We start from the raw sequence: 55,528 nt of genomic DNA on the forward strand, positions 1-55,528 counted from the left end.
TGTTGCCTCGAATCTTGATTACCAATGAGATTGGCAATCTACACGACTACCATCGACCTCGTGCCGCACGACGAACCGACAGCGCCCACCGACGGACGACGAGACCGCGACGCCCGGAGCGACCGCGAAGATCGACGCGACCGCGAGGACCGACGCGACCGCGAAGCCGCCCGTCGCGACGGGCGACCGCTGCCCGACGACGACATCCGCGCACGGGTGCAGCAGGTCGGGGTGCGGCAGCAGCGCTTCGAGCGACACCTCGCCCGGACACTCGACGTCGACGCGGCCGGGCTCGAGGCGATGGACCACCTCATCACCCACGGACGGTCCACCCCGACCGAGCTCGCGCGGCGACTGGAGATCTCCACCGCCGCCATGACCCTCGTGCTCAACCGACTCGAGTCCGCCGGCCACGTCACGCGCGAGCGGCACCCCAGCGACGGCCGGAAGATCGTGGTCACCGCAGCCGAGCGGTCGTCCGATCGTGCGTACGACCTGGTGCTGCCGCTGATCGAGGGGATCGAGGACGTCGTCGCCGACATGGACGACAGCGAGCGCGCCACGGTGCAGGCGTTCCTCGACCGCCTGATCGGGATCTACGACGACGCGATGGACTGATCAGTCGACTCCGTCGGGTGACCACGGTCGCTCACCGAGGCTCCACCGCGCCATCGCCTCGACCTGTGCCTTCGCGCTCTCCAGGCTCGTGTGGTCGCCGAAGACCTCGCCCGACCACCCACGGACTTCGTACCGGTTCGTGAAGACGACTGTTCCGATGTGGGACCGGCCGGAGCGGGCTTCCCACCGGCCGACCTCGAGCGCGGTCCAGCTCGTCGGGTCGTGCTGGTGTGGGAGATCGGTCTGCGAGGAGGACATGGCGTTTCCGGTCGGCATCGGACGAGGAGATCGTGCCGGCAGCCGGGGGCCTGGGTCACCTGCGGTCGACGGTAGTCCCTCCTCGTGCGGGTGGCCCAACGTCGACCGATTGACATCGGTTACTGAGTGCACTCAGAATTGAGTCTTCTCATCGACCCTCAGGAGCACCACCATGCGCGCCTTCGCGTTCGACCAGTACAAGCAGCCCCTCCGCGAGACTGACGTCCCCGAACCGGTCGTCGGCGACCACGACGTCCTCGTGGCCGTCGCCGCCGCCGGCCTGAACCAGCTCGACGAGAAGATCCGCCAGGGCGAGTTCAAGCTGATCCTGCCGTACAAGACCCCGCTCGTCCTCGGCCACGACGTCGCCGGCACCGTGATCGCGGTCGGCGCAGGCGTCCGACGGATCAAGCCCGGCGACGAGGTCTTCGCCCGCCCCCGTGACCACCGCATCGGCACGTTCGCCGAGCGCATCGCCATCGACGAAGCCGACGTCGCCCGCGCGCCGTCGAACGTGAGCGCAGCCGAGGCTGCCTCGATGCCGCTCGTCGCCCTGACCGCGTGGCAGGCGCTCGTCGAGAAGGGCAGGGTCGGACCGGGCACGAAGGTGCTCGTCCACGCGGGCTCCGGTGGCGTGGGGACGATCGCGATCCAGCTCGCCAAGCACCTCGGTGCCCACGTCGCCACCACGGTGTCGGCCGCCAACGCCGACTTCGTCCGCGAGCTCGGTGCCGACGTGGTGATCGACTACCGCACCCAGGACTTCGAGCAGGAACTGTCCGACTACGACTTCGTCCTCGACAGTCTGGGCGGCGAGAACCTCGAGAAGTCCCTGCGCGTGCTGCGCCCCGGCGGCAAGGTCGTGAGCATCAACGGCACCCCTGACCCCGCCTTCGCGAAGGAGGCCGGGCTGGGCCCGGTGATCCGACTGGTCATCGCCGGCATCAGCCGCGGGGTCCGCGCGCAGGCGAAGCGACTCGGGGTCACGTACGAGTTCCTGTTCATGCGAGCGGACGGCGCGCAGCTCCAGCAGATCGCCGACCTCGTGCAGGCCGGCGCGATCCGCCCGGTGGTCGGCGCCACGTTCGCCTTCGACCAGACCCCCGAAGCGCTCGCGTCGATCGGGACGAGCCGCGTGCGCGGCAAGACCGTCGTCACCGTCGCCTGACGGGAGTCCGGCTCAGCGCGGCAGGACCGCCCCGAGCTGCGCCCGGATCGACTCGACGACGCTCGCCACGCTGGTCTCGGGGTCGACGTGCGACACCATGGTGACGAACACCACCGCCGAGACCACGTGCGCGAGCATCGCGGCCCGTGCGTCGTCGAGACCACAGCGGTCGATCAGGATCGCCGCGATCGCCTGCTCGGTCATCCCCGAGATCGCGAGCGCTCGCGCATGATGCGGCTCGCCAGGGTCCCCGAAGGCCATCTCCCGCAGGTAGGTCCGCCCGTTGGACACCTGCACCCGGTTGCAGGCGACGATCGGCGTCACGAGCGCGAGCACCGCATCGAGCACGTCGTCGGTCGCCTCAGCAGCTCGACGGCCCTGCGCGAGGGCCTCGTCGTACTTCGCGTTCTGCACCAGCAGCAGCAACTCGCCCTTGGTCTTCGCGTACAGGAAGAGCGTGCCGGCTCCGATGTCCGCGCGCTCCGCGATCTGCTGGGTTGTCACTTCGTCGACGCCGTGCTCGGCGAACAGTTCGCCGGCAGCAGCCGTGATCCGGTCGAGCTTGTCCTGCCGGTTCCGCTCACGCCGACCTGGGACCTGTGTCACGTGCACACTCCGGATCTGGTCGGCGATGGGGTCGACCCATCCTGCCATCCGCAGGAGAACCCCGGGACCCGGCCGGCGGCCGTCGACGTGGCGCGCAGTGCTGACGGGAGGCCCGTGGCGGGCCCGCACCGTTCCTCCCGTCCGCCGCCCCCTGCGTTCAGTGCCCGCCCTGCGGTCAGCGCGCCACGCGCGTGAACGTGCGGTGCACGACCCCCGACGGCGACGCGACCGTCTCGACGGCGAAGCGCTCCTCGATCCCCTCGAGTCCGTCCCAGAGCCGCTCGCCGCGGCCGAGCACGATCGGCACCTCGACCAGGTGCAGGTGGTCGACCAGGTCGGCCTGCAGGAACTCGCGGACTGTCTCGACCCCGCCGCCGATCCGTACGTCGCGGCCCGGTGCGGCCTGGCGGGCGAGCTCGAGCGCTTCCGCCGGGGTGGCGTCGACGAAGTGGAAGGTCGTCCCGCCCGCCATCTCGAGGGGCTCGCGCGGGTGGTGGGTGAGCACGAACACGGGCGTGTGGAACGGTGGTTCGTCGCCCCACCACCCGGTCCAGCCGTCGTCGGGCCACGGTCCGCGCTGGGGTCCGAACTTGTTCCGCCCCATGATCTCGACACCGATCTCCGGTCCCCAGGCGCGAGCGAACTCGTCGTCGACATCGGTGGTCCCGCCGGACGCTCCTTGCATCGCGCGGAAGGTGGCCGTGGCGGCGAACCACCCCATGAGTCGGCCGTCGGCGTGCCCGAACGGCCGGTCGATCGACTGGTCGGCTCCGGCGCCGTACCCGTCGAGCGAGATCGCGAAGTTGTGGACCCTGACCGTCGACATGGTGCTCCTGTCCTGCTTCAGAGGGTGATGCCCGTCGCCGTCGCCAGGGCGTCGACGAGTTGGCGGCGGAACTGCGGGTCAGCAACCGCCTGGTGCGGCTCCTGCCGCTTTCCGTGGAACCAGTAACCACCGCTGAGGGTTGCGTCGGGGTCGGTCACGAGGGCTTCCTGGGTACGGTGCCCGAGCTCGAGGTCGTCCGACGCCCCCGCGCCGCCCATCTTGGTCGGGACCCAACCCGGGTCGACGGCGTTGCTCAGGACCCCGGGCCGGCGCGCCGCGACCTCGGCGGCGAGCGCGGTCACGAAGAGCTTGGTGTCCGAGTAGGTGTTCGTCTCCGCGGTGCCGTCCCAGTCGACGCCGTCCAGTCGGGGCCGGCCGCCGCGGTGCATCCCGCTGCTCAGGTACACGTGCCGGGTCGGCGCGTGGAGCAGCGCGGTGAACAGGTACGGCGCGACGACGTTGACCGGGATCAGCGCACGGCCGGAGATCACGCCGGCGTTGTGCACGACCGCGTCGATCGGGTCGCCGGCGTCGAGGTCGCGCGCAGCGGCGATCACGGCGTCGCGGTCGGACAGGTCGGCGACGACGAGCGTGGCACCACGGTCGAGCAGGTCGGCGACTGCCTCCGCCCGTGCCGTGCTCCGGGCGTGCACGACGACGTCGTGCCCGTCGCGGAGCAGGGTGTCGGCGGTCGCCCGCCCGAGGCCGTCTGTCGAGCCGGTGACGAGGATGCGGGACATGCGTTCATCATGCGCCGGGTGGCGCGGGCGCGTGCGGCGCGACACCGCGGCCTCAGCCGATGATGCCCGTGTGCTCGAGCACGATGTTCACGCCGATCAGGATGAGCACGACACCGCCGGCGATCTCGGCCGGCTTGCCGAACCGGGCTCCGACGCGGCGCCCGACGACCACGCCGGCGAAGGACAGCACTGCCGTCGTCACACCGATGAGCAGCACCGCGCCGCCGATCGACACCGGCAGGAACGCCAACGTGACACCGACGGCCAGGGCGTCGATGCTCGTCGCGATCGCCAGGACCAGGAGTTCGCGGATCGGCAGACGGTCGGTGTCCTGCTCGGTGTCCTCGTGCTTCGAGAACGCCTCCCACAGCATCTTGCCGCCGATCAGCGCGAGCAGCCCGAACGCGATCCAGTGGTCGAAGGCGGCGATGTACTGCGCGAACGCCGAACCGAGCAGCCATCCGAGCAGGGGCATGAGCGCCTGGAACGCACCGAACGTCAGCGCGATGACGAGCGCGTGCCGCACGTCGAAGCGCTTCATGTGCAGGCCCTTGCCGAGGGCGACGGCGAAGGCGTCTGCGGAGACGCCGAGCGCGATGAGGAAGAGGGCCCAGAACGACATGGGGGCGGCGCCTTTCGAGACGGTCGGACGGAGACGCCGACGTCTCAGGACCTGACGATCCTGGCATGGTTCCGAGGACGAAAAGGCCTGATCAGCGGTATTCGTCGTGCCGAATCCGGGGGTTGGTGCGCCCGCCCCGGACCCCCGTGGTCGCCGCCGGTCGCGCCTCCGGTCCTCAGCGCGCGACGGACAGGGCGAAGGGCGCGAAACCGATTGCGCCGAGCAGGCTCGGCACCATCAGCGCCATCGACTCCGGGCCGGACGCGGTGGCGATCGGGCCGAGGTCCACGACCCACCCGTCCTGCCAACCCAGGCTGCGAAGCAGGTCGCCCACCGTGGCCTTCGCCGCGGCGTCGTCCCCGGAAACGAAGGCGGTCGGCGGGGTGGCGAGTGCCGCCGGCGCGGTCATGACCGAGAACAGCATCGTGTTGAGGCTCTTCACCACCCGGGTCTCCGGCAGGGCGGCCTGCAGCCGCTCGCCGAGGCTGCCGTCGAGGTAGGCGAGTCCACCCGGCAACCCGTCGGCGGTCCGCGTGGTCGCGTTCGAGACATCGAGCAGGATCCGTCCGGCGAATCCGGCCCGCAGTGCGGTCATCCGCTCCAGGGTTGTGTCGCCCGGTGTGGCGTTGACCACGACCGCGGCGGTCCGGATGGCGGTCGCGACGTCGGCGACCTCGACCCCGGTGTCGGCCCAGTGCGGCCGGACGGACTCGGGGTCGCGGACGCCGATGGTGACGGGGTGGCCGGCGGCGACGAGGCCGCGCGCGAGCGTGCTCCCGACACGTCCGGATCCGAGGACGGAGATGGTCGTGGTCGTGGTCATGGGGGTGTCCTTCGTGGTCAGGTGCGACGGGTGGGTCAAGGGGTTGGGGTCAGCGGCTCAGCGGCTCAACGGGTGAGCACTGCTGCGATCGGGCGGGCGAGGTCCGGCGCCGCGGCGATGCAGTCCTCGCTCGCCAGCGTCCAGGGGGCACCGGTCGTGTCGGTGACGGCACCGCCCGCCTCGTGCACCAGGAGCGCTCCTGCAGCCAGGCCGGACCGCACCTGCCCGAACTGCCAGAAGCCGTCGACGTGCCCGGTGGCGACCTGGACGAGCTGCACCGTCGCAGGGACCGAGGCCGACACGAGAAGTGCTGCTTCGAGCATCCGGTCGATCGAGTCGCTCATCCGGCGGCGAACCGCCGGCGCCTCGCCCGGCTTCGCTTGACCGGTACCGACCAGGGCGGCTCCGAGCTCGGTCTTCCGCGAGGAACTGATCGGGGTCCCGTTCAACCGCGCACCGGCACCGCGGACGGCCGTGAACACCTGGTCGAGTGCGGGCAGGACCACGGCGGTCAGGACGGGGACGTCGTCGCGCACGAGCGTCGCGGTCACGCCCCAGTTCGCGGATCCGTGGACCAGGTTGACGTTGCCCTCGGCGGCGTCGGTCACCCACCATTCGCCCGGGCCGAGCGTGCCGGCGCCCTCTTCGTCGTCGTCCCACTGCGCATCGGGCCGGAGGCGCTCGAGCGCCGGTCGGAGCACCGCCGTCGAGGCCGCGTCGTTCGCGTCGATCGCGGCGAGCAGCGACCGCCCGTCGTCGACCCGGTTCGCGGTCGAGAAGCGCTCGAGGAGCACCTGCGCGGCCGCGGTCACCGCCTCCGTCGCGCTGGCGAGCAGCTGGTGGTCGTCCATGGTCGTCTCCTGTCCCGGCCGACGCGGTCCGTCGATCCGGGGGCAACGCTATAAACGTCGGTCATTGCGCGCCAGTACATTCCGCGCACCGGTAGATTGCGTCTTGTGCAACTGGATTTGAACCTGCTCACCGCGCTCGACGCCCTGCTCGAAGAGGAGAGTGTGACGGGCGCCGCCGACCGACTGCACCTGTCGGCACCGGCCATGAGCCGCGCGCTCGGCCGCATCCGGATCGCCGTCGGAGACGAGGTCCTGGTGCGCAGCGGCCGGGTCATGCGGCCCACGCCACGCGCCCTCGCGATGCGCGAGGAGGTCCGGTCGCTCGTGCTGCGCAGCCGGCAGGTCCTGACACCCGAGACGACCTTCGACGCCGGCGCCCTGCACCGGACCTTCACGATCCGTGCGCACGACGCCCTGGTCTCCGTGCTCGCCCCGTGGCTCGTCGAGCACACGCACCGGGCCGCCCCTGGCGTCGGCCTGCGGTTCCTCGGCGAACCGGACGACGACACCACGGACCTGCGGCGGGGCGTCGTGGACCTGGAGATCGGTTCCGCCGAGCCCGCGACCGCCGAGATCGACCACCGGCACATCGCGACCGACCCCCTGGTCGGGCTGGCACGCCGCGGGCACCCGCTCCTGGCCTCGGGCACCGCCGACGTCGACCTGGCTGCGTGGGCAGGTGTGCCGCACGTCGTCGTCTCCCGCCGCGGCCGGTTCGGCGACCGGATCGACGAGCTGCTCGCCGCGACCGGGCGGTCACGGTCGGTGGTCGCGTCGGTCGCGTCCACGAGCGCCGCCGTCGAGATCGTGCGCGAGACGGACGCGGTCGTCGTCATCCCGGCGTCGGTGGCGTCACGTGCCGTCCGCGCGGACGACACCGTGGTCTTCACGCCGCCCGTCGAGCTGCCGGCGGTTTCGGTCGTCCTGACCTGGCACCAGCGCTCCACGTCCGACCAGGGGCACCGGTGGCTGCGCAGCCTCGTCGAGCAGGCGCTCGTCGGCACGCTGGAACCCTGACCGGCTTCGGCGACCCGGCTCACGTCTTCGACGTCAGCCGGATCGGACGGGAGGCCCGTGGCGGGCCCGCCACGGGCCTCCCGTCCGGTCTGCGGCGCGTCAGCGACCGGCTGCTGCGTGGGCGGCGACCTGGGCGGCGGACAGTTCCGTCCCGTAGACGGCCGCGTACCGCATGGACCCGGTGAAGTAGGCGTTGGCGGGCGAACCCGGCCATCCGCCGATGGTGTCGTAGCCGATCCGGAACCAGCCGGTGTAGTTCTCCGGCGTCTTGTACGCCGCGTTCGACGCGACCAGCGTGCCGTCGACGTACAGGCGCATGCCGTTGGCCGGTGACATCGTCGTCACGGCGTGGTGCCATGCGCCGTCGGTGTAGGCCTTCGGCGACGAGACGACCTGGGTCGTGCCGCTGTAGGCGCCGAACACGAGCTGTCCGCTCGTGTTCAGGTAGAGCTTCCGGTCGTGCTGCCCGGACCCGCCGGTCTGGCTGCTGCCGAAGCCGATGAGCTGTCCACCGGCGACCGTCGTCTTGAACCAGACCTCCTCGCTGAAGGTGGTCGGGTTGGCGTACGAGCGCGAGGTGGAGACGTAGCTCGTGGAGCCGTTCAGCACGTAGGCACTGCCGGTGTCGCGCGGGCAGGCGTTCGGGTCGGGCGTGACCGCCGTCATCGCGCCCTGGTAGGTGCCGTTCACGCCGCGGCCCGACCAGTCCGTGGCGGTCTTCGCGTTCGTCGACTCGGTGAGCCGGTACGCGAACAGGGCGTTCGCGGTGTCGGCTCCGACGGCGCCCGTGCAGGTGAAGTACGGGGCGGTCGCGGCGGTGTTCGTGTCGTTCCGGACGGTGGCGCTGTAGGCGGAGCGCGTCGGCGCGAACTGGTTCAGCAGGACGACGACAGCCAGGGCGACCACGAGCAGGAGGGCGACGACGCGGCCGTCACGCAGGCGACGGAGGATCACGAGGGACGCACCGCCTCGACGCGGCCGACGGCCAGGCAGGCCACGAGCGGCACCAGGCACATGGCGATCAGCGCCACCCACCCGAGCGGGTCGAGGTCGATGTTCGAGGTCAGCTGGTAGTGCCCGTTCTTCGTGAGTTCGTGGATGACCACGCGGCCGACCTCACCGTCGACCAGGTGCACGGTGTTGCCGCCGTGGGCGTCGACGCGCACCGGGAAGATGCCGGACGAGATGACGGTGGCCTCGACGCCCGTCGGGCTCGAGGTGTTCGTGATGGTCGTCACGTTGACGAACGGCTTGAGCACGAACGCGGCGTACGAGACCGTCAGGGCGGAGCCGGCGATCCGCAGGCACGTGCGGGTGACCCGGTCGGTGAAGGCACTGGTCAGGGTCAGGATCAGCAACGTGCCGATGAGCAGGATCGGGGCGGCGCGGAACAGCCAGCCGAGGTGCGGGACCAGGAGCGCCGGGGTGCCGATCACGTCGGCCTGCGACAGCGTCCACGGGTCGACCGCGCCGTTCACGTCGCCGCGGGTGTGCAGGCCGCCGTCGGCGTCGATCGCGATGATGCGGTGCGTGTAGACGACGTCGGGGTTGGCGGAGGTCTCGAACGAGACGACGTCGCCGACGCGCAGGGTCGTGACGTCGACCGGCAGGTCGAGCACGAGGGTCCCCACCGGGGCTGCTTCACCCATCGAGGGCGTCTCGACGACGAACCAGCGGCCACCGGCGGACAGGAACAGCACCGCGGCGGTGAGCAGCAGGGCGGCGACCAGGGCGAGCAACCAGGCGAGGACGGTCTCGGAGCGGGTGACCGCGCGACCGCGGAGGACCGGACGGTCGAGCGTGCCGCTGAGCGGGATCGCTGCGGTCTGGCTCATGTCGTGCTCCTGCGGCTCGGTGGGGTTCGGCTACTGCGCGTGGTGGAACGGGGGTGGCGACGCTCGGCCGGAGGGGGTCGGTCGAGCGTCGCCGGTCTGGGGTCACGGGACGTCCCGGGACGGCTGGGGGAGCCGGCCCGGAGCGGGATCAGGCCGTGAACGTCCAGGTCATGGGGACCGAGGCTGCGAGGCCCTGGTACGTGTTGCCCGCCGAGGAGTCGAGGGTCACCGCGAAGTTGAACGGCGTCGACGCACCGGCGGCCGGAGCTGCGGGCATCGTGAAGGCCGACGCTGCGGCGCCCTTGAAGCTGGCGAGCGTGCCACTGAAGACCGTGGTCGAGCCCGAGGTGATGACGAGGTTCATCTTGGCGCAGAGGTCGGTCGCGGTTCCGTTCGAGGAGCCGTTGTTCGACTGGGTGCACGTGCTGCCCGGCGTCAGGGTGAAGGTGCTCGCGGCAGCGGTGCCGGTGTTCTTGATCGAGATCGCCGTGTTGACCGTGTTGCCCGGCGTCATCGTCGTGCTGCCGCCGAACTTGTTGATCGTCGAGCAGGTCGCGGAGTTCGTCGAGACCGAGCCGCCGTCGGTGCTGAGGCAGGTGACGGTCGCGCCGGCGTTCTGCTCCTGCATGATCAGCGTGCCGCTGGCGGCGGTGTTGCTGCTGTTCGTGATGCTCGCCGCGAACCCGGACAGGGTGCCGGTGAGCGAGAGGGAGAGGAGCACGGCGGCGAAGATGCCGGCGAGGAGCGCCACGGGGGCGAAACGGATCCGCTTCAGCGCGGAGGTGCGGAGCTTGGTGGACACGGTGTACCTCATCGGTTCGGTGGTTCGCAGTGGTTGGGGGAAGCAAGTCACTCGGGCGGATTTGCTTCAATCATTAAGATAGTCATCGCTTGACCAAGTTAGCCACTCGCACACCTACCCCAGTGCGGGGGACGCTCCTGTCCCCCGGGTTCCCGACATGGAAGGATTCCCCCCGTGACCCCCGCCGCACCCGATGACGACGCCGCCGACCTGATGGCCGCGTTCACCGCTGTCGTGCGCGCGAACGCGAGCCTGGTGAACCAGCTCAGTGCCCGAGCCGGGGTGCACGAGAACGCCCTGCGAGCACTCGTGCTCATCAGCGACACCGGGTACTCCACGCCGACGGAGGTCGCCGGCTACCTCGGCCTGACCTCGGGCGCGGTGACGAACATGATCGACCGGATGAGCACCGCCGGACTCCTCGAGCGCGCGCCGAACCCGAACGACCGTCGTGGGTCGTTGCTGCGGCTGCTGCCGAGTGGCGACGACGTCGTCGCGGACTACCGGCAGCGCTACGCCGCCATGCTCCGGGCGGTCGACGGCGCGCACGGCGGCGAGCTGCACGAGGTGCTCAACGACCTGGCGACGAGTCTGTACCAGCAGGCCGCGGCGGCGGGGGAGTAGGCGCTCGTCAGACCGGCTGGAGCGCCTGCTGCTCGCCGGCGGGGAGCTCGACCCGGATGCGGTCACCCGTCCGGACGACACCGCCGGTCACGACGACGCTCATCACGCCGCCCTTCCGCACCACCGCACCGTCCTCGTCCCGCCCGAGCACCTCACGCAACAGACCCGGTTCGAACCCGTTGATCTGCTGGCACGGGTTCCGCAGGCCCGTCACCCGGACGCACGCCTCGTCGCCGAGGTGCAGCACCGTGCCGGTGGGCAGGCTGAGCAGGTCGACACCGCGGGTCGTGACGTTCTCGCCCATCTGGCCCGGCTCGAGGTGGTACCCGGCGTCGGCGACCTCGTCGAACACCTCGGCGTGGAGCAGGTGCACCTGCCGCAGGTTCGGCTGGGACGGGTCACGCGCGACTCGAGACCGGTGCTGGACGGTCGTCCCGGCGTGGGCGTCGCCCTCGATGCCCCAGCCCTCGACCAAGGTGACCTCGTCGACCACGGGCTTGCTGAACCGATGGACGTCGTCCCGGCTCACGGCGATCACACGCGGCTGGTCGTCACGGTTGTCGGTCATGGTGCGATTCTGGCGCAGGTTCGGTTTCGACGCAGCCCCCGGTCAGTGTCCGAGCTCGACCAGGAACACCCCGGCGATGATCAGCGCGATGCCGCCCAGCATGAGCAACGTCAACGGTTCGCGGAACAGCACCCGCCCCAGGATCGCCGTCAGTGCAACACCGGTCGCGGCCCAGATCCCGTAGGCGACACCGATCGGCAGGCCGAGCGTCAGGGCCATGGCGAGCAGGCTGAAGGCGACGAGGTACCCCAGGACGACCGGCACGAAGAACAGCTTCTTGCCGTCGGTGGCGAGCTTGAGGCTGATCGTGGCACCGACCTCGGAGACGATCGCGACGGCGAGCAGAACCCACGCCATCAGAACGCCTCGCGCTCTGGCGTCTGGCGCTTCCGTGCGGCGAGCGCTCGCTGCGAACCGATCTCGACCAGCAGCACCCCGGCAGCGATGAGCGCGATGCCGACGACCATGGTGAGCGTGAGTGCCTGCCCGAACAGCACGGCCGCGAGCACGGCGGTCAGGGCGACGCCGGAGGCTCCCCAGATGCCGTAGGCGACCCCGACCGCCATCCCCGCGCGGAGCACCAGGATCAGCATCGCGAACGCGGCGACGTAGCCCACGGCGACGAGCGCGTACCACCCGGGCTGGTCGACGGCAGCCTGCATCGAGAGCGCTCCAGTGACCTCGGCGACGATCGCAGTCCCGAGGAACAGCCACCTCATGCGCCGGTCCCGTCCGCCAGGGCCGCGATCGCCCGTGCCGCGACCCGGACGGTGGCCTGTGCGGCTCTGTCGTCCCGGTCGGCGAGCCACGTCGAGCTGATGCCGTCGGCCGTCGCGATGAGCAGCCGGACGACGTGCTCGACCGGCACTGCCCAGCGGATGCCGTCCTCCGCGGTCCACTCGTCGACCTGCTCGCGGACCGCATCGAGGTACGCGTGCTGCTCCCAGGCGGCGAGGTCCTGCAGGTCGGGGTCGCGTCGCGAGTAGGTGACCAGCTCGACGACGGCGAGTGCGGTCGCTGGGTCGTCGCGCGTCTGCGCGAGGTGGGCCGACAGGCCGGAGGCGATCCGGGCCTCCAGGTCGAGCCGCGTGACCGGCGGTGCGAACGCGACCGCCATGGCCGTGCGGAGCTGGCGTTCGAGCACGGCACGGAAGAGCGGCGCCTTCGATGCGAAGCAGTAGTGGAAGGCGCCGTGCGGCAGACCGGCGCGGGCGGTGACCGCGCGGGTGGTCACGGCGCTGATGCCGCCGTCGCGCAGGACGGCGATCGCGGCGTCGACGAGCTGCTCGCGCCGTTCCTCGACGCTGCGGTGCTCTTGCTGGAGGGTCATGGTCCGACCGTAACGCCGTACTTGGCCATGTGGCCAAGTCGGCGGTGAACTCTCAGCGTGGGATGGGTTCGCCCCAGCACCCCGGTCCACAGCAGAACGACCCTCGGCCAACCGGCTGAGGGTCGTTCTGTGGTGCGACGCGCCTACTTGTGGCTGGAGCGCTGCGTGAACTTGGAGTTCACGACGCCGTAGAGCACCCAGACGACGACCGCGACGAGGGCAACCGTGCCGACGGTTGCCGGCAGCATCCCTTGCGCGAGGAACGGGACGAGCAAGAGGCTGGCCACGCCGAGGACGGCGAGGGTGATGTTGTAGCTGCGAGGAGACATCAGACCGTCCTTACTTGCACTGGCTGGCACTCTTGTCAGCTGGCGGGCGGCACCCGCCTTACTGCGGCATGTCCACGAACCGCGAGAACATCCCGTGGAATGCCACGGTGATGGTGTCCGTCGGCCCGTTACGGTGCTTCGCCACGATCAGGTCAGCCTCTCCCTGCCGCGGGTTGTCCTTCTCGTACGCCGACTCGCGGTGCAGCAGGATGACCATGTCGGCGTCCTGCTCGATCGAGCCGGACTCACGCAGGTCGGAGATCGCCGGCTTCTTGTCGGCACGCTGCTCGGGGCCACGGTTCAGCTGGGACAGCGCGATGACGGGGACCTGGAGCTCCTTCGCCATCAGCTTCAGCGCACGCGAGAACTCGGAGACCTCTTGCTGGCGGCTCTCGACCTTCTTGCCCGAGGTCATCAGCTGCAGGTAGTCGATGACGACGAGCTTGAGGTTGTGCTGCTGCTTGAGTCGACGGCACTTGGCGCGGATCTCGACCAGCGTCATGTTGGGGGAGTCGTCGATGAAGAACGGGGCGTCGTTGATGCGCCCGCGGGTCTGCGCGATGGTGGTCCAGTCGCGGGAGTCGACGGTGCCCTTGCGCATGTTCTGCAGCGGCACGCTGGTCTCGGCGGACAGCAGACGCATGGCAATCTCGGCGCGACCCATCTCGAGCGAGAAGAACGCGGCGGTCTGGTCGTGCTTGATCGCGGCGGCGCGGCACAGGTCGAGCGCGAGCGTCGACTTACCGAGGGCGGGTCGAGCGGCGACGATGATCAGCTGTCCGGGGTGGAAGCCGTTCGTCAGGCCGTCGAGCTGCGCGAACCCGGTCGGCACGCCGGTCATCTGGCCGTCACGGCCCTTGGCGGCCTCGATCTCGTCGAGGGCGGCGGAGATGGCGTCGGTCAGGGGGACGTAGTCCTCGGTCTGCACGCCACCAGCGACGTTGTAGACCTCGGCCTGCGCGCTGTTGACGAGGTCGGTGACCTCGCCTTCGGAGGCGTAGCCCATCTGCACGATGCGGGTACCGGCGTCGACGAGGCGACGGAGCACGGCCTTCTCGGCGACGATCCCGGCGTAGTACCCCGCGTTGGCCGCGGTCGGCACCATGCTCGTCACGCTGTGCAGGTACTCGGCGCCGCCACCGCGGGAGAGCAGACCGGTCTTGGTCAGCTCGTCGGTGACCGCGATGACGTCGGTGGGCTCGCCGTGCGAGTAGAGCGACAGGATCGCGTCGAAGATGACCTCGTGCTTGGGGACGTAGAAGTCCACGCCACGAGCGGTCTCGATGACGTCGGCGACGGCGTCCTTCGACAGGAGCATGCCGCCGATGGTCGACTGTTCGGCCAACAGGTCGTGCGGCGGGGTGCGTTCCATGCCGCGCTCCGCGTACTCCTGCGGTGCGGGCTCAAGATGCGCGATCGACACACTCTCTCCTCTGTTGAACGACGCAGGGCTGGACACGGTGGTCCGACACCTGCAACGACTTTCTACCCCCAGCGACCGACATCCCCGAGTCGCTCGGCCAAGCTACGGCCGCAGAGTTATCCCCAACAAACGTCCCTGTGGATAACTCTGTGGAGGGATTGCGGAACACGCCGGAATGCTGTGTGGAGAACTGTGGACGAGCCTGTGGAAACAGAGCCATGGGAACACACTTTCGACCACTTGACCTGGGGTTTTCCGGTTCACACCATGTGTGGAAAAGTGGGGTTCAAGTACGCCTTGAAGGTTCCGATTTGACACGTTTCTGCTGTGTAAAACGACTTGACAAGCACCCCTCCTGTGGGAAGTGTTCTCGGGCCGTTCCCAGCAAGCCGGGCCGGGCCTGAGAGGTAACCAGCCAGCCAAGCCGAACCCGCCCGTGCAAGCCGAGCCGGGCCTCCCGGCCGTTCTGGACGACCGTGCGTTGATGGTGAGCAGAAGATGTCGAGTGGGGGATCGGGACCCGACCTTTTCTGCTCACCAAGTGAAAGCACGCACGCCCCGCGCCCCGCGCCCCGCGCCACGCACCACGCGGAGCACTCGCCAACGCAACGACGGGCGGGCCTCCCGAAGGAGACCCGCCCGTCGTGGAGCGGAACGTCAGTGCTACTTGGCAGCGACGACCTTGAGCGAGATCACGGCAGTGATGTCCTCGCGCAGACGCACGGTGGCCTCGTGGTCACCGACGGTCTTGATGGTCGCCGGGACCTCGACCTTGCGCTTGTCGAGCGAGCCGACGCCCTGCGCCTGGACGGCGTCAGCGACGTCGCCCGGACGGACGGAGCCGAACAGACGACCGTCCTTGCCGGCCTTGACCGCCAGGGAGATGGTCGCGTTCTCGAGCTTCATCTTGAGGTCCTGTGCCTCTTCGATGGTGGCGAGCTCACGCGCGGTGCGCGCGGCACGGATCGACTCGACCTGCTTCTCGCCGCCCTTGGACCACGCGACAGCGAAGCCCTGGGGGATGAGGTAGTTGCGGGCGTAGCCGTTCTTGACGTCGACGACGTCACCAGCGGAACCGAGGCCGGAGACCTCGTGGGTGAGGATGAGCTTCGACATGTGTCGACCTCCGATCAGCGGCCGGAGCCGGCGTAGGGGAGAAGCGCCATCTCACGGGCGTTCTTCACGGCACGGGCGATGAGGCGCTGCTCCTGGACGGAGACGCCGGTGATGCGACGGGCGCGGATCTTCCCACGCTCCGAGATGAACTTGCGAAGGGTCGCAACGTCCTTGTAGTCGATGACGCCGACCTTGATCGACTTCGCGGGAGCGGCGTTCTTGCCGCCCTTGCCGCGAGGCTTCCGGCGGTCGCCGGTGCTCTTTCCAGCCATAGTGATTTGTCCTTAGAAGAAAAGTTGTGTGTCCGTCGGAACCAGGAGGATCAGAACGGGGTCTCGTCGTCGAAGTTGCCGCCGGGGGTGCTCCACACGTCGTTCGACTGTGCGTTGCCGCCGCCCTGCTGGCCACCCTGCGGGGACCACGGCTCGTCCGACTGGCCACCAGCGGGGGCGTTGCCGCCACCGTTGTTGTTCCAGCCGCCGTTGCCGCCGCCCTGCTGACCGCCGCCGCCGTTGCCGCCGCCGACCTGGCCACGACCGCCGCCGCCACCCGCTGCGCGGGTGATCTGTGCGGTCGCGTACCGGAGCGACGGGCCGATCTCGTCGACCTCGAGCTCGATGCTCGTGCGCTGCTGACCCTCACGGTCCTGGTAGGAACGCTGACGCAGACGACCCTGCGCGATGACGCGCGAGCCCTTCGTCAACGACCCCGCCACGTGCTCGGCGAACTCCCGCCACACACTCGCGCGGAGGAACAGCGCGTCGCCGTCCTTCCACTCGTTCGCCTGACGGTCGAACGTGCGAGGCGTGGAGGCGATGGTGAAGTTCGCCACTGCGAGCCCGTTCTGCGTGTACCGCAGCTCGGGGTCCGCGGTGAGGTTGCCCACCACCGTGATGACGGTTTCGCCGGCCACGGGTTACTCGGCGCTCGCGGTCGCGGTTGCGGAGGCGTTGGCAGCCTTGCGGGCTGCGCGTGCCTCGTCGCGCTGCTTCTGGGCGGCGACCTGCGCGATGCCCTCTTCGGCGCGGAGGACCTTCGTGCGGAGCACGGCCTCGGAGAGACCGAGCTGACGGTCGAGCTCCTTGGCGGCCTCGGGCGAGGACGTGAAGTCGACGACGGCGTAGATGCCCTCGGACTTCTTGGCGATCTCGTAAGCGAGCCGGCGACGGCCCCAGACGTCCACGTTGTCGACGGTGCCACCGTCGTTGCGGATGACAGCGAGGAACTTGTCCAGGCTGGGAGCGACGGTGCGCTCATCGATCTCGGGGTCGAGGATCGCCATCAGTTCGTACTGGTGCATGCGGAACCCACCTCCTCTGGTCTCAGCGGCCCCGGGCAGTTCCCGGGGCAGGAGGGTTGATGCATGTGCCACGGCACGCAGACACGCGCCGGGCAACCTGCACAGACTACCCGACGGCCTGGAGGCGCGCCACCGGTCTGTGGAGAACCGTCGCGTCCGTCAGGCGGTCGCGTCCCGGGCGGCCCACCAGTCGCGCAGGCGCGCCTCGGCAGCGTCGGCGCCGAGCGGCCCGTCGTCCATCCGCGCCTCGAGCAGGAAGCGGTAGGCCTCGCCCACGGCACGCCCCGGCGGGATGTCGAGGATCCGCATGATGTCGTCGCCGGTCAGGTCGGGCCGGATCGAGTCCAGTTCCTCTTGGTCGGCCAGGACGCGGATCCGCTCCTCGAGGTCGTCGTACGCGAACGCCAGGCGATCGGCCTTGCGACGGTTCCGCGTGGTGACGTCCGAGCGGGTGAGCTCGTGCAGCCGTTCGAGCTGCGGGCCGGCGTCGCGGACGTAGCGCCGGACGGCCGAGTCGGTCCAGGCACCGTCGGTGTACCCGAAGAACCGCAGGTGCAGCTCGATCAGGCGGGACACCGCGGCGATGGTGTCGTTGTCGAAGCGCAGGGCCCGGAGCCGCTTCTTCGCGAGCTTCGAGCCGACCAGGTCGTGGTGGTGGAAGCTGACGGCGCCGCCCGGCTCGAGCTTGCGGGTGGCGGGCTTGCCGATGTCGTGCAGCAGCGCCGCGAGCCGCAGCACGGTGTCCGGGGGGTCGCCCGCGTGCCGCTCGGCCTCGTAGCCGATCGCCTGTTCGAGCACGGTCAGGGAGTGCTCGTAGACGTCCTTGTGGTGGTGGTGCTCGTCGATCTCGAGCTGCATCTCGGGCAGCTCGGGCAGGAACCGCTGCGCCAGCCCGGTGTCCACGAGCAGGCGGATGCCCGGCACGGGGTCGCCCGTGCCGAGCAGCTTGACGAGTTCGTCGCGCACCCGCTCGGCGGACACGATGTCGATGGAGTCGACGAGGTCCTGCATGGCGGCACGGACGTCGTCGTCGACGGTGAACCCGAGCTGCGACGTGAACCGCGCAGCCCGCATCATCCGGAGCGGGTCGTCGCGGAACGACACCACGGCGGCCTGCGGGGTGCGGAGGCGGGCGGCCAGCAGGTCCTCGACACCGCCGTGCACGTCGACGAGCTCCCGAGCGGGCAGCCGGAGCGCCATCGCGTTGACGGTGAAGTCGCGGCGGAGCAGGTCGTCCTCGATGGTGTCACCGAACGCCACCTCGGGCTTGCGGGTCTCGCCGTCGTACACGTCGCTGCGGTAGGTGGTGATCTCGACCTGCTCGCCGCGGACCAGAGCGGCGATGGTGCCGAACTGGCGGCCGACGTCCCACGTGGTGCTCGCGATCGGCTCCACGATCGCCAGGATCTCGTCCGGACGCGCACTCGTCGTGAAGTCGAGGTCGGTGACGGGACGACCGAGGAAAGCGTCCCGCACGGGTCCACCGACCAGGGCCAGCTCGTGTCCGGCGTCGGCGAAGGCCCGAGCGAGGAGGTCGACGGGCTCGGTGGTGGCGAGTGCGTCGAGTCGTTCGACGGCCTGGGCAACGGACTGCATGACGGTGCTCATCCTCCCAGATCGAGGCCCCGAGTTCTCCACAACCCCGCGCGCACGGGACCTGTTCATGGTCACGCCTCATACACTCGTGCTCGGCCCGAACCGACCCCGTGGCCCGCTTCCGTATGCACATCCTCCGCACCACGCTCGCCGCAGCCGCGTCGACCCTCGTCGCGCTCGGCCTGGTCGTCGCGCCCGTCAGCGCCCCGCACGCCGATGCTGCGACGGTGTCGTCGGCCAAGACCCACCTCGCCGATCCGGCTGCTGCCGATGCGGGCAAGGCCACGATCTCGGTCGCCCCCGCGCACCGTGGGATCGTCCAGCGCGACCAGGACCTCACCCTCTCGGTGACCGTCACGAACGACACCGACGCCGCGCTGCCCGCCGGCACCGCGGAGTTCGACATCTTCCGCTCCGTGAGCACGCGGGACGTCCTCGCCGACTGGCTCGCCGACACCACCACGACTGGTTACCTCGGCGCCCCGATGGACTCCGTGGACATCCCGGAGGTCCCGGCGCACCGATCGGTCACCATCGACTCGGTCGAGATCGTCTCGGGCAACGTGGCACTCGGCGGGTACTCCTCGTTCGGTGCGCGGCGCATCGCGGCGGAGTACACGGCCGGGGAGACCTTCGCCGTCGCCCGCTCCGCGATCACCTGGTACCCGGACTTCGAGCAGGTGCCGGTCAGCGTCTCCGTCGCGATGCCGGTGACGGTCCCGAAGTCCACGGACGGCATCCTCAGCGCGGCCGTCCTGGCCGCCGCGACCTCGGTGGACGGCACCCTCACCCAGCAGCTCGACGCCGCCGAGGACCACAACGTCGCCGTCGCGGTCGACCCCCGCATCATCGCCTCGATCCGGATCCTCGGCGAGAACGCGCCGTCCGCGGCGACCGCGTGGCTCCAGCGCCTCGAGTCCCTGCGCAACGAGACCTTCGCGTTGTCCTACGCCGACGCCGACGTCACCGGGCTGCGCCAGGCCGGGTCGGACGGCATCCTCGCTCCGATCTCGCTCGACCAGTCCGTGAAGACCGAGAACTTCCCCGGCGCCGAGACCCCCGCACCGACCCCGACCGCGACGCCCGGGCAGACGACGACCCCGAGCAGCTCCGCGTCCCCGAGCGACGACGCCACCACCGGCGCCGGCTCGGGCGAGACCACGGAGACGCTGCCCACGACCGAGCAGCTGCTGGACTTCCCGTACTCGATGGACTCCATCGCGTGGCCGGCGGACGGCACCGTGACCGCGGCCGACCTCACGGCACTGCAGCGGGCCGACAAGGACACCACCATCGTGTCGAGTGGGAACACCTCCGCCGGCGCGAACGCCACGGTCTCGGCGTCGGAGAAGATCGGCGACGACCACGTCCTCGTGTCGGACCAGTCGATGTCGTCCCTGCTGCGCGACGCCGCGACCGCACCGGACCGCCAGAGCTGGTCCTCGGCGATGTCCGAGCTCACGGCGACGCTCGCCACCTCGGCGCGCGACGGCACCGCCACGGGGCCGATCCTGCTCACCCTCGGTCGCGACTGGCCCTCGGACTCCACACGCCTCAGCCAGACCCTCGACGCCCTCGAGAGCACCGCCTGGGTGGCACCGGCGGACCTCTCCACCGCGTCGGACGCCACGGCGGGTTCGCTCACGCTCAATAGTGCGTCCACCGGGGCCGACCGCATCGCACAGCTCAAGCGCCTCGTGCAGGGCGAACAGGGGCTCTCCGCGTTCGCCACCATCCTCGACACCCCCGCTGAACTGACGGCTCCCGCACGACTCCGGCTGCTCGCCATCGCGTCGAACGCGTGGCGCGGGGACGACGACGGGCTCCAGGCCGCGGTCGACGTCCGCACCGCGGCCTGGGCGAAGCAGACCACCGAGGTCGGGATCGTCGACTCGAGCAGCCTGACCCTGCTCGGCGACCGGTCCTCGCTCCCGGTGTCCATCCGCAACAGCTCGGACTACCCGGTGACGGTGCACCTGGCCGTCCAGCCGTCGAACTCCGCCCTCCGGATCGTCCGCAACGACATCGTCGTCGAGATCCAACCGGACTCCTCGACCCGAGCGACCGTCCCCGTGCAGTCCGTCGCGAACGGCAAGGTCGAACTGACCATGTCCCTGTCGAGCCCGACCGGTGTCGCCATCGCGCAGCCCGCCACCGTCGAACTCAACGTCCAGGCGCAGTGGGAGACGGTCATCACCGCCGCCGCAGCGGTCGCCCTGATCGCGATCTTCGGCTTCGGGATCTTCCGCAGCATCCGGAAGCGCATCCGTCGTCGCAACGGCGAACTCGACGACGAGGACGACGACGACCCCAACCGCCCGCTCGCCGTGCAGCCGGGTGCGCCCGGCGCGGCTGCTCCGTCCGCGGGATCGGTCGCCGGACCGGGAGGCCCGGATCACCGCGCCGAGGCACCCACCGCGTTCGCCGTGGCCGGCTCCGGCACGGCCGCTGTCGCGGCTCCTGGTGGCGACCGCCTGCAGGACGCGATCGCCCGTGCCGGGGCCGAGCCGGGCCTCCCGTCCGACGCCCGTACCAGCCACGTCGCGGACGCCCGCGAGCCCGAGGAGCCGACCATCAGCGCGACCCAGCCCCAGCCCGACGTCGACGCGGAACCGGTCGCGGAGCGCAGCCTGGGGCGGGCGAGTGCGATGCTCGCAGCGGGGACGATGGTGAGCCGCATCCTCGGCTTCGCGAAGACCTTCGTGCTCGCGTACGCGATCGGTCAGAACGCGAGCCCCTCGGCGAACGCGTTCGCCGTCGCGAACCAGCTGCCGAACAACATCTACGCGCTCATCGCGGGTGGCCTGCTGTCGGCCGTGCTCATCCCGCAGATCGTCCGCGCCATGAAGAACGGCACGGACGGCGGACAGGCGTACGTCAACAAGATCGTGACGCTCGGCGGGTCGGTCTTCATCGTCATCACGATCGTCGCGACGGCACTGGCACCGCTCCTGGTCCGCCTGTACACGACGTCCTCGGACACCCGGAGTCCCGCTGCGACCGACCTCGCCATCGCCTTCGCGTTCTGGTGCCTGCCGCAGATCCTGTTCTACGCGATGTACTCGCTGCTCGGTGAGGTCCTCAACGCCAAGCAGGTGTTCGGTCCGTTCACGTGGGCACCGCTCCTCAACAACGTCATCGCGATCGCCGGGCTCGTGGTGTTCATCGCCCTGTACGGCACGAGCGGCAGCGCCCTCGACGATTGGACGCCGGCGAAGATCGCGCTCCTCGCCGGCAGCGCCTCGTTCGGTGTGTTCGCCCAGGCGGCGTTCCTCCCGTTGTTCTGGCGGCGAGCAGGGCTGTCCTTCCGGCCGGACTTCCGGTGGCGCGGCGTCGGCCTGAAGTCGACGGGAACCGCTGCCGGCTGGCTCTTCGCGATGATCCTGGTGACCCAGGTCGCCGGCATCGTGCAGTCCGCGGTCGCGTGGAAGGGTCAGGGCGACGGACCCGGCAACGCGGTACTCGGCAACGCGTGGCTCATCTTCATGCTGCCGCACTCGATCATCACGGTCTCCATCGCGACGGCGTACTTCACCCGGATGAGCCACGATGCTGCACGCGGCGACCTGGCATCAGTCCGACGGAACCTGTCGCTGTCCCTGCGCATCGTCGGACTCTTCACGGTCTTCGCGTCCGTGGCGCTGGTCGTCGTCGCGGTGCCGTTCGGCCGGCTCTACGAGGGCACGTTCGAGAGCGCCCTGCAGGTCGGTGCCGTCCTGGTCGCCTACATGCCGGGCCTGGTGCTGTTCAGCATGTTGTTCATCATCCAGCGCGTGTTCTGGGCCATGCACGACCACCGGACCCCGTTCCTGATGCAGTGCATCCAGTCCGTCCTGTTCGTCATCGGTGCCCTCGCGGTGTCGACGTTCCCGACCTCCGTGATCGGCATCGGTGTGGCCGCGTGCACGACGCTCGCCGGCACCGCGCAGACGATCGTCGCGCTCGTCCTGGTGCGTCGCAAGCTCGGCAGCATCGAAGGACCGGTCGTGACCCGCTCGCACGTGCAGTTCATCATCGCCGCGCTGATCGCCGGGGTGGTCGGCCTGCTGGTCGTGAACTTCTTCGGGGCGTTCTCCGCGGCCGGGTTCGCGATGTCGGACCGCACCGGGGCACTCATCACCATCGTCCTGACCGGCGCCGTCATGGTCCTCGTGTACTTCGGGGCGCTCGTCGTCGCCAAGAACGGCGAGATCAAGAACGCCGTCGGCATGGTGAAGAGCAAGCTCGGTCGCTGACCGCACGCTTCCCGGACGTCGCGGAATGCCGCGCCGGTACCATGTGTTGACCCGGTCAGCACGCAACGGAAGGGCAGTCAGGCATGCGCCAGCTCATCATCATCGGTTCCGGTCCGGCCGGGTTCACCGCCGGCATCTACGCCGCGCGCGCAGAGCTCAAGCCGCTCATCGTCGCGTCCAGCGTCGAGACGGGCGGGGAACTCACCAAGACGACCGAGGTCGAGAACTTCCCGGGCTTCCCCGAGGGGATCCAGGGCCCCGACCTCATGATCAAGATGCAGGAACAGGCCGAGAAGTTCGGCGCTGAGGTCCTGTACGACGACGCCGTCTCCGTCGACCTCACCGGCGACGTGAAGAAGGTCACCGTCGGCTCCGGCGAGACCTACGAAGCCCTCGCGGTCATCTACGCGACCGGTTCGGCGTACCGCCACCTCGGGATCGCCGACGAAGAGCGCCTCTCGGGCCACGGTGTCTCGTGGTGCGCGACCTGCGACGGCTTCTTCTTCCGGCAGAAGAACATCGCCGTGGTCGGCGGTGGCGACTCCGCGATGGAAGAAGCGACGTTCCTCACCCGTTTTGCCGACAAGGTGACCGTGATCCACCGCAAGGACACCCTCCGCGCGTCGAAGATCATGCAGGACCGTGCTCACAACGACCCGAAGATCGAGTTCGCGTGGAACAAGGAGGTCATCGGCATCCAGGGTGACTCCGCAGTGACCGGCGTGACCCTCAAGGACACCGTGGACGGCACCGAGAGCGAACTCGCCCTCGACGGCCTGTTCATCGCGATCGGCAACGACCCACGCGTGCACCTCGTGCACGGTCAGCTCGAGCTCGCTCCCGAGGGCACCATCGCCGTCGAGGGCCGCACGTCCAAGGCCGTCGGCGTCCCCGGGGTCTTCGTCGCAGGCGACGTGCTCGACCACACCTACCGCCAGGCCATCACGGCCGCCGGTTCCGGTGCCGTCGCCGCGCTCGACGCCGAGAAGTACCTCGCCGACCTCGAGGACACGCTGACCGACGCTGCTGCGGGCGAGACCCCGGTCGAGCCGGTCACCATCTCCGCCTGACCCGTACGGCCCCCGGAATGCCGGGGGCCCGTCCGCGGTTCCACACCCAGTACCGACTTCTCACGAAAGGACACCCATGTCCAACGCAAAGGCTGTCACCGACGCCACCTTCTCGGACGAGGTCCTCAAGTCCGACAAGACGATCCTCGTCGACTTCTGGGCCGAATGGTGCGGCCCGTGTCGCGCTGTCTCGCCGATCCTCGACCAGATCGCCGAAGAGCACGCCGGCAAGATCGAGATCGTGAAGCTCAACGTGGACGACAACCCCCAGTCGGCCATGAACTACCAGATCACCTCGATCCCGGCGATGAAGGTCTTCAAGGGCGGCGAGGTCGTCAAGACCGTCATCGGCGCCAAGCCGAAGCCCGCGCTCGAGGCCGACCTCGCCGAGTTCCTCGCGTAGGTCGCACCAGCACCACCGAACGCCCCGTCCTCGTCCTGCTCAGCAGGCGCCGGCGGGGCGTTCGCATGCCACCCGTTGCGGATCGGCCCCCGCCGCGGAGCCCGGGTTTCCGGGGTCGATGTCGTAGTGTGGCGGGAATGTCTCACTGATCGGAGCACGGTATGACGAACGGCAACAGCCTCGACCCCTGGTACGACTCCTACGCCCAGCGCACCGCCGGGCTGAGCGCCTCCGAGGTCCGAGCCCTGTTCGCCGTCGCCTCGCGCCCCGAGGTGGTCTCGCTGGCTGGCGGCATGCCGTTCGTCTCCGCGCTGCCGAGGGAGCTCGTCACGGGCTCCCTGGACCGCGTGATGAACGAGCACGCGGCCATGGCACTGCAGTACGGCGGCGGACAGGGTCTGCGGTCCCTCCGCGAGCACATCGTGGACGTCATGAGCCTCGAGGGCATCCGTGCCAGTGCCGAGGACGTCGTCGTGACGACGGGTTCGCAGCACGCGCTCGACCTCGTCACGCGGCTCTTCATCGATCCGGGCGACGTCGTCCTCGCCGAGTCCCCGTCCTACGTCGGCGCGATCGGTGTGTTCCGGTCGTACCAGGCCGAGACCGTCCACGTGACGACCGACGAGCTCGGGCTGGTGCCCGAGGCACTACGTGAGGCGATCGCGAACCTCCGCACGCAGGGCAAGCGGATCAAGTTCCTCTACACGATCCCCAACTTCCACAACCCGGCCGGCGTCACCATGAGCCGGGAGCGCCGCATCGAGGTGCTCGACATCTGCCGGTCGAACAACATCCTGGTGCTCGAGGACAACCCCTACGGACTCCTCTGGTTCGACGAGCCGGCACCGCAGGCGATCCGTTCCATCGACGAAGAGGGCGTCGTGTACCTGGGGTCCTTCTCGAAGACCCTCGCACCCGGTTTCCGCGTCGGCTGGGCGCTCGCACCGCACGCCATCCGCGAGAAGCTCGTGCTCGCCAACGAGTCCGCCGTCCTCGCCCCGAACTCCTTCGGGCAGTACGTCGTGAACGCCTACCTGGACGCCGCGGACTGGAAGGGTCAGGTTGACACCTTCCGGGGCATCTACGCAGAGCGCCGTGATGCCATGCTGTCCGCTCTGGGGGAGTTCCTGCCGGACCTGTCCTGGACGAAGCCGAACGGTGGCTTCTTCGTCTGGCTGACGCTCCCCGAGTCCCTCGATTCGAAGGGCATGCTGCCGCGCGCCGTGAAGGAACTCGTCGCCTACACGCCGGGGACGGCCTTCTACGCCGACGGTCGTGGCGGCGGGCACATCCGCCTGTCGTTCTGCTACCCGACCCCCGAGCAGATCCGCGTCGGCGTGAAGCGACTCGCCAACGTCGTCAACGACGAACTCGAGCTGATCGAGACGTTCGGTCCGACGACTCGACCGAACAGCGTCGTCCGCGAGACGTCCTCGGTGAGCGCTCCGCCGCCGAACATCTCCTGATCAGCGCTTTTCCGCGGTGCGTGGCCCATCAGCACCGTCGTTCCACACCGGAGGATCCCCATGGCTGAGCTCACTCGTCGTCACGTCGTCGTCGTCGCCGGAGGGATCTCGCACGAACGTGACGTCTCCCTGCGCTCCGGTCGGCGGGTCGCCGACTCGCTGACCGGGTACGGCTGGCAGGTCGATCTCCGCGACGCCGACGCGCTGCTGCTGCCGGCTCTCGCCGAGTCCCGCCCGGACGTCGTGTGGCCGGCTCTGCACGGCGCCTCCGGTGAAGACGGGGCCCTGCGGGGCATCCTGGAGGCGGTGGACATCCCGTTCGTCGGCTCACGTTCCACGTCGGCCCGGTTGGCATGGGACAAGCCGACGGCGTCAGCGCTGGTCGCGCGGGCAGGCGTCCGCACCCCACGATCCGTCACGCTGTCCCACGACGTGTTCCGCGAGCTCGGCGCCGTCGGGGTGCTCAAGGCCATCGCGGGGGAGCACCCGGTCCCGCTCGCCGTGAAGCCGGCACGTGGCGGCAGCGCGCAGGGAGTGACCCTCGTCGACGACGTGAACGACCTGCCGCGGGCGATGGTGACGGCGTACACGTACTGCGACGACGTCGTGGTCGAGCAGCTCATCCGCGGCACCGAGGTCGCAGTCGGCATCATCGACACGGGCGACGGGCCGGTGGCGCTCTCCGCGGTGGAGATCGTCCCGCGGAACGGCATCTACGGCTTCGAGGCGCGGTACAACGCGGGGGAGACGACGTTCTACACCCCCGCCCGACTGTCTGACGAGTTCGCGACCGCTGCAGCCGATGCCGGCGTCGCGGCGCACACAGCCCTCGGCCTCCGCCACCTGTCCCGTGTGGACCTCATCATCGACGGCGCCGGAACGCCGTGGTTCCTCGAAGCCAACGTACTCCCGGGTCTGACCGAGACATCCCTGCTGCCGCAGGCACTCTCCGCATCGGGATTCGATCTCGGGTGGACGTACGCGGAGCTCGCCGAACAGGCGATCCGCGACCACCACGCCTGATCCGTCAGGTCCGACGTTCCACGTGGAACATCGGAATGCGTGAGAGTCGATGTTCCACGTGGAACGTCGCACTCGTGGTTCGCTGCTGAGAGCTGATCCGCTCTGAGCAGCAACGGGTGCCTCGGGTCATCTGCGGGCGCACGGTGGACGCATGACCGATTCACCACCCCCCGCAGCCTTCACGACCGAGTACCGGCGTGCCCTCTTCGACCAACGCGTGCTCGTACTCGACGGCGCCCTCGACGAGGACAACGGCACCGTCTTGATGACGCAGTTGGTACAGCTCGCGACGGCGGACCCCTGGAACGACATCGCGCTCTGGATCCACTCGCCCGGAGGCTCGGTTCCGGCGATGCTCGCACTCCGGGACCTCATGCGGGTGATCCCCAACGATGTCAGCACGCTCGCATTCGGGATCGCCTGCAGCGCGGGGCAGTTCCTGCTGTCCTCGGGTACTCCTGGCAAGCGACGAGCGCTGCCGCACAGCCGGATCCTGATGCACCAGGGATCCGCAGGGATCGGGGGGAGTGCGGTGGACGTTGCGCTGCAGGCAGACCACCTCCGTGACACCCGCGACACCGTGCTCGGACTCATCGCAGCGGACACCGGACAGACGGTCGACCGCATCTTCGAGGACTCGCTGCACGACCACTGGTACTCCGCCGAGGAGGCCCTCGACTACGGGTTCGTCGACCTGATCGTCGACGACTTCTCGGTGATCCGGCCCCAGCAGCCCCGTTCCACGATGACAGGCTTCGGCGGGCCTGTGGCAGGGGAGGGAGACCGTTGAGCGCGTACACGATCCCGAACGTCATCGCGCGGGACGCTCGCGGCGAGCGGGTCTTGGACGTCTACTCGCACCTCCTCACCGAGCGGAGCATCTACATCGGGACCGCGATCGATGCTGGCGTCGCCAATGCCCTCATCGCGCAGCTCCTCTTCCTCGAGTCAGACAACCCGGACTCGGACGTGCAGCTCTACGTCAACTGCGACGGCGGCGATCCGAGTGCCATGCTCGCCGTCTACGACACCATGCGGTTCATCCGCCCCGCCGTCGCGACCACCTGTGTTGGGCAGGCAATCGGTGTCGGAGCCGTCCTGCTCGCCGCGGGCGCCGACGGAAAGCGGTCGGCCCTGCCGCATGCTCGGGTCGTGCTCCATCAACCCGCAGCGCAGGGACAGGGGGCCATTCCCGAGCTCATCCTGCAGGCCGACGAGGTCGTTCGGATCCGGGCCGAGATCGAGTACCTGCTCGCCGAGCACAGCGGCCAGAGTCCCGACCAACTCCGAGCCGACACCGATCACGATCGCGTCTTCACGGCCCAACAGGCCCGACAGTACGGTCTCGTGGACCACGTGATCACTCGACGCTGACGGACGGCGCTGTCCGTTCACGCCTCACGCAGCGAGGACGAACGCGCTCCGCACTTGTTCGCCACCAGCACCTGCGGAACGTGCTCGCTCGCGGAGCTGTTCTGTTGCCGCCGCCGTCAAGTCCAGCAAGGAGCTCTCGAGTGCGCCGGCCACTGCTGCCAACATCTCGCTCGAAGGCTCCTTCCGCCCCCGTTCCATCTCCGACAAGTACTGCGGCGACACCCCTGCGCGACGAGCGACATCCTGCAGGGTGTCCCCTCGGACGCGGCGACGAACGCGGAGTTCTCGACCGACGACATCACGCCAGAGCGGCTCGGGATTGCAGGATCTCATGATGCGAGCCTGGCAGTGTTCCACGTGAAACGTACGGGCTTCCCGTTCGCTGCCCGTGAACTCGAACCACGGGAACGGCTCCGCGCCCCGTGTCGGGCCGAACGACCCCTGGCTGCTCCGGGCGCCCGCACCAGGCATGCGAGGCCCGCTACGGGGCGCTCAGCGCCGTTGACAAGCCGTCAGGACGAGACGTCGCTGATCCCCAGCTCCGACAGGATGCGATTGAGGTCGTCACCGTTCGCGAAGTCGATCGTCACGGAGCTCTTCCGGGCACCGACGGCGATCTTGACCCGCGTGTTCAGCCGGTCACCGATGCGCTCAGCAAGGTCGTTGAAGTGCGCCTGGTTCTTGGAGGGCTGCGGCGTGGTCTTCGGAGGGGTCTTCGTCGCCAACTGCTGCGCGATCGCTTCGGCAGCGCGCACCGACAGGTCCTCGTTGACGATCTTCTCGGCGAGGTACTCCATCGCCTCCGCGTCCGGGGCAGCAAGGATCGCGCGGGCGTGACCGGCCGACAGCACGCCGGCAGCGACCCGACGCTGCACGGGGGAGGGGAGCCGCAGCAGACGGATAGTGTTGGTGATCTGCGGACGGGAGCGGCCGATGCGCTGCCCGAGCTGTTCCTGCGTGATCCCGAAGTCCGCCAGGAGCTGCTGGTACGCCGAAGCCTCTTCGAGCGGGTTGAGCTGCGCCCGGTGCAGGTTCTCGAGCAGGGCGTCCCGGAGCATCGCGTCGTCCGGCGTCTCCTTGACGATCGCCGGGATGGTCGTGAGCCCGAGTTCCTTGGTGGCGCGGAGGCGCCGCTCACCCATGATCAGCTCGTACTGCGGCTCCGTCCCCGCAGCCCCGGGGATCGGACGGACCACGATGGGCTGCAGCACGCCGATCTCACGGATGGAGTGGACGAGCTCCTGCAACTCCTCTTCGCGGAACTCCTTGCGCGGCTGCTGCCCGTTCGGGATCACGTCCAGCGGGTTGAGGTTCGCGAGTCGGGCTCCCGGAACGGCGACGAGCTCGTCCGCGGTGGGTGCCGACGCCGGCGACCCACCGGTCGGGAAGAACACGTCGACGGGGCGGTCCTGCTGGTCCGTTGCCGTCGGGATGAGCGCGCCGATGCCGCGGCCGAGTCCGGTTCGCTTGGGTGCCATCAGTCTTACGCTCCTCGTGCTGCGATCTCGGCGGCCGCTTCCAAGTAGGAGAGCGACCCGGTGGAGTTCACGTCGTACGCGACGACGCTCTGTCCGTAACTCGGCGCTTCACTCACCCGGACGGATCGGGGGATCATCGCCTTCAAGACCTGGTCACCGAAGTGCTCGCGGACGTCGTTCGCCACCTGGTTCGCCAGGTTTGTCCGACCGTCGTACATGGTGAGCAGGATCGTCGAGACCCGGAGGTTCGGGTTGAGGTGCCGCTCGATGAGCTCGATGTTGCGCAGCAGCTGGCTGAGTCCCTCGAGCGCGTAGTACTCGCACTGGATCGGGATCAGGACTTCCTGCGCAGCCACGAACGCGTTGATCGTGAGGAGACCAAGCGACGGCGGGCAGTCGATGAAGACGTAGTGGTACGGCTCGTCCAGAGACTGGAGGTACAGATCGAGCGCCGTACGGAGGCGCTGTTCTCGAGCGACCAAGGAGACGAGCTCGATCTCAGCACCCGCGAGGTGGATCGTCGCTGGGACGCACCAGAGGGTGTCGGACTCGGGGGACCGCTGCACGGTGTCGGCCATTGCGGCCTCGTCGACGATGACGTCGTAGATGCTCGCGACCTCAGCCTGGTGGTCGACGCCCAAGGCCGTCGACGCGTTGCCCTGGGGATCGAGGTCGATCACGAGCACCCGTGCGCCACCGTGCGCGAGGCCGGCAGCCAAGTTGACGGTCGTCGTGGTCTTCCCGACGCCACCCTTCTGGTTCGACACGGTGATGATCCGCGTCTTCGAGGGCAACGGGAACTGCTGCGTCGCGATCGCCCGGCGTCGGCGGTTCAGGTCGGCGATCTCGCGAGCAAGCGGAGTCGACGCGTCGTAATCGGTCGATGAGCTCAACGAGTGCCTCTTCCCCGGTTCGATGTTTCACGTGAAACGTAGAGCAGCAAGAGATCAGTCGTCCCGATCCGAGCCGCAGGGTCAGTCAACTGTAGCCCGGAAGACCCGCGTGGTCTCTGCGACCACACCATCCCCGAGCTCGAGGACCTCGACGTCCGAGAGGTGCTGGCGAAGGATCACCTTGCGCGCCTTCTCGATCTCGTCGTCGACTCGCGCACCCTTCATCAGGATGAGCTGCCCGCCCGAGCGGACGAGTGGAACCGTCATCGGGATGAGCTTCGACAACGCACTGACGGCACGCGCAGTGACCTGGTCGACCACGATGGCGTCGGAGACGTCCTCGGCGCGGCCGCGGACCACCGTCACGTTCGACAGGCCGAGCCGGCTCGACTCACTGGTGAGCCAGTCCACGCGGCGCTCCATCGGCTCGATGAGCGTGAAGTGCACGTCCGGACGGGCGATCGCGAGCACGAGACCGGGCAATCCCGCACCCGAGCCGACGTCGGCGACCCGACCACGGGCCTCCAGGAGGGGCGCCAGCAAGCCGGAGTTGAGGATGTGTCGCGTCCACAGTCGAGGCAACTCAAGCGGGCCGATCAGGCCCAGCTCCTCGCCTCGGCGAGCCAGCTCGTTCGTGAACGACCGAGCCGTCTCGATCTGATCGCCGAAGAGCACGGACGCAACCGCAGGCTCAGCCTCGAGCACCGGAGCAGCGTCCGAAAGCACGGGAGCGGTGTCGGCTGACACCGACTCGTCCGTCATCGGGTGACGACCGTGTGGCGGTCCCGACCCTCACCCTCGGACTCCGAGTGGAAGCCCTTCTCAGCGACGAGGTCGTGGACCAGCTTGCGCTCGTACGACGACATCGGGGGGAGTGCTGCGGAGGACGATCCGGCTTCGATGCGCTCGACGGCGGTGTCGACCAGTCGCTGCAGCTCGTCGGCACGAGCGTCACGGGAGCCGCCCACGTCGAGGATGAGCCGGCTGAACTCGCCCGTCTCGGCCTGGACGGCGATGCGGGTGAGTTCCTGCAGGGCCGTGACCGTGTCCGGCTTCGAGAGGACGCGGAGCGCCTCGCCGTCGTCGGTGACCGACAGGTAGACGCGACCGGCGCGCTCCTCGATCTCGATGTCTCCGTCGAGGTCGCAGATGTCGAGGAGTTCCTCGATGTAGTCCGCAGCGATGTCGGCCTCGTCACGGGCGTCCTCGTCCGGGACCTCGGTGGTGTCGACGGCTGCGGCGGTGTCCTGCTCGGTCACTTACTTCTTCCCGTTCTTCTTCGAGCGCTGCTTGCCGACCGGCTGCGAACGCTGGGTGGTGACGCGCACGGCCTCGATCTCGGCGGCGCCAGCACCGGCACCGGCCTCGGCGAGGACCGGGTTGGCGATGCCGCGACGCTGGGCCTTCTTGGCCAGACGCGCCTCACGTGCCAGGGCCGCCTCGGAACCAGGCGTCGGCATGCTGCGGATGACGAAGTACTGCTGCGCCATCGTCCAGACGTTCGAGGCGAGCCAGTAGAACATGACGCCGAGGGGGAAGCTCAGACCCGAGATCACGAAGACCAGCGGGAGGATGTACAGCATCATCTTCTGCTGGCGGTACATCGGCGACGCCTTGGTCTCCGGCGACATGTTCTTGGCGACGAGCTGCAGCTGCGTGATGAACTGCGAGGCCGTCATGACCACGATCATGAAACCGGCGATCGCACGGACCTCCCACCCGGAGGCGTTGGTGAACGTCTCGTGCAGGGGGGCACCGAACAGGGCCGCGTTGCCGAACGACGCCGCGAGGTCGTTCGTGAGCAGGCCGATGCCCGTCTTGTTGATCTGGGCTTCGTGCAGCACCGAGTACAGCGAGAAGAAGATCGGCATCTGCAGCAGCAGCGGCAGGCAGGAGCTCAGCGGGTTGGTGCCCGTCTCCTTGTACAGGGCCATGGTCTCGCGGCTCATGGCCTCACGCGAGAACTGGTCCTTCTTGCCCTTGTACTTGTCCTGGATCTTCTTCAGCTGCGGCGCGACCTCGAGCATGCGGCGCTGCGACTTGATCTGCCGCACGAAGATCGGGATCAGCGCGGCGCGGACCACGAAGGTCAGGAAGATGATGGAGAGGACCCAGGTGATACCCGCGCCCGGGTCCATGCCGATGCTCTCGAAGATCCAGTGGAAGCCGACGAGGATGGCCGAGACCACCCATTTGAGCGGCCAGAGGATCGTACCGATGATGTCCATGGGGACGGCTACGCCTTTCGAGTGCGCTGGGGGAGCAGGACCGGCCGGGCCGTTCCGACCGCGGGGTGCGGCTGCTGCGGGATCGGCGCGAGGACGAACCCGAACCGGTTGACGACGAACGGGCGACGACGTTCCGTGACGTCGTCGATCCCGCCTGCAGCCCAGGGGTTGCAGCGAGCGATGCGCCAGGCGCCCATCGCGGATCCGCGGACGACGCCGTACTGCTGGATCGCTTCGAGGGCGTACCGGGAGCACGACGGGTGGTACCGGCAGACGTTGCCGTACAACGGGGAGATCACTGCACGGTAGGCGCGGAGCACGACGACGCAAGCGTTGCGTGGGAGCAACGCGGCGACCCAGGCCAGCCGGGTCCACAGGGTGCGGTTCATGCTGCCTTCTCCACCCCGCGCGCGAAGGAGCGCACGACGTCTTCGAGCAGGGTAGGCCATCCGGCCTGCGATGCGGCTGGCAGTGCGCGCACCACCACGTCGTACCCCACGGGGGAGTCGGCGAGGATGCCGTGCGCGATCGCCTTGAGCCGCCGCCTGATCAGGTTCCGGGTCACGGCGTTGCCCACCGTCTTGGCGACGATGAACCCGAACCGCGACGGTCCGGTGGGGTCCGTCGAGCGACGGACCACGGACACGACGACGTGCGCCGTGGCGCTCTTGCGACCACGACGCACGACGTTCCGGTAGTCGTCCCCGCGGACGATGCGGTTGGCGCTGGCCAACACTGCGATGCCGGGGTCAGACCGAGGACCGGATCAGGCGGTGAGCCTGATCAGGCCGAGAGCTCGGTGCGGCCCTTGGCGCGACGCGCCGACAGGATGGCGCGGCCGGCACGCGTCCGCATGCGGAGGCGGAAGCCGTGCTTCTTGGCGCGGCGACGGTTGTTCGGCTGGAAGGTGCGCTTGCTCATGATCTCTCCACACGGCTGCTCGCGGCGAGCCGTCACGTATGTATGTGTCATCGCTCGGTGTCGAACGACGCAGATGGGCGCGACCAATCGGCCGCAGTCAACTGGTTAACGGTACGTGACAGCAGCGAGCAGGTCAAACGCCGATCGGGCCGGCCTCGGTGCCGGAGGCGTCGAGGACACCGCTGCGGTCCATTCTCCACATTGGGGACAACTTCCGTTCGGTGCCACCCGGCCCGGTCCTTTACAGTGGGGTCATCGATCGGCCCCGCGCCCCGGTACGACAGGGAAGTACTCCTGTCCGACGGATCCGGGCGGTCGTGGACAACACTGTGGACAACCCTGTGGGAACACGCGCGGTACGAGGCGTCGACGAAGCCCCCGAGACCCCGACGAACCGCCGGCGCACGACACGGTCCGCTGAGCGCCACACCCCGCGGCACTCCGGCACGTCCGACCCCAGCAGGACGCACCCCGGTCCGGCACCGAACGCACGACACACACCTGGAGACGAGCGCGACATGACGATGCCGGCCGACCCCGTCGAGGACCTCTGGTCATCCGTACTCGGAATCCTCAGCGAAGACCCCCGCATCACGCCGCAGCTCCACGGGTTCCTCAACCTGGTCGAACCGAAGGGCGTCCTCGCCGGCACCCTGTACCTCGAGGTCCCCAACGACCTGACCCGCGGCATGCTCGAGCAGCGGATCCGCATCCCGATCACCGAGGCCGTCGCCCGCATCGGTGACGACTCTGTCGCGAACTTCGCCATCACGGTGAACCCGGACATGGCGTCCGAGCCGCGCGTCGACCCGAACGTGCCGGAGTACGCCGAGCCCGTCCAGGAAGCAGTGGAGCAGAGCGCTGCACCCCGCCAGTACATCGAGGCGCCCTTCGTCCCGAGCCAGATCGACTCCCCGGGCACCAGCGGCCGACCCGAGTCGCGCCTCAACCCGAAGTACAACTTCGACAACTTCGTCATCGGCTCGTCGAACCGGTTCGCGCACGCGGCGGCAGTCGCCGTCGCCGAGGCGCCGGCGAAGGCCTACAACCCGCTCTTCATCTACGGCGACTCCGGGCTGGGCAAGACCCACCTGCTCCACGCCATCGGGCACTACGCCGAGAGCCTCTACCCGGGGATCCGCGTCCGGTACGTGTCGAGCGAGGAGTTCACCAACGACTTCATCAACTCGATCGCGAACAACCGCTCGAACCAGTTCCAGCAGCGCTACCGCGACATCGACATCCTGCTGATCGACGACATCCAGTTCCTGCAGGGGAAGGACTCCACGCAGGAGGCCTTCTTCCACACGTTCAACACGCTGCACGACCACAACAAGCAGGTCGTCATCACGTCCGACGTCGCACCGAAGCACCTGACCGGCTTCGAGGACCGCATGCGGTCGCGCTTCGAGTGGGGTCTGATCACGGACGTGCAGGCGCCCGAGCTCGAGACGCGCATCGCGATCCTCCGCAAGAAGGCGCAGTCCGACCACCTGCAGGTGCCGGACGACATCCTCGAGTTCATGGCCTCGAAGGTGTCGAGCAACATCCGGGAGCTCGAGGGGACGCTCATCCGCGTCACGGCGTTCGCGAGCCTGAACCGGACGGCCGTCGACATGGCCCTGGTGCAGACCGTCCTCAAGGACCTGATCACCCTCGACGAGGACAACGTCGTCGCGCCGACGGACATCATCAACCACACCGCGGAGTACTTCAAGCTCTCCGTCGACGACCTGTACGGCTCATCCCGTTCGCAGGCGATCGCCACCGCGCGACAGATCGCGATGTACCTGTGCCGCGAGCTCACGAGCCTGTCGCTCCCGAAGATCGGGCAGCTGTTCGGCAATCGCGACCACACCACGGTCATGTACGCGAACAAGAAGATCACCGAGCTCATGAAGGAGCGGCGGTCGATCTACAACCAGGTCACCGAGCTCACGAGCCGCATCAAACAGGACCGCCGCTACCGCTGAGATCGGTACGTCTCCGGGCGCGTCCACCATCTGAGACGGTTCCATGGGCCGGAGTTCTCACAGTGTGGATAGCCTGTGGATAACTGTGGAGGACACGCCGCCCGGTTGTTCACAGCGAGGGGGCCACCTGTGGAAACTGGGGATGGAAGTGGATAGATGAGATTCATTCATCCCGACGTCGCCCACAGCCCGCCCACAAGTCACAACGGTGTAGTTCCCTACGGCCGAGCGGCATGCACAGGGTTATCCACAGTGTGCACAGGCGTTAACACCATTACTCCTGGTTAACGATCCATCTCCGCGGGACAACCTTGTGGACGGCGGGATGACAAGAAATCCGGCCCACGTCCGCCTGTGCCAGAATGGGGCGGCCGGACAGTCCAAGCCGATCGACAGGGGTTCCAGCTGTGAAGTTCGAGGTCAACCGGGACGTCTTCTCCGAAGCCGTCTCCTTCGCGGTGAAACTCCTCCCACAGCGCACGACCCTCCCGATCCTGTCGGGCGTCCTGATCCACGCCGACGGCGATCGTTTGACGCTCTCGTCGTTCGACTACGAGGTCTCGGCGCAGACGTCCATCTCAGCGCAGATCGACGACCCGGGCACGGTCCTGGTCAGCGGTCGCCTGCTGAACGACATCGCGAGCCGACTGCCGAACGCCCCGGTGACCTTCACGACCGAGGACTCCAAGATCTCGGTCTCCTGCGGATCGGCGCACTTCACGCTGCTGTCCATGCCGGTCGAGGAGTACCCGACGCTGCCCGAGATCGGTCCGCAGACCGGTGTCATCCCCGGCGATGCCTTCTCCGAGGCCGTGTCGCAGGTCGCCGTCGCCGCGAGCCGCGACGACGTCACCCCCGTCATCACCGGTGTCCAGCTCGAGGTCGGTGACAACGACCTGTCGCTCATCGCCACGGACCGGTACCGCGTGGCCGTCCGCACCATCGCGTGGGACTCCGGCCGCGTCGGCTCGGACCCGCTGCACGCCCTCGTCCCCGCCCGCACCCTGCAGGAGGTCGGTCGCACCTTCGGGTCTGCGTCCACCGTCTCCGTCTCGATCAGCGGCAACTCGGACCGCGAGCTCATCGCGTTCCACGCCGACGACAAGACGGTCACCTCCCTGCTCATCAAGGGCAACTACCCGCCGGTCCGCCGGCTCTTCCCCGAGAACGTCAACGACCACGCGGTGATCAACACCGCGGAACTGGTCGAAGCCGTCCGACGGGTCTCACTCGTCCTGGAGCGCGAAGCAGCGCTCCGGTTCTCCTTCACGGTCGACGGGCTCACGCTCGAGGCGATCGGATCCGAACAAGCGCAGGCGTCAGAGTCGATCAGTGCGTTGCTGACCGGAGAGGAAACGGTGGTCTCGCTGAAGCCCGCCTTCCTCCTCGACGGACTGAACGCGGTGCACTCCGAGTTCGTCCGCATCTCCTTCACCAAGACGGAGAACCCCAACAAGCCGGGCCCGGTGCTGATCACCGGCCAGACTTCGCAAGAGGCTGCTGCGACCGATGGATACCGGTACCTGCTGCAGCCCAACCTGCTGCTGCGATAGGCGCAACAGGAACACTGCGCTGACGCACCACCCGCGGACGCAGCGCGACGACGAAACAGAAGAGGAAATCATGCACATCGGTCTTGTCGGCCTTGGTCGCATGGGCAACAACATGCGTGCCCGTCTCCGCAACGCAGGGATCGAGGTCACCGGTTACGACGCGAACCCCGCCGTCTCCGACGTCGCGAGCCTCGCAGACCTGGCGGGCGCTCTGCCCGAGGGTCAGCGACTCGTCTGGGTGATGGTGCCGCACGGCAAGATCACCGACGACGTCATCACCGAGCTCGCCGGCGTCCTGAACGAGGGCGACCTCGTCATCGACGGTGGCAACTCGAAGTGGCTCGACGACACCACGCACGCCGAGCAGCTCGGTGCACGCGGCATCCGCTACATGGACGCCGGTGTCTCCGGCGGCGTGTGGGGCAAGGACAACGGCTACGGCCTCATGGTCGGCGGTGACGTCAAGGACGTCGAGTTCGCCATGCCGGTCTTCGACGCACTGCGCCCCGAGGGCCCCCGCGAAGAGGGCTTCTCGCACGCCGGTCCGATCGGCGCGGGGCACTACGCCAAGATGGTCCACAACGGCATCGAGTACGCGATCATGCAGGCCTACGGCGAGGGCTACGAGCTCCTCGAGGCCAAGGACCTGATCACCGACGTCCCCGCCGTGTTCGCCGGGTGGCAGCGCGGAACGGTCGTCCGTTCCTGGCTGCTCGACCTCATGGTCCTGGCCCTGAACGAAGACCCGAAGCTCGACGAGCTCGAGGGCTACGTCGAGGACTCGGGCGAGGGACGCTGGACGCTGGAAGAGGGCATCGAGCTCGCCGTTCCGATGCCGGCGCTGTCGGCGTCGATCTTCGCGCGCTTCGTCTCGCGTCAGGGCAGCGCGTCCCCGACGATGAAGGCCGTCGCGGCGCTCCGCAACCAGTTCGGCGGTCACGCCGTCAAGAAGTCCTAGGACCACCCGGGGAAACCCGGACTCGGCCCGCGTGCACGTCGACCATCTCCAACTCACCGACTTCCGGAACTACCGGGAGGCGGACGTCGACCTCGCACGCGGGCCGAACCTGTTCGTCGGGCGGAACGGGCAGGGCAAGACCAACCTGGTCGAGGCGATCGGGTACCTGTCGACGCTCGGTTCGCACCGGGTCCCGACGGATGCCGCGCTCGTCCGCCAGGGTTGCGACGCGGCGATCGTCCGGGCCCGACTGGCACACGAAGATCGCAGCATCCTCGCCGAGGTGCAGATCAACCGCACCGGAGCGAACCGTGCGCAGGTGAACCGGTCGGCGATCAAGCCGCGTGAACTCCCGCGCTACTGCACCTCCGTCCTCTTCGCTCCCGAGGACCTCGCCGTGGTCCGTGGCGAACCGGCCGGTCGCCGACGCATGCTCGACGAACTGCTCGGCCAGATCGCGCCGCGGATGCAGGGGGTCCTGGCCGACTACGACCGCACGCTCCGCCAGCGGAACACCCTGCTCAAGTCGGCCCGTGCCACCGGCGCCAAGGCCAACGCGCTGTCGACGCTCGACGTCTGGGACGACCGCCTCGTCGGACTCGGTGCCGAGATCGTCGCCGCGCGCGACCACCTGACCCGCCGGCTCGCACCGTTCGTCGCCGAGGCGTACGCCACCGTCGCGGGCGAGGACCACGATGCCTCGATCGCCGGTGTGCTCTCGATCCGTGGCGGTGACCCGGAGGCCGCCGCTGCGACGGACCCGGTCCTCGGCACCCCCGACGAGCCGGTGAGCGTGACCGCTGCAGCCGAGGCGTTCGCAGCTGCCCTCGAGCGGCGTCGTCGCGACGAGCTCGACCGCGGGTTGACCCTCGTCGGGCCGCACCGGGACGACATCCTGTTCCAGCTCAACGGGTTACCTGCCCGCGGGTACGCCAGTCACGGGGAGTCCTGGTCCTTCGCGCTCGCGATCCAGCTGGCGAGCGCGTCGATCCTGCGGGCGGAGTCGAACCTCGGTGACCCGATCATCATCCTCGACGACGTGTTCGCCGAACTCGACGAATCCCGGCGCGAACGCCTCGGGAACGCGGTGGCCGACTACGAGCAGGTCCTCATCACGGCCGCGGTGTTCGGCGACGTCCCCTCCCAGCTGGCCGCGCACACGGTGCGGATCGAGGCGGGCACGATCGTGACCGACGCGACCCCGCCGGAAGCCGACGCCTGATGCCCCGCCCGTGGAAGCCGACCGAGCCGTCGCGGCTGTACCGGCACCTCCGTGCCGTCTTCGGCGACCCCTCGAAGCGCGGGGTCGACGCCCGCCGCCGTCGTTCCCGCGAGTTCGACGCCGACACCGTCCCCTATGGCCGCGGTCGTGAACCCCGAGGGCTCGGCGACGTCGTCGGATCCCTGGCCAACGAGCTCGGGTGGACCGAACCCCTGGCCCGCTCGGAGCTGTTCGTGGACTGGCCGAGCGTCGTCGGTGAGGAACTCGCAAAGCACTCCACCCCGGTCACCATCGACGACGGTGCGCTGGTCATCCGGTGTGACTCGACGGCCTGGGCGACGCAGCTCCGTCTCATGCGGGCCAGCGTCACGACGACCATCGCCGAGCGGCACCCGGAAGCCGGGGTCGAGTCGATCCGGGTTTCGGGGCCGGACGTCCCCACCTGGAAACGCGGCCCCAGGACGGTCCAGGGGCGCGGTCCTCGCGACACCTACGGTTGAGCCGACGAAATCATCCTGTGGTGCCAAAAAAGCCCGCCTGTGGGCCGGATGAGCCCTCGAAAGAGGGGCCTCTGCGGTAGACTGGGAGGTGCAGTGCGCGGGCGTTCCGCGCGCAGGCAGGAGCACGCTCGACATGGCATCAGAATCTGAAGACGACCCGCAGAACCCGCTCGATGCGGAGACCCCGCAGAGCGAACCGTCCTACGGAGCAGACCAGATTCAGGTGCTCGAGGGGCTCGAGGCGGTCCGCAAGCGTCCCGGTATGTACATCGGTTCGACGGGGCCCCGCGGTCTGCACCACCTGGTCCAGGAGATCGTCGACAACTCCGTCGACGAAGCCCTCGCCGGGTACTGCGACACCATCGACGTCACCATCCGTGAAGACGGCGGTGTCCGCGTGGTCGACAACGGCCGTGGCATCCCGGTCGGCATCCACGCGGCCGAAGGCGTCTCGACCGTCCAGGTCGTCCTGACCGTCCTGCACGCCGGCGGCAAGTTCGGCGGCGGCGCGTACGCGGTGTCCGGTGGTCTGCACGGTGTCGGTTCCTCCGTCGTGAACGCGCTGAGCTCCGAGCTCGACGTCGAGGTCCGACAGCAGGGCCACGTCTGGCGCCAGAGCTACACCGACGGCGTCCCGGTCGCACCGCTGACCAAGGACGAACCGTCCAACGAGCACGGCACCACGATCACCTTCTGGCCGAACGCCGAGATCTTCGAGACCGTCGTCTTCGACTACGAGACCCTGCGCACCCGGTTCCAGCAGATGGCCTTCCTCAACAAGGGCCTGCGGATCAACCTGCGCGACGAGCGCACCCCGGAAGAAGGGGAAGAGGCGCGGAACGACTCCTTCATGTACGAGCGCGGTCTCGCCGACTACGTCGAGTACATCAACGCGCAGAAGAAGGCCGACCTCGTCCACCCGGACGTCATCGGCTTCGAGTCCGAGGACACCGAGCGCAAGATCGCGCTCGAGGTCGCGATGCAGTGGAACACCTCGTACCAGGAGAGCGTCCACACCTTCGCGAACACGATCAACACGCACGAGGGCGGCACCCACGAAGAGGGCTTCCGCGCGGCGCTGACGTACCTGGTGAACAAGTACGCGCGCGAGACGAAGATCATCAAGGAGAAGGACGACAACCTGACGGGTGACGACATCCGTGAAGGGTTGACGGCCGTCATCTCCGTGAAGCTCGGCGAGCCGCAGTTCGAGGGCCAGACGAAGACGAAGCTCGGCAACACCGAGGCGAAGGGCTTCGTGCAGCGCGTCGTCGGCGCCGAGCTCACCCACTGGTTCGAGAGCAACCCGACCCAGGCCCGCGACGTCGTCCGCAAGGCGATCCAGGCGTCGCAGGCGCGGCTCGCGGCCCGCAAGGCCCGCGAGACCACGCGTCGCAAGGGGCTGCTCGAGTCGGGTGGCATGCCCGGCAAACTGAAGGACTGCCAGTCGAAGGACCCGACCCTGTCGGAGATCTTCATGGTCGAGGGCGACTCCGCCGGCGGTTCCGCGGTGCAGGGCCGCAACCCGATGACCCAGGCGATCCTGCCCCTGCGCGGCAAGATCCTGAACGTCGAGAAGGCGCGGCTCGACCGCGCGCTCGCCAACCAGGAGATCCAGTCGATGATCACGGCGTTCGGCGCCGGCATCGGTGAGGACTTCGACCCGGACAAGGCCCGGTACCACAAGATCGTGCTGATGGCCGATGCCGACGTCGACGGCCAGCACATCACCACGCTGCTGCTGACCCTGCTGTTCCGCTACATGCGGCCGCTCATCGAGCGCGGTTACGTGTACCTCGCGCAGCCGCCGCTGTACCGCCTCAAGTGGTCGAACGCGGCGCACGAGTACGTGTTCAGCGACCGGGAGCGCGACGCCCTGATGCAGTCGGGCATCGCCGCCGGCAAGCGGATCCCGAAGGACAACGGCATCCAGCGCTACAAGGGCCTCGGCGAGATGGACTACAAGGAGCTCTGGGACACCACGATGAACCCGGACACCCGCACGCTCCTGCAGGTCACGCTCGAGGACGCCGCCGCGGTGGACAGCACCTTCTCGACGCTGATGGGTGAAGACGTCGACGCACGTCGCCAGTTCATCCAGCAGAACGCCAAGGACGTCCGCTTCTTGGACATCTGAACAGACTCGACATCTCGACCCTGGCCTGGAGGCGCGGTGCCAGCCGCGTGCTCTGGTCCGGACCACTTGTGGTCGCGTCCACCGCGACGAACGTCACCACGGCCTCCCGGCCGTCAGAAAGGTAACGCAAGCCAATGGCTGACGACAACGAGAACGCCCCCGACGAGCAGCCCGAGATCGTCCACGGCGACAGCGGGGACATCGTCGTCTCCGGTGACCGCATCTCGCAGGTCGACCTGCAGCTCGAGATGCAGCGTTCCTACCTCGACTACGCGATGTCGGTCATCGTCGGCCGTGCGCTGCCCGAGGTCCGTGACGGCCTGAAGCCGGTGCACCGCCGCGTGATCTACGCGATGTTCGACGGCGGCTACCGTCCGGACCGCGCGTTCTCGAAGTGCTCCCGCGTCGTCGGCGACGTCATGGGGCAGTTCCACCCGCACGGCGACTCGGCGATCTACGACGCGCTGGTCCGTCTGGTGCAGCCGTGGTCGCTGCGCTACCCGCTCGCACTCGGTCAGGGCAACTTCGGCTCGCCGGGCAACGACGGCGCAGCAGCCCCGCGGTACACCGAGACCAAGATGGCGCCGCTCGCCATGGAGATGGTCCGGGACATCGACGAGGACACCGTCGACTTCCAGGACAACTACGACGGTCGGACCCAGGAGCCCGCGATCCTGCCGGCACGGTTCCCGAACCTGCTCGTCAACGGCTCGGTCGGCATCGCGGTCGGCATGGCGACGAACATCCCGCCGCACAACCTGCGCGAGGTGGCCGAGGGCGCGAAGTGGGCCCTGGACAACCCTGAGGCGACGCGCGAAGAGCTCCTCGCCGCGCTCATGCAGCGCATCAAGGGGCCGGACTTCCCGACCGGTGCGCAGATCCTGGGCACCAAGGGCATCCAGGACGCCTACCTCACCGGTCGTGGCTCGATCACGATGCGCGCCGTCGTCAACGTCGAGGAGATCCAGGGTCGCACCTGCCTCGTCGTCACCGAGCTGCCGTACCAGGTCAACCCGGACAACCTCGCGATCAAGATCGCCGACCTGGTCAAGGACGGCAAGCTCGCCGGCGTCGCGGACATCCGCGACGAGACCTCGGGTCGCACCGGCCAGCGCCTGGTGATCGTGCTCAAGCGCGACGCCGTCGCCAAGGTCGTGCTGAACAACCTGTACAAGCACACGCAGCTGCAGGAGAACTTCGGCGCGAACATGCTCGCGATCGTCGACGGTGTCCCGCGGACCCTGCCGCTCGACGGGTTCATCTCGGCGTGGGTCGCGCACCAGGTCGACGTCATCGTCCGCCGCACCCAGTTCCGACTGCGCGAGGCCGAGAAGCGCGCGCACATCCTGCGCGGCTACCTCGCAGCGCTCGACGCCCTCGACGAGGTCATCGCGCTCATCCGTCGGTCGCCCGACGTCGAAGAGGCCCGCTCCGGCCTGATGGACCTGCTGTCCGTCGACGAGATCCAGGCGCGCGCGATCCTCGAGCTCCAGCTCCGTCGACTGGCCGCCCTCGAGCGCCAGAAGATCCACGACGAGGCCGAAGAACTCGAGCGCAAGATCGCCGACTTCCAGGACATCCTGGCGTCGGAGACCCGGCAGCGCACGATCATCCGCGACGAGCTCGAGGAGATCGTCGACCGCTTCGGCGACGACCGGCGCACCGAGATCATGCTCGGCTACGACGGCGACATGTCGATGGAAGACCTCATCCCCGAAGAGGAGATGGTCGTCACCATCACCCGCGGTGGGTACGTCAAGCGCACGCGCAGCGACCAGTACCGCTCGCAGCACCGCGGTGGCCGGGGTGTCCGTGGCGCCCAGCTCCGTGCGGACGACATCGTCGAGCACTTCTTCGTCACGACGACGCACCACTGGCTGCTGTTCCTCACCGACCAGGGCCGGGTCTACCGCGCCAAGGCGTACGAGCTGCAGGAAGCCGGCCGCGACGCCAAGGGCCAGCACGTGGCGAACCTGCTCGCGATGCAGCCGGACGAGCAGATCCAGCAGGTGCTCGACATCCGTGACTACGAGGTCGCGCAGTACCTCGTCCTCGCGACCGAGCACGGGCTGGTGAAGAAGACCGCGCTCACCGAGTACGACACCAACCGCACCGGTGGCATCATCGCGATCAACCTGCGCGACGGCGACAAGCTCCGGCAGGCGTTGCTCGTCGACGAGCACGACGACCTGCTGCTCGTCTCACGACAGGGCATGTCGCTCCGCTTTACCGCGACGAACGACACCCTGCGGCCGATGGGTCGGTCGACCTCCGGCGTGAAGGGCATGTCCTTCCGCGACGGCGACTCGCTCCTGGCCGCACGCGTGGTGGCGGACGACGGCTTCGTCTGGGTGATGACCGAGGGCGGGTACGCCAAGCGCACCGCCGTCGACCAGTACCGCATCCAGGGACGCGGTGGTCTCGGCATCAAGGTGGCCAAGTTGGCGACCGACCGAGGCGACCTTGTGGGTGCTCTCATCGTCGGTGAGGACGACGAAGTGCTCGTCGTGCTGCAATCGGGCAAGGTGGTAAGGTCTGCCGTGGCCGAGGTCCCTGCCAAGGGTCGCGACACCATGGGTGTCGTCTTCGCCAGGTTCGCGGCGAACGACAAGATCATCGCAGTGGCCCAGAACACCGAGCGGAACCTGGTCGACCAGGACGACGCCGAGATCGAGCCAGCGGGCCCGGTGGAGACGGTCAGCCCTTCCGAAGCGGCCCCGGACTCCACTGATCCCATCGACACCGAGCCCGTCGCGGACGAGGCCGGAGAGGACCAGTCAAGCAATGAGTAGTGTCGCCGAGAAGCTCCAGAAGAAGGCGAAGCGACCCGTCGGCACCCGCCAAGTGCGGCTGCGGTTGGTCTACGTCGACTTCTGGTCGATGGTGAAGCTCAGCTTCCTCATCGCCCTGGCCGGCAGCATCGTGATCGTGGTCGCCACGGCGCTGGTGTGGGTCATCCTCAACCAGACGGGCGTGTTCACGCAGGTGGACGCCTTGTTGAAGGACGTCACCGGTCAGAACAGTTACTCGATCATGGACCAGTTCTCACTGGGTCAGGTACTCGGGTTCTCCATCGTCGTGGGCATCCTCAACGTGGTCGTCGGCACCGTGCTCGGCGCCATCGTGAGCGTCCTCTACAACCTCAGTGTTCGCATCACCGGCGGCTTGCTCGTCGGCTTCACGAACAACTGACACACCCGGGCCGGGGGAGCCGACCGCTCGATTTCGTTCTGCGAGATCCGTGGGGTAGGCTTTCATCCGGTCTGAGGGGCTATAGCTCAGGCGGTTAGAGCGCTTCGCTGATAACGAAGAGGTCCAAGGTTCAAGTCCTTGTAGCCCCACCAGTTCTTCGGAACACACGACAATTCCATCCCGTCGCCGATCACCTCGGTGGCACCCGGGGCCTTAGCTCAGTTGGTAGAGCGCCTGCTTTGCAAGCAGGATGTCGGGAGTTCGATTCTCCCAGGCTCCACTCCACTCCGGGATGACCCTGCTGCGGTCGTTCCTTCCTCTGCCGGATCGATTCGCCGTGCTGGTCTCGTGCCTTCGGCACGGGCCGCTCCGCGATGGCCGTCTCCGTGCGACATCGTGCGTTCGTCGTCGGGCGGCGTCGTCGTGGGTGCTCGGTCCGGGCGGGTGCCGGTGCGCCGAGGTTCCGAGATCTCGGCATCTCGGGCGCTCCAGGGGACGGCCGTGGAACCTCGGCGGCTGGCGTGCGGCATGTCGTGGAACCTCGGCGTCGGCCGGCCGGCCAGTCAGTCGGGGCCTCGTCGCAGCCAGCACCCGGGAACGACGAAGGGCCCCGGCGGAGTGCCGGGGCCCTTCGTACGAACCGTGGAGGTCAGGCGGCAGGCTTCTCCGCCGTGTCAGCGTCGTCGGCAACCCACAGGTCGTCGTCGGCGCGGAGCGTCTGGTACGCGGCGTACGCAGCACCAGCAACGGCGACGACGCCGACGATGATGAGTGCGACACCACCGAAGCCGATGCCCTTCTTCTGCTGCGACGGCACGTACTTCACAGCAGCCTTCTTGGCCTTCTTGCCCTTCTTCTGGGCGTTTTTCACGATCTTCTTGACCCGGGGGTCCTTCGCGAGGTCGGTCACGCTCAGCACGGAGCCAGCGGTCGACACCAGTCCGGGGATGACCTCGGACTGGAACTTGTGCGAAGCGTTCTGTGCTGCGGACGTCGCAGCGTGGACTCCGGTCGCGACCGCGGGACGGATCCCGTTGTCGATCGCGTTCTGCACACGAGGGGCGATGTCCTTGCGGGCTGCGTCGGCTGCGTTCGACCGGGCTTCCGCCAGGATCGCGTTCGCGTGCTCGAGGACCTTGCGCTGCTCTCCGAGGAGCGAGGCGGTCTGGCCCTTGAGCTTCTTGATCTGCTTCCGACGCTTGCGCGGGATCTCGATCGTCGTCATCTGGTACCTCCATCGGATCGGCGTGAGCCCATCCTGCCACCAGAGTCCCTGACAGGTCACGGAGCCTCACCTGTGGGTCCGGTCCGTACGCAGCCGGTACATGCGAGAATCGGAACATGTCTCTGCACACCGCTGTCGCAACGATCCACACCAACAAGGGCGACATCCGCGTCAACCTGTTCGGCAACCACGCACCGAAGACCGTCAAGAACTTCGTCGACCTCGCCACGGGCAAGCAGGAGTGGACCCACCCGGGTACGGGCAAGGTCTCCACCGACAAGCTCTACGACGGCGTCGTCTTCCACCGCATCATCAAGGACTTCATGATCCAGGGTGGTGACCCGCTCGGCCAGGGCATCGGCGGCCCGGGGTACCGCTTCGACGACGAGATCTCCCCGGAGCTCACGTTCCAGAACCCCTACATCTTCGCCATGGCCAACGCCGGCATCCAGGGCGGGCGTGGCACCAACGGCTCGCAGTTCTTCATCACCACGGTGGCGACGCCGTGGCTGCAGGGCAAGCACACCATCTTCGGTGAGGTCGCCGACGACGAGTCGCGTGCCGTGGTCGACGCCATCGAGGGTGTCCCCACCGACGGCCGTGACAAGCCCGTCGAGGACGTGGTCATCCAGAGCATCGACGTCGAAGGCGTCTGATCCACACGTGACCGACCAGGCGTACAACCCGAACAACACCTGCTACCGGCATCCGGACCGGCAGAGCTTCGTGCTCTGCCAGCGCTGTGGGCGGACGATCTGCCCGGAGTGCCAGACGCCGGCGGCAGTCGGGGTGCACTGCCCGGAGTGCGTGCGTGAACAGCGCGCACAGTTCGCAGCGAACCGTCGCGCGTCCGGAGCCCCCAGTGGGCTGACGGTCGCGCGACGGCGCTTCGCGATGCTCGACCAGAAGGCGACGGTCGTCATCGTGGCGATCACGGTCGCCATCTGGCTGCTGGACCAGGTGAGTGGCCGGTTCTTCACCAGCCTGCTGGCCTACAACTCGTTCCTCTTGCCCACACAGCCGTGGCGAGTCGTCACCTCCCTGTTCGTGCACTCGGGGATCTTCCACATCCTGTTCAACATGTGGGCGCTGTGGATCTTCGGTCGGATGCTCGAGAACATGCTCGGCACCTGGCGATTCGTCGCGCTGTACTTCATCACGGGGATCTTCGGCTCGATGCTCGTGACGTTCCTCGCTCCCGGAACGACCGTCGTCGGCGCTTCCGGAGCGATCTTCGGGCTCTTCGCGGCGTTCTTCGTGCTGCAGCGGAGCCTCGGGCAGAACGCGGTGCAGCTCCTCGTGATCATGGGGCTCAACCTGGTCGTCGGGTTCCTCCCGGGGATCAACATCTCGTGGCAGGCGCACGTCGGTGGGATCATCGGCGGCTTCCTGGTGGGCTTCGTGTTCGCCAAGACCCGGAACGTCCGGCAGCGGCCGCTGCAGATCGGCCTGCTCGCCGCCACCGCCTTGGTGGGTATCGTGCTAACCGCAGTCGGGTACGCGGTCACCATCGGCTGACCCGACCCGGACACACGTCCACCGAACGCCCCGTCGCTTCCGCGGCGGGGCGTTCGTCGTTCCGAGACATCCCTGCGCCCAGCCCGTCGTGCGGCCGCTCTCCCGCGGAAGCGACAGTCTGCCGCCGACCTTTCGGCGAGGTCTGACGCTTTCGCAGACAGGACGGCGCAGCCAGCCGCACATTCGTGGCGCGACCGAACGGCGGACGGGAGGCACGGTGCCAGGCCGCCACGGGCCTCCAGTCCGCCGTCCACAAGGCGTCCGCAGAGTTATCCACAGGTGTGGAGAAACCGGTGAGTTACACGCGTGTGATTATCCCCATTGTGGACTCAGCTGTGGATAACTCCGGGGTCGGGGTGTGGATGACGATGTGGAGAGTGTGGAGAAGTGTGGAGAACCGCCCGGATCCTCGATGATCTGGGGACGAGCGGCAGCAAGTCCTGTGGAGAACGACAACGCCCGCCGCACCAAGTGGTGCGACGGGCGTCGGAGTATCTCGGGGCTGCGGATCAGCGCCAGCGGGTGGTCATGAGGAAGCCGATGAACATGATGCCGAAGCCGACCAGGATGTTCCACGAGCCGAGGCTCGGCACCGGCAGGGTCGCGTTCGAAATGTAGAAGACGATCACCCAGACGAGGCCGATGAGCATGAAGCCGAACATGACCGGCTTGAACCACACCGGGTTCGGGGCGTCCCCCGCGGTGTCGACCGAGTCGGCTCGGGTCCTCCGGGCGGGCTTGGTGCGGTCCTTGTCACTGGCCATGGCCGGTATCCTACCGTGACCACGTGTGTGGATCGGCCCGCAGACCGCTGCACACATCCCCCACGAGTACGGTGAACCGCCATGACCAGGATCCTCGTCGTCGACAACTACGACAGCTTCGTCTACACGCTGAACGGGTACGTCCAGCAGCTCGGAGCCGAGACGGACGTGGTGCGCAACGACGCCTTCCCCGAGTCGGAGATCGCGGACCGCATCGCCGACTACGACGGCATCCTGCTGTCGCCCGGCCCAGGCACCCCGGCCGACGCCGGCGTCTCGATCCCCACGGTGCACGCGGCGATCGCGTCCGGCACCCCCCTGCTCGGGGTCTGCCTCGGCCACCAGGCGATCGCAGAAGCCCTCGGCGCCACGGTCACGCACGCCGACGAACTCATGCACGGCAAGACCTCGCAGGTCGACCACGACGACAGCACGCTCTTCGCCGGAGTGCCGCACCCGTTCACGGCAACGCGGTACCACTCCCTCGCGATCGTCGACGGCACGGTGCCCGACGAGCTCACCGTCACGGCCCGGACCGGCGGCGGTGTCATCATGGGTGTCCAGCACCGCGACCACCCGCTGTACGGGGTGCAGTTCCACCCCGAGTCGGTCCTGACCGAGGGCGGCTACCGCATGGTCGGCAACTGGCTCGAGACCACCGGCCTCTCCGGGGCCGCCGAGCGCGCCGACGGGCTCGGCCCGCTCATCGCGACGCACCGCGCCTGACTCGTCGGAGCGCTCTGGACGGCGTCGCGCGTCGACGCGCTTGGAGCAGTGGACGCGACGACCTGGCGGGCCCGCGGACGCGTGGCGGGGGTGCGCCGGGCCTCCTGGCCGTCAGCGCGCCGACGGGAGGCCCGTCACCGGTCCGTCAGGCCACACGAGTGTGCGTGTGGTCGGCGCGACGGCCGCGGTGGCGTCGTTCCTGATCGGGACGGTCAGCGACCGTCGCCGTTGTCGCCGCCGGTGTCCCCGTTGTCTCCACCGGTGTCCCCGTTGTCGCCCTTGTCGTTCCCGTTGTCGGACGACGGGGCGTGGGTCGGCTGGCTCGACGCGGCGCAGTAGGTCAGGGCGACGGCACTGCCCTGGGCGACATCGCCCTGCGGGGTGTCCTGCTGCGTCACGAGGCCACCCGTGCACGAGTACGACGGCGACGGCGTCACGGTGAGGCCGAGCTGCTCGAGCGACGCCTTCGCCTCGGAGAACTGCTGGTTCGTGACGTTCGGCAGCTGCACCTTGCCGTTGGACACCGTGAGGTTGATCACGATGCCCTTGGTGTGGAGCGAACCGGACTCGGGGTCGGAACTCATCACGGTGCCCTCTGGCACGTCGGACGAGTAGTCGGAACTGATCGCGCCGACGCGGAAGCCGGCATCGTCCAGTGCCTGCTGTGCCGCTGCCTGGGACTGCCCGTTCAGCTCGGGGACCGGGACCCGCTCGGGGCCGAGGGAGACGACCACGTTGACGCTGGACTTCCGGCCCACGTTGATGCCGGAGCCCGGGTCGGTGCGGATGACCGTCCCCTTGTCGACCGAGTCGGAGTTCTCCTCGACCTTGACCGCCGTCAGGTCCTTCTTCTCGAGCGCGGTGGACGCGGCGCTGAAGGTCGACCCGGTGACGTTCGGCACGCTCACGGACGACGACACCGGCGGTTTGCCCGGCTGCAGGTTCGCGACGAAGAACACGACCCCGACGATGACCGCGACCGTCAGCAGGATGCCGACCCAGATCCACGCCACCGGCGGACGGTTCTGCGTGCGCTGCGGGCGGTGCTCCGCGGTGTCGTCGTCGAGCTCGCGGAACGCCGCGGCGGGGTTCGACGTGGTGCGCGGGTCGACCCCGAACAGCACCGTCGAGGCGTCGTTCGCCGCGTTCTGCTGGATCTTCTTGGTGGATGCCGGAACTCGGCCCGCAGCGGCCTGCTGCAGGTCCGAGCGGAACTCGGCGGCGTTCTGGAAGCGGCGCGTGCGGTCCTTGACCAGGGCGTGCAGGGTCACGGCATCGAGTGCCGGGGACACCTCTGGTGTGATCGACGACGGGGCGACGGGCTGCTCGCTGACGTGCTGGTAGGCCACCGCCACCGGGGTGTCACCGAGGAAGGGCGCGCGGCCGGTGAGCAGCTCGAACAGCACGACACCGGTGGAGTAGATGTCCGTACGGGCGTCGACGGTCTCGCCACGGGCCTGCTCCGGCGAGAAGTACGACGCAGTGCCGAGGATCGACGTGGTCTGCGCGACCGTGGCGGAGGTGTCGGTGATGGCTCGGGCGATGCCGAAGTCCATGACCTTGACCTGGCCGCTGTGCGTGACCATGACGTTGGCGGGCTTGATGTCGCGGTGCACGACGCCGGCGCGGTGGGAGTACTCGAGCGCGGTGAGGATGCCCTCGGTGATGCGGACGGCCTCGGCCGGAGCGACGGCGCCCTCGGCGATGATGTCGGAGAGCGGGCGGCCCTCGACGTACTCCATCACGATGAAGGGGACCTGCACCTCGGCGCCCGAGGTCTCGGTCACGGTCTCTTCGCCGGCATCGTACACGCGGACGACCGTCGGGTGCGCCATGCGAGCAGCGGCCTGGGCTTCCTGCCGGAATCGGGTGCGGAACGCCGGGTCGTTGGCCAGGCTCGGCTTCAGGAGCTTCACCGCGACCTTGCGACCGAGACGGGTGTCGTTGCCGAGGTGCACGGTTGCCATGCCGCCTCGGCCGATGACATCACCGATCTCGTAACGGTTGGCGAGGAGGGTGATCCCCGCGGTCACACCTTCTGGCACGTACTCCTCCGTCTGTCCGTCCGGGCTAGTGTACGGCAGCACCACCTGGTGAGACGCTGGTCAGGGAGGGGTCGACCGAACCGTTACCGAACGGTGTCGACAGTCCCCGTCCGGGGGTCGTTCAGTTGCCGTCCATCGGGGCGTCGGTCGGGTCGATGCCGTCGTTCGGGTCGGTCGTGGGCTCCTCGGTGGGCTCGGTCCAGGTGACCTGCGCCCCGGGCGACGAGTCGGAGACGACCGCGGTGCCGGACTGCGGCGACTTGCACGTCACCTTGTACGACAGGGTCACCGTGCCGGACTGCGCCGCCGCGACGGTGACCGCCGTGCCGGAGGTCGAGCCCGAGCTGCTGCCGTTCGACGGGACCGTGCCGTTGTCGATCGTGTACGTGTAGCTCACGTCGGAGTACCCGGCGGGGCACTTGTCGTAGGACGGCCAGCTGAACGTGACGCGGCCGGAGTCGCTCACGGACCCACCGGTGGCACGCTCGGGCGCCTCGGCGGTCAGCACGTCGCCGAACGCCTTGATCGTCACCGTCGTGCCCTGCTCGAGGCTGCCCTCGGGGCTGAGCGACTCGACGGTGCCGACCTGGTCGGAGGACGTCGCGTTCGAACCGGCGACGACCTCGGCGACCAGGCCCCGACCGCGGAGCTGGTTCGCGACCTGCTCGGCGTTCTGGCCCGTGTAGTCGGCTGCCGACACCGTCACGCGGGTGTCGACCGGCGTCTGGGACGGGGTCTCGGACGGTGTCGTGGTCGGACGCGGGGTCCTCGACGCGGAGTTCGAGGGCGTCGGGTCGGGGTCGGCCGGGTTGTTCAGGGCGTACACACCGAAGCCACCCGCGATGGCGAGCACCACGACGATGCCGACGACCCACCAGATCCAGGCGCGCTTCTTCTTCGGTTCCTCGGGCTCGTCCGTCGCCGGGGAGCGCGGTCCGACGGGTCCACCGGCACCGCCGGCGGCCGCACCGGACTGGGTGCCGAGCAGTGCCGTGGCGGCGTCGTTGCCCTGGCCCTGCGGCGGGTTGAACGCGACGGTGCCGCCCTGTGCGATGGCGGGGACGGCGACGGTGGCCGCTGCGACGTCACCACGGCGGAGCGCCTGTGCGGCGCGCGCCAGGTTGGCGGCGGTGGCGGGACGATCGGCGGGCTTCTTCGCGATGCACGAGATCACGAGGGCGGCGACGGGCTCGGGGATGTCCCCGGGCAACGCCGGCGGCTGCTCGTTGATGTGCGCCATCGCGATCGCGACCTGCGACTCGCCCGTGAAGGGACGACGACCCGCCAGGGCTTCGTACGCGACGATGCCGAGCGAGTAGATGTCGGTCGACGGTGACGCCGGGTGCCCGCTCGCCTGCTCGGGCGAGAGGTACTGCACGGTGCCCATGACCTGGCCGGTCGCGGTGAGCGGGACCTGGTCGGCGATGCGTGCGATGCCGAAGTCGGTGATCTTGACGCGGCCGTCCGGCGTGATGAGCAGGTTGCCGGGCTTGATGTCGCGGTGCACGAGACCGACCGCGTGCGCGGCCTGCAGGGCGTTCGCGGTCTGCGCGACGATGTCCAGGACCTTGTCGACCGGCAGCGTGTGCTCGCGCTCGATCATGGTCGAGAGCGCTTCGCCGGGGACGAGCTCCATCACGAGGTAGGCGCTGCCGTCCTCTTCGCCGTAGTCGAAGACGTTGGCGATGCCCTCGTGGTTGACGAGCGCAGCGTGGCGGGCCTCGGCGCGGAAGCGCTCGAGGAACCCGGGGTCGCCGAGGTACTCGTCCTTGAGGATCTTGAGTGCGACGGTTCGGCCGATGACGAGGTCGGTGGCCTGCCACACCTCTCCCATGCCGCCGATGGCGACCCGGGACGAGAGCTGGTACCGCCCACCGAAGGTGAGTCCGCTGGTGGGTCTCATTTGTTCAGCACCGCCTCCATGACTTTCTTCGCGACCGGGGCCGCGACTGTGTTGCCGACTCCCGACTGACCGAGCCCGCCGCCGTCTCCGACGACGACCGCCACGGCGACCTCCGGGTCCTTCGCGGGCGCGAACCCGGTGAACCAGAGGGTGTAGGGATCGCCTGTTCCGCCCTCGGCCGTGCCCGTCTTCCCTGCGACGTCGACACCGTCGATCTTGGCATTCGTTCCGGTCCCGGCGTTCACGACGCTCTGCATGGCCTCGGTGAGGTCAGCGGACTCGGAGGAGGACAGCGGATCACTGTACTGCCTCGGGGAGAAGGACTCGACCGTCTTCAGGTCGCTCGTGGTGATCGAGTCGACCAGCGAGGGCTGCATGACCTTGCCGCCGTTCGCGATGCCGGCCGACACCATGGCCATCTGCAGCGGGGACACCCGGACGCTCGCCTGGCCGAACGCGCTCAGCATGAGCTGCGCCGTGGAGTCGACCTCGGGGTACTGGCTGGCGGTCGCGGACATCGGGACCTCGATGGCGTCACCGAAGCCGTACTTGTCGGCCATGCTCTTGATCGCGTCGTACCCGAGCTTCTGCCCGAGCTCGGCGAACGGGATGTTGCACGAGTACTGGATGGCCGTGCGGAGCTTGACCTTGTCGCCGCCGCCGCACGTGCCGCCCTCGGCGTTGTTGATGTACGAGCTCGTACCAGGGAGCTGCAGGCGCGAGGGGTTCGGGAACGTCGAGTCGAGGTTGTACTTGCCGCCCTCGAGCGCCGCCGATGCCACGACGAGCTTGAAGACGGACCCGGGCGTGTACAGGTCGCCGCCGATCGCGCGGTTCTGCAGCGGGGACGATGAGGCGCCGAGTAGGGCGTCGTACTGCTCCTTGACCTTCGCGGTGTCGTGCGAGGTGAGGGTGTTCGGGTCGTAGCTCGGCTTCGAGACCATCGCGAGGATCTTGCCGGTCTTCGGCTGGATGGCGACGACGGCGCCGCTGTTCGTGCCGAGGGCGTCGTACGCGGCCTGCTGCACGGCGGGGTCGATCGTCAGGTTGACGTTGTCGCCCTGGACGTCCTGGCCGGTGAGGATCGAGTTGAGGTTCTGGAAGAACGAGGCGTCCGAGTTGCCGGACAGCACGGTGTTCTCCGCGCTCTCGATGCCGGTGTTGCCCTGGCCGATGGTGAAGTAGCCGGTGACCGCCGAGTACAGGTCGCCGTTCGTGTACTTGCGCTGGTACTCGTACTGGTCGTCCACCGGGGTCGACTCGGCGATCGGGCTGCCGTCGACGAGGATCGCACCGCGCTTGGTCGAGTAGCTGTCCAAGATGGTGCGTGAGTTGCGGGAGTCGGCGCGGAGCGTGTCCGCCGAGAAGAACTGGATCGAGGTCGTCGACACGAAGAGTGCGACGAACATGAGCACGATGACGGTCGAGACACCGCGGAGCTGTCGGTTCATCGACGACGCTCCTTCCTGGTCGCGCGCGCGGACCGCCCGCTCGCGGCGGGGATCGCACCCTGCTGGACGCGTTGTTCGGCTGGGATGGAATCGGTGAGTCGCAGCAGCATCGCGGCGATGATCCAGTTGGCGATGAGCGAGGATCCACCCGCGGCCATGAACGGCGTGGTCAGGCCGGTCACCGGGATCACGCGGGTGATGCCACCGACGACGACGAACACCTGCAGGGCGATCACGAAGCCGAAGCCGACGCCGAGCAGCTTGCCGAAGTCGTCCTGCGCCATGAACCCGACGCGGATGCCGCGCGAGGCCAGCACGATGAAGAGCGCCAGGATCGCGAAGACGCCGATCAGGCCGAGCTCCTCGCCGAGCGAGGCGATGATGTAGTCCGCGTTGGCGACGGGCGTGATGTAGGGGCGCCCCTGGCCGAGGCCGGTGCCGGTGATGCCGCCGTTCGCGAAGCCGAACAGTCCCTGCACGAGCTGGTAGCTCGCCTGGGTGTCGCGGCTGAAGACCTCTTGGTTGAACGGGTCGAGCCACTGCTCGAAGCGGCCGTGCACGTACTCGAGGACGCTCTGCGCGACGAGGGCGCCGCCGACGAACAGCACGAGGCCGATGGCCACCCAGCTGATGCGCGCGGTCGCGACGTAGATCATCACGAGGAACAGGCCGAAGTACAGCAGCGCCGTGCCGAGGTCGCGCTGGAAGACGAGGACCGCCATCGCGGCGCCCCACATCACCAGGATCGGGCCGAGGTCGCGGGCACGCGGGAACGTCATGCCGAGGAACTTCTTGCCGACGATCGACAGCGAGTCGCG

Annotated in this window: 59 protein-coding genes and 2 tRNA genes (2 of these 61 running past the window's edge); 24 read left to right on the top strand and 37 right to left on the bottom strand. The window is 68.6% G+C overall.

Features of this window, described 5'->3' with window-relative positions; all coding sequences use genetic code 11:
- Position 1, bottom strand: a 1-nt sliver of a protein-coding gene (locus ACIPV1_RS17315; protein WP_402726913.1) for an FAD-dependent monooxygenase. It extends 1,238 nt beyond the left edge of the window; a 1-nt sliver of its 1,239-nt coding sequence is all that appears in the window; only part of the start codon is in view: it crosses the left edge, with 1 base visible at position 1; its stop codon lies off the left edge, out of view.
- Between the two features lie 59 nt (positions 2-60).
- Here ACIPV1_RS17315 and ACIPV1_RS17320 point away from each other — a divergent pair, with 59 nt between their 5' ends.
- On the top strand, positions 61-618 hold the full coding sequence (locus tag ACIPV1_RS17320) for a MarR family winged helix-turn-helix transcriptional regulator (protein ID WP_402726914.1): 558 nt from the start codon (positions 61-63) through the stop codon (positions 616-618).
- Here ACIPV1_RS17320 and ACIPV1_RS17325 read toward each other — a convergent pair whose 3' ends face one another.
- Complete coding sequence (locus ACIPV1_RS17325) at positions 619-894, bottom strand: hypothetical protein (RefSeq protein WP_123292961.1); 276 nt, start codon at positions 892-894, stop codon at positions 619-621.
- 154 nt (positions 895-1,048) lie between these two features.
- Here ACIPV1_RS17325 and ACIPV1_RS17330 point away from each other — a divergent pair, with 154 nt between their 5' ends.
- Positions 1,049-2,044 (top strand): NADP-dependent oxidoreductase, encoded by a 996-nt coding sequence (locus ACIPV1_RS17330; protein WP_402726915.1) that lies wholly within the window; start codon positions 1,049-1,051, stop codon positions 2,042-2,044.
- 12 nt (positions 2,045-2,056) lie between these two features.
- Here the strand turns inward: ACIPV1_RS17330 and ACIPV1_RS17335 are convergent, their stop codons facing one another.
- The 6 genes from ACIPV1_RS17335 to ACIPV1_RS17360 all read right to left on the bottom strand — a co-directional run bounded on the left by ACIPV1_RS17335 (position 2,057) and on the right by ACIPV1_RS17360 (position 6,512).
- Positions 2,057-2,698 (bottom strand): TetR/AcrR family transcriptional regulator, encoded by a 642-nt coding sequence (locus ACIPV1_RS17335; protein WP_402726916.1) that lies wholly within the window; start codon positions 2,696-2,698, stop codon positions 2,057-2,059.
- Between the two features lie 127 nt (positions 2,699-2,825).
- Positions 2,826-3,476 carry a dihydrofolate reductase family protein gene (locus ACIPV1_RS17340; RefSeq protein ID WP_123937100.1) on the bottom strand — a complete coding sequence of 217 codons (651 nt, stop codon included), beginning with the start codon at positions 3,474-3,476 and terminating at the stop codon, positions 2,826-2,828.
- Positions 3,477-3,493: 17 nt separating this feature from the next.
- The gene (locus tag ACIPV1_RS17345) at positions 3,494-4,216 is read right to left on the bottom strand and encodes an SDR family NAD(P)-dependent oxidoreductase (RefSeq protein WP_402726917.1); all 723 of its coding nucleotides are present in this window, start codon (positions 4,214-4,216) and stop codon (positions 3,494-3,496) included.
- A 52-nt stretch (positions 4,217-4,268) separates the two neighbouring features.
- On the bottom strand, positions 4,269-4,838 hold the full coding sequence (locus ACIPV1_RS17350) for a manganese efflux pump MntP family protein (RefSeq protein WP_123937103.1): 570 nt from the start codon (positions 4,836-4,838) through the stop codon (positions 4,269-4,271).
- 175 nt (positions 4,839-5,013) lie between these two features.
- Positions 5,014-5,661 (bottom strand): NADPH-dependent F420 reductase, encoded by a 648-nt coding sequence (locus ACIPV1_RS17355; RefSeq protein ID WP_402726918.1) that lies wholly within the window; start codon positions 5,659-5,661, stop codon positions 5,014-5,016.
- A gap of 65 nt (positions 5,662-5,726) precedes the next feature.
- Positions 5,727-6,512: an inositol monophosphatase family protein gene (locus tag ACIPV1_RS17360; RefSeq protein WP_123937105.1), complete on the bottom strand. Its 786-nt coding sequence runs from the start codon at positions 6,510-6,512 to the stop codon at positions 5,727-5,729.
- 105 nt (positions 6,513-6,617) lie between these two features.
- Here ACIPV1_RS17360 and ACIPV1_RS17365 point away from each other — a divergent pair, with 105 nt between their 5' ends.
- The gene (locus tag ACIPV1_RS17365) at positions 6,618-7,529 is read left to right on the top strand and encodes a LysR family transcriptional regulator (protein ID WP_173169042.1); all 912 of its coding nucleotides are present in this window, start codon (positions 6,618-6,620) and stop codon (positions 7,527-7,529) included.
- Between the two features lie 99 nt (positions 7,530-7,628).
- On the opposite strand, the gene ACIPV1_RS17370 is transcribed toward ACIPV1_RS17365, so the two are convergent.
- The 3 genes from ACIPV1_RS17370 to ACIPV1_RS17380 form a co-directional block, all read right to left on the bottom strand.
- Entirely contained in the window at positions 7,629-8,483 is an 855-nt protein-coding gene (locus tag ACIPV1_RS17370) for a LamG domain-containing protein (protein ID WP_402726919.1), read from the bottom strand.
- Positions 8,480-9,364: a S26 family signal peptidase gene (locus tag ACIPV1_RS17375; RefSeq protein ID WP_123292956.1), complete on the bottom strand. Its 885-nt coding sequence runs from the start codon at positions 9,362-9,364 to the stop codon at positions 8,480-8,482. Before ACIPV1_RS17375 ends, ACIPV1_RS17370 begins: the two co-directional genes overlap by 4 nt.
- 148 nt (positions 9,365-9,512) lie before the next feature.
- A complete protein-coding gene (locus ACIPV1_RS17380) occupies positions 9,513-10,166 on the bottom strand; it encodes a hypothetical protein (RefSeq protein WP_123293393.1) in 654 nt (217 codons plus the stop codon).
- Between the two features lie 174 nt (positions 10,167-10,340).
- Between ACIPV1_RS17380 and ACIPV1_RS17385 the strand changes: the two genes are divergently transcribed.
- The gene (locus ACIPV1_RS17385) at positions 10,341-10,790 is read left to right on the top strand and encodes a MarR family winged helix-turn-helix transcriptional regulator (protein ID WP_185040719.1); all 450 of its coding nucleotides are present in this window, start codon (positions 10,341-10,343) and stop codon (positions 10,788-10,790) included.
- A 7-nt stretch (positions 10,791-10,797) separates the two neighbouring features.
- Here ACIPV1_RS17385 and ACIPV1_RS17390 read toward each other — a convergent pair whose 3' ends face one another.
- The 11 genes from ACIPV1_RS17390 to ACIPV1_RS17440 form a co-directional block, all read right to left on the bottom strand.
- A complete protein-coding gene (locus tag ACIPV1_RS17390) occupies positions 10,798-11,358 on the bottom strand; it encodes an MOSC domain-containing protein (protein ID WP_123937107.1) in 561 nt (186 codons plus the stop codon).
- A gap of 42 nt (positions 11,359-11,400) precedes the next feature.
- On the bottom strand, positions 11,401-11,715 hold the full coding sequence (locus tag ACIPV1_RS17395; RefSeq protein WP_123937108.1) for a multidrug efflux SMR transporter: 315 nt from the start codon (positions 11,713-11,715) through the stop codon (positions 11,401-11,403).
- A complete protein-coding gene (locus ACIPV1_RS17400; RefSeq protein ID WP_402726920.1) occupies positions 11,715-12,077 on the bottom strand; it encodes a DMT family transporter in 363 nt (120 codons plus the stop codon). The genes ACIPV1_RS17395 and ACIPV1_RS17400 overlap by 1 nt, the downstream gene beginning before the upstream one ends.
- On the bottom strand, positions 12,074-12,688 hold the full coding sequence (locus ACIPV1_RS17405) for a TetR/AcrR family transcriptional regulator (protein ID WP_131877911.1): 615 nt from the start codon (positions 12,686-12,688) through the stop codon (positions 12,074-12,076). Before ACIPV1_RS17405 ends, ACIPV1_RS17400 begins: the two co-directional genes overlap by 4 nt.
- 143 nt (positions 12,689-12,831) lie before the next feature.
- Positions 12,832-13,017, bottom strand: coding sequence for a hypothetical protein (locus ACIPV1_RS17410; RefSeq protein ID WP_402726921.1), 186 nt, complete (start codon positions 13,015-13,017; stop codon positions 12,832-12,834).
- Between the two features lie 58 nt (positions 13,018-13,075).
- Positions 13,076-14,440: a replicative DNA helicase gene (gene dnaB / locus ACIPV1_RS17415; RefSeq protein ID WP_111083664.1), complete on the bottom strand. Its 1,365-nt coding sequence runs from the start codon at positions 14,438-14,440 to the stop codon at positions 13,076-13,078.
- A 663-nt stretch (positions 14,441-15,103) separates the two neighbouring features.
- Positions 15,104-15,556, bottom strand: a complete 453-nt coding sequence (rplI, locus tag ACIPV1_RS17420) for a 50S ribosomal protein L9 (protein WP_111083665.1) — start codon at positions 15,554-15,556, stop codon at positions 15,104-15,106.
- 14 nt (positions 15,557-15,570) lie between these two features.
- On the bottom strand, positions 15,571-15,828 hold the full coding sequence (gene rpsR, locus ACIPV1_RS17425) for a 30S ribosomal protein S18 (RefSeq protein WP_017887834.1): 258 nt from the start codon (positions 15,826-15,828) through the stop codon (positions 15,571-15,573).
- 50 nt (positions 15,829-15,878) lie between these two features.
- Positions 15,879-16,469: a single-stranded DNA-binding protein gene (locus ACIPV1_RS17430; protein WP_402726922.1), complete on the bottom strand. Its 591-nt coding sequence runs from the start codon at positions 16,467-16,469 to the stop codon at positions 15,879-15,881.
- Positions 16,470-16,472: 3 nt separating this feature from the next.
- Positions 16,473-16,856: a 30S ribosomal protein S6 gene (gene rpsF / locus ACIPV1_RS17435; RefSeq protein WP_111083667.1), complete on the bottom strand. Its 384-nt coding sequence runs from the start codon at positions 16,854-16,856 to the stop codon at positions 16,473-16,475.
- 159 nt (positions 16,857-17,015) lie between these two features.
- Positions 17,016-18,452: a CCA tRNA nucleotidyltransferase gene (locus ACIPV1_RS17440; protein WP_123937113.1), complete on the bottom strand. Its 1,437-nt coding sequence runs from the start codon at positions 18,450-18,452 to the stop codon at positions 17,016-17,018.
- A gap of 110 nt (positions 18,453-18,562) precedes the next feature.
- Between ACIPV1_RS17440 and ACIPV1_RS17445 the strand changes: the two genes are divergently transcribed.
- The 7 genes from ACIPV1_RS17445 (at position 18,563) to ACIPV1_RS17475 (ending at position 28,023) form a co-directional block, all read left to right on the top strand.
- A complete protein-coding gene (locus tag ACIPV1_RS17445; protein ID WP_402726923.1) occupies positions 18,563-22,687 on the top strand; it encodes a DUF6049 family protein in 4,125 nt (1,374 codons plus the stop codon).
- 83 nt (positions 22,688-22,770) lie between these two features.
- A complete protein-coding gene (gene trxB / locus ACIPV1_RS17450; RefSeq protein WP_111083668.1) occupies positions 22,771-23,757 on the top strand; it encodes a thioredoxin-disulfide reductase in 987 nt (328 codons plus the stop codon).
- A 76-nt stretch (positions 23,758-23,833) separates the two neighbouring features.
- Positions 23,834-24,160 (top strand): thioredoxin, encoded by a 327-nt coding sequence (trxA, locus tag ACIPV1_RS17455; protein WP_017887828.1) that lies wholly within the window; start codon positions 23,834-23,836, stop codon positions 24,158-24,160.
- Positions 24,161-24,321: 161 nt separating this feature from the next.
- Complete coding sequence (locus ACIPV1_RS17460) at positions 24,322-25,626, top strand: PLP-dependent aminotransferase family protein (protein WP_123339332.1); 1,305 nt, start codon at positions 24,322-24,324, stop codon at positions 25,624-25,626.
- Between the two features lie 60 nt (positions 25,627-25,686).
- Complete coding sequence (locus tag ACIPV1_RS17465) at positions 25,687-26,649, top strand: ATP-grasp domain-containing protein (protein ID WP_173169052.1); 963 nt, start codon at positions 25,687-25,689, stop codon at positions 26,647-26,649.
- Positions 26,650-26,800: 151 nt separating this feature from the next.
- Positions 26,801-27,439: a ClpP family protease gene (locus ACIPV1_RS17470; RefSeq protein ID WP_402726924.1), complete on the top strand. Its 639-nt coding sequence runs from the start codon at positions 26,801-26,803 to the stop codon at positions 27,437-27,439.
- Positions 27,436-28,023, top strand: a complete 588-nt coding sequence (locus ACIPV1_RS17475) for a ClpP family protease (protein ID WP_402726925.1) — start codon at positions 27,436-27,438, stop codon at positions 28,021-28,023. Before ACIPV1_RS17470 ends, ACIPV1_RS17475 begins: the two co-directional genes overlap by 4 nt.
- 24 nt (positions 28,024-28,047) lie before the next feature.
- Here ACIPV1_RS17475 and ACIPV1_RS17480 read toward each other — a convergent pair whose 3' ends face one another.
- The 9 genes from ACIPV1_RS17480 to rpmH all read right to left on the bottom strand — a co-directional run bounded on the left by ACIPV1_RS17480 (position 28,048) and on the right by rpmH (position 33,543).
- Positions 28,048-28,494 carry a helix-turn-helix domain-containing protein gene (locus ACIPV1_RS17480; RefSeq protein WP_402726926.1) on the bottom strand — a complete coding sequence of 149 codons (447 nt, stop codon included), beginning with the start codon at positions 28,492-28,494 and terminating at the stop codon, positions 28,048-28,050.
- Positions 28,495-28,535: 41 nt separating this feature from the next.
- Positions 28,536-29,501: a ParB/RepB/Spo0J family partition protein gene (locus tag ACIPV1_RS17485; RefSeq protein ID WP_123292944.1), complete on the bottom strand. Its 966-nt coding sequence runs from the start codon at positions 29,499-29,501 to the stop codon at positions 28,536-28,538.
- A 5-nt stretch (positions 29,502-29,506) separates the two neighbouring features.
- A complete protein-coding gene (locus tag ACIPV1_RS17490) occupies positions 29,507-30,394 on the bottom strand; it encodes a ParA family protein (protein WP_402726927.1) in 888 nt (295 codons plus the stop codon).
- Between the two features lie 81 nt (positions 30,395-30,475).
- On the bottom strand, positions 30,476-31,156 hold the full coding sequence (rsmG, locus tag ACIPV1_RS17495; RefSeq protein ID WP_402726928.1) for a 16S rRNA (guanine(527)-N(7))-methyltransferase RsmG: 681 nt from the start codon (positions 31,154-31,156) through the stop codon (positions 30,476-30,478).
- The gene (locus tag ACIPV1_RS17500; RefSeq protein WP_111083678.1) at positions 31,153-31,653 is read right to left on the bottom strand and encodes a R3H domain-containing nucleic acid-binding protein; all 501 of its coding nucleotides are present in this window, start codon (positions 31,651-31,653) and stop codon (positions 31,153-31,155) included. The genes rsmG and ACIPV1_RS17500 overlap by 4 nt, the downstream gene beginning before the upstream one ends.
- Positions 31,654-32,622 carry a membrane protein insertase YidC gene (gene yidC / locus ACIPV1_RS17505; RefSeq protein WP_123292941.1) on the bottom strand — a complete coding sequence of 323 codons (969 nt, stop codon included), beginning with the start codon at positions 32,620-32,622 and terminating at the stop codon, positions 31,654-31,656.
- An 8-nt stretch (positions 32,623-32,630) separates the two neighbouring features.
- A complete protein-coding gene (yidD, locus tag ACIPV1_RS17510; RefSeq protein ID WP_165901008.1) occupies positions 32,631-33,011 on the bottom strand; it encodes a membrane protein insertion efficiency factor YidD in 381 nt (126 codons plus the stop codon).
- Positions 33,008-33,358, bottom strand: a complete 351-nt coding sequence (gene rnpA / locus ACIPV1_RS17515; protein ID WP_123937122.1) for a ribonuclease P protein component — start codon at positions 33,356-33,358, stop codon at positions 33,008-33,010. Before rnpA ends, yidD begins: the two co-directional genes overlap by 4 nt.
- A 47-nt stretch (positions 33,359-33,405) precedes the next feature.
- Positions 33,406-33,543 carry a 50S ribosomal protein L34 gene (gene rpmH / locus ACIPV1_RS17520; RefSeq protein WP_022889115.1) on the bottom strand — a complete coding sequence of 46 codons (138 nt, stop codon included), beginning with the start codon at positions 33,541-33,543 and terminating at the stop codon, positions 33,406-33,408.
- Between the two features lie 518 nt (positions 33,544-34,061).
- Between rpmH and dnaA the strand changes: the two genes are divergently transcribed.
- The 10 genes from dnaA (at position 34,062) to ACIPV1_RS17570 (ending at position 45,358) form a co-directional block, all read left to right on the top strand.
- The gene (gene dnaA / locus ACIPV1_RS17525; RefSeq protein ID WP_111083682.1) at positions 34,062-35,516 is read left to right on the top strand and encodes a chromosomal replication initiator protein DnaA; all 1,455 of its coding nucleotides are present in this window, start codon (positions 34,062-34,064) and stop codon (positions 35,514-35,516) included.
- 407 nt (positions 35,517-35,923) lie between these two features.
- On the top strand, positions 35,924-37,069 hold the full coding sequence (gene dnaN / locus ACIPV1_RS17530) for a DNA polymerase III subunit beta (protein ID WP_111083683.1): 1,146 nt from the start codon (positions 35,924-35,926) through the stop codon (positions 37,067-37,069).
- Between the two features lie 70 nt (positions 37,070-37,139).
- Positions 37,140-38,027 carry a phosphogluconate dehydrogenase (NAD(+)-dependent, decarboxylating) gene (gnd, locus tag ACIPV1_RS17535; protein WP_123292939.1) on the top strand — a complete coding sequence of 296 codons (888 nt, stop codon included), beginning with the start codon at positions 37,140-37,142 and terminating at the stop codon, positions 38,025-38,027.
- A gap of 31 nt (positions 38,028-38,058) precedes the next feature.
- Positions 38,059-39,249, top strand: coding sequence for a DNA replication/repair protein RecF (gene recF / locus ACIPV1_RS17540; RefSeq protein ID WP_402726929.1), 1,191 nt, complete (start codon positions 38,059-38,061; stop codon positions 39,247-39,249).
- A complete protein-coding gene (locus ACIPV1_RS17545; protein WP_111083686.1) occupies positions 39,249-39,749 on the top strand; it encodes a DUF721 domain-containing protein in 501 nt (166 codons plus the stop codon). Before recF ends, ACIPV1_RS17545 begins: the two co-directional genes overlap by 1 nt.
- 133 nt (positions 39,750-39,882) lie before the next feature.
- The gene (gene gyrB / locus ACIPV1_RS17550; protein WP_402726930.1) at positions 39,883-41,886 is read left to right on the top strand and encodes a DNA topoisomerase (ATP-hydrolyzing) subunit B; all 2,004 of its coding nucleotides are present in this window, start codon (positions 39,883-39,885) and stop codon (positions 41,884-41,886) included.
- Positions 41,887-42,020: 134 nt separating this feature from the next.
- A complete protein-coding gene (gene gyrA / locus ACIPV1_RS17555) occupies positions 42,021-44,678 on the top strand; it encodes a DNA gyrase subunit A (protein WP_216834274.1) in 2,658 nt (885 codons plus the stop codon).
- Positions 44,671-45,078 carry a DUF3566 domain-containing protein gene (locus ACIPV1_RS17560; RefSeq protein ID WP_027466922.1) on the top strand — a complete coding sequence of 136 codons (408 nt, stop codon included), beginning with the start codon at positions 44,671-44,673 and terminating at the stop codon, positions 45,076-45,078. The genes gyrA and ACIPV1_RS17560 overlap by 8 nt, the downstream gene beginning before the upstream one ends.
- 75 nt (positions 45,079-45,153) lie before the next feature.
- A tRNA-Ile gene (locus ACIPV1_RS17565) sits at positions 45,154-45,230 on the top strand.
- A 55-nt stretch (positions 45,231-45,285) separates the two neighbouring features.
- A tRNA-Ala gene (locus tag ACIPV1_RS17570) sits at positions 45,286-45,358 on the top strand.
- 369 nt (positions 45,359-45,727) lie between these two features.
- Here ACIPV1_RS17570 and ACIPV1_RS17575 read toward each other — a convergent pair.
- On the bottom strand, positions 45,728-46,303 hold the full coding sequence (locus ACIPV1_RS17575) for a hypothetical protein (RefSeq protein WP_111083687.1): 576 nt from the start codon (positions 46,301-46,303) through the stop codon (positions 45,728-45,730).
- A gap of 116 nt (positions 46,304-46,419) precedes the next feature.
- Between ACIPV1_RS17575 and ACIPV1_RS17580 the strand changes: the two genes are divergently transcribed.
- Together ACIPV1_RS17580 and ACIPV1_RS17585 are read left to right on the top strand one after the other, a co-directional pair.
- Complete coding sequence (locus ACIPV1_RS17580) at positions 46,420-46,959, top strand: peptidylprolyl isomerase (protein ID WP_111083688.1); 540 nt, start codon at positions 46,420-46,422, stop codon at positions 46,957-46,959.
- Between the two features lie 7 nt (positions 46,960-46,966).
- Positions 46,967-47,821, top strand: coding sequence for a rhomboid family intramembrane serine protease (locus ACIPV1_RS17585; protein ID WP_402726931.1), 855 nt, complete (start codon positions 46,967-46,969; stop codon positions 47,819-47,821).
- 509 nt (positions 47,822-48,330) lie between these two features.
- Here the strand turns inward: ACIPV1_RS17585 and ACIPV1_RS17590 are convergent.
- On the bottom strand, positions 48,331-48,585 hold the full coding sequence (locus ACIPV1_RS17590) for a cell division protein CrgA (protein ID WP_123292935.1): 255 nt from the start codon (positions 48,583-48,585) through the stop codon (positions 48,331-48,333).
- 81 nt (positions 48,586-48,666) lie between these two features.
- Here ACIPV1_RS17590 and ACIPV1_RS17595 point away from each other — a divergent pair, with 81 nt between their 5' ends.
- Positions 48,667-49,311 (top strand): anthranilate synthase component II, encoded by a 645-nt coding sequence (locus ACIPV1_RS17595; protein ID WP_402726932.1) that lies wholly within the window; start codon positions 48,667-48,669, stop codon positions 49,309-49,311.
- A gap of 212 nt (positions 49,312-49,523) precedes the next feature.
- On the opposite strand, the gene pknB is transcribed toward ACIPV1_RS17595, so the two are convergent.
- The 4 genes from pknB to ACIPV1_RS17615 all read right to left on the bottom strand — a co-directional run.
- Positions 49,524-51,344 (bottom strand): Stk1 family PASTA domain-containing Ser/Thr kinase, encoded by a 1,821-nt coding sequence (gene pknB, locus ACIPV1_RS17600; protein ID WP_131845192.1) that lies wholly within the window; start codon positions 51,342-51,344, stop codon positions 49,524-49,526.
- 133 nt (positions 51,345-51,477) lie between these two features.
- On the bottom strand, positions 51,478-53,259 hold the full coding sequence (locus ACIPV1_RS17605; RefSeq protein WP_123937126.1) for a serine/threonine-protein kinase: 1,782 nt from the start codon (positions 53,257-53,259) through the stop codon (positions 51,478-51,480).
- Entirely contained in the window at positions 53,256-54,710 is a 1,455-nt protein-coding gene (locus tag ACIPV1_RS17610; protein WP_111083694.1) for a penicillin-binding protein 2, read from the bottom strand. Before ACIPV1_RS17610 ends, ACIPV1_RS17605 begins: the two co-directional genes overlap by 4 nt.
- Positions 54,707-55,528: the 3' portion of an FtsW/RodA/SpoVE family cell cycle protein gene (locus ACIPV1_RS17615; protein ID WP_132099242.1), read on the bottom strand. 621 nt of this gene lie beyond the right edge of the window; 822 of the gene's 1,443 nt are visible here — the last part of the coding sequence; its start codon lies beyond the right edge, outside the window — the gene reads right to left on this strand; it ends in the stop codon at positions 54,707-54,709. The genes ACIPV1_RS17610 and ACIPV1_RS17615 overlap by 4 nt, the downstream gene beginning before the upstream one ends.

Source organism: Curtobacterium sp. NPDC089991, assembly GCF_044748425.1.
Lineage (GTDB): Bacteria > Actinomycetota > Actinomycetes > Actinomycetales > Microbacteriaceae > Curtobacterium.

Excerpts from the sequence above, each read along its gene's own strand:
- ACIPV1_RS17325 (WP_123292961.1), bottom strand. The coding sequence starts at position 894 with ATGCCGACCGGAAACGCCATGTCCTCCTCGCAGACCGATCTCCCACAC.
- ACIPV1_RS17330 (WP_402726915.1), top strand. The coding sequence starts at position 1,049 with ATGCGCGCCTTCGCGTTCGACCAGTACAAGCAGCCCCTCCGCGAGACT.
- ACIPV1_RS17335 (WP_402726916.1), bottom strand. The coding sequence starts at position 2,698 with ATGGCAGGATGGGTCGACCCCATCGCCGACCAGATCCGGAGTGTGCAC.
- ACIPV1_RS17340 (WP_123937100.1), bottom strand. The coding sequence starts at position 3,476 with ATGTCGACGGTCAGGGTCCACAACTTCGCGATCTCGCTCGACGGGTAC.
- ACIPV1_RS17345 (WP_402726917.1), bottom strand. The coding sequence starts at position 4,216 with ATGTCCCGCATCCTCGTCACCGGCTCGACAGACGGCCTCGGGCGGGCG.
- ACIPV1_RS17350 (WP_123937103.1), bottom strand. The coding sequence starts at position 4,838 with ATGTCGTTCTGGGCCCTCTTCCTCATCGCGCTCGGCGTCTCCGCAGAC.
- ACIPV1_RS17355 (WP_402726918.1), bottom strand. The coding sequence starts at position 5,661 with ATGACCACGACCACGACCATCTCCGTCCTCGGATCCGGACGTGTCGGG.
- ACIPV1_RS17360 (WP_123937105.1), bottom strand. The coding sequence starts at position 6,512 with ATGGACGACCACCAGCTGCTCGCCAGCGCGACGGAGGCGGTGACCGCG.
- ACIPV1_RS17375 (WP_123292956.1), bottom strand. The coding sequence starts at position 9,364 with ATGAGCCAGACCGCAGCGATCCCGCTCAGCGGCACGCTCGACCGTCCG.
- ACIPV1_RS17390 (WP_123937107.1), bottom strand. The coding sequence starts at position 11,358 with ATGACCGACAACCGTGACGACCAGCCGCGTGTGATCGCCGTGAGCCGG.
- ACIPV1_RS17395 (WP_123937108.1), bottom strand. The coding sequence starts at position 11,715 with ATGGCGTGGGTTCTGCTCGCCGTCGCGATCGTCTCCGAGGTCGGTGCC.
- ACIPV1_RS17400 (WP_402726920.1), bottom strand. The coding sequence starts at position 12,077 with ATGAGGTGGCTGTTCCTCGGGACTGCGATCGTCGCCGAGGTCACTGGA.
- ACIPV1_RS17405 (WP_131877911.1), bottom strand. The coding sequence starts at position 12,688 with ATGACCCTCCAGCAAGAGCACCGCAGCGTCGAGGAACGGCGCGAGCAG.
- ACIPV1_RS17410 (WP_402726921.1), bottom strand. The coding sequence starts at position 13,017 with ATGTCTCCTCGCAGCTACAACATCACCCTCGCCGTCCTCGGCGTGGCC.
- rplI (WP_111083665.1), bottom strand. The coding sequence starts at position 15,556 with ATGTCGAAGCTCATCCTCACCCACGAGGTCTCCGGCCTCGGTTCCGCT.
- rpsR (WP_017887834.1), bottom strand. The coding sequence starts at position 15,828 with ATGGCTGGAAAGAGCACCGGCGACCGCCGGAAGCCTCGCGGCAAGGGC.
- rpsF (WP_111083667.1), bottom strand. The coding sequence starts at position 16,856 with ATGCACCAGTACGAACTGATGGCGATCCTCGACCCCGAGATCGATGAG.
- ACIPV1_RS17440 (WP_123937113.1), bottom strand. The coding sequence starts at position 18,452 with ATGCAGTCCGTTGCCCAGGCCGTCGAACGACTCGACGCACTCGCCACC.
- trxB (WP_111083668.1), top strand. The coding sequence starts at position 22,771 with ATGCGCCAGCTCATCATCATCGGTTCCGGTCCGGCCGGGTTCACCGCC.
- trxA (WP_017887828.1), top strand. The coding sequence starts at position 23,834 with ATGTCCAACGCAAAGGCTGTCACCGACGCCACCTTCTCGGACGAGGTC.
- ACIPV1_RS17460 (WP_123339332.1), top strand. The coding sequence starts at position 24,322 with ATGACGAACGGCAACAGCCTCGACCCCTGGTACGACTCCTACGCCCAG.
- ACIPV1_RS17465 (WP_173169052.1), top strand. The coding sequence starts at position 25,687 with ATGGCTGAGCTCACTCGTCGTCACGTCGTCGTCGTCGCCGGAGGGATC.
- ACIPV1_RS17470 (WP_402726924.1), top strand. The coding sequence starts at position 26,801 with ATGACCGATTCACCACCCCCCGCAGCCTTCACGACCGAGTACCGGCGT.
- ACIPV1_RS17480 (WP_402726926.1), bottom strand. The coding sequence starts at position 28,494 with ATGCCTGGTGCGGGCGCCCGGAGCAGCCAGGGGTCGTTCGGCCCGACA.
- ACIPV1_RS17485 (WP_123292944.1), bottom strand. The coding sequence starts at position 29,501 with ATGGCACCCAAGCGAACCGGACTCGGCCGCGGCATCGGCGCGCTCATC.
- rsmG (WP_402726928.1), bottom strand. The coding sequence starts at position 31,156 with ATGACGGACGAGTCGGTGTCAGCCGACACCGCTCCCGTGCTTTCGGAC.
- yidC (WP_123292941.1), bottom strand. The coding sequence starts at position 32,622 with ATGGACATCATCGGTACGATCCTCTGGCCGCTCAAATGGGTGGTCTCG.
- yidD (WP_165901008.1), bottom strand. The coding sequence starts at position 33,011 with ATGAACCGCACCCTGTGGACCCGGCTGGCCTGGGTCGCCGCGTTGCTC.
- rpmH (WP_022889115.1), bottom strand. The coding sequence starts at position 33,543 with ATGAGCAAGCGCACCTTCCAGCCGAACAACCGTCGCCGCGCCAAGAAG.
- dnaA (WP_111083682.1), top strand. The coding sequence starts at position 34,062 with ATGACGATGCCGGCCGACCCCGTCGAGGACCTCTGGTCATCCGTACTC.
- gnd (WP_123292939.1), top strand. The coding sequence starts at position 37,140 with ATGCACATCGGTCTTGTCGGCCTTGGTCGCATGGGCAACAACATGCGT.
- ACIPV1_RS17545 (WP_111083686.1), top strand. The coding sequence starts at position 39,249 with ATGCCCCGCCCGTGGAAGCCGACCGAGCCGTCGCGGCTGTACCGGCAC.
- gyrB (WP_402726930.1), top strand. The coding sequence starts at position 39,883 with ATGGCATCAGAATCTGAAGACGACCCGCAGAACCCGCTCGATGCGGAG.
- gyrA (WP_216834274.1), top strand. The coding sequence starts at position 42,021 with ATGGCTGACGACAACGAGAACGCCCCCGACGAGCAGCCCGAGATCGTC.
- ACIPV1_RS17560 (WP_027466922.1), top strand. The coding sequence starts at position 44,671 with ATGAGTAGTGTCGCCGAGAAGCTCCAGAAGAAGGCGAAGCGACCCGTC.
- ACIPV1_RS17575 (WP_111083687.1), bottom strand. The coding sequence starts at position 46,303 with ATGACGACGATCGAGATCCCGCGCAAGCGTCGGAAGCAGATCAAGAAG.
- ACIPV1_RS17580 (WP_111083688.1), top strand. The coding sequence starts at position 46,420 with ATGTCTCTGCACACCGCTGTCGCAACGATCCACACCAACAAGGGCGAC.
- ACIPV1_RS17590 (WP_123292935.1), bottom strand. The coding sequence starts at position 48,585 with ATGGCCAGTGACAAGGACCGCACCAAGCCCGCCCGGAGGACCCGAGCC.
- ACIPV1_RS17595 (WP_402726932.1), top strand. The coding sequence starts at position 48,667 with ATGACCAGGATCCTCGTCGTCGACAACTACGACAGCTTCGTCTACACG.
- ACIPV1_RS17605 (WP_123937126.1), bottom strand. The coding sequence starts at position 53,259 with ATGAGACCCACCAGCGGACTCACCTTCGGTGGGCGGTACCAGCTCTCG.
- ACIPV1_RS17610 (WP_111083694.1), bottom strand. The coding sequence starts at position 54,710 with ATGAACCGACAGCTCCGCGGTGTCTCGACCGTCATCGTGCTCATGTTC.